Below are 56,315 nucleotides of genomic sequence, written 5' to 3'. Positions count from 1 at the left end.
GCCGTCTTCGTCGTACACGTCGACGCCCCGACCGTCCCCCGCCACGACCGCCAGCCGCGCGGCCTCCCCGCGCATGCCCCAGTGCAGGGTGCCCTGAAGCTGTTCGACCGGCGCGCCCACCGCACTGCCCGTCTCGCTTTCGAACACGGTGAGCCGGCCGGTCCCGTCGGTGCCGGAACCAACCGCGATCGACGCGAACCGCCGGCCGTCCGGACTCCACTCGACAACGTCCTCGGTGTGCGCCAGCCAGCGCATCCGGCCACCCGGCACGTCGACGGCGCAGGCCCATTCGCCGTTGAAGCCCAGCAACCGCGTGCCGTCCCGGGACCAGCGCACCCGGCGGAAGGACCACTCGTCACGTTCGATCCGCCGGCTGAACTCCTCCGGCAGCGCCTCGGGAAGCATCTCCGGCGCCGGGCCCGAGCCGTCCTCGCGGCTGTCGGTGGAGAAGACGTGCCCTCGGTCGAGTGCTGCGATACAGCCCATGACCTGATGGGACGACCGCATCGAGATGTAGGCGCGACGGCCGTCGGGTGACAGAGCGAAGGCGGGCGGGCGGTCCCGGCCATCGGTCACGTCCGCGTCACCGACCGGATCGACCTGTTCACCGAACGGGTCCCAGAGCCCGACCATGTTGGTGTTGAACGCCAGGGCCAGGCGTGTCCCGTCCGCGGACCACTGAACGGTGTCGCGGTGGCCCGCCCAGCCCACCCCCGCCTCGCCGGTGTCCAGCTTGTTGACCGCGCGTCCGGTGGTCATCTCCCAGATCTGCAACGGGCCGTTGTCCGGCCCGGTCGCGAGGTGACGGCCGCACGGGCTGAGCGCGTAATCGTTGAACGGGCTGTCCCATCCGATGTAGGGCTGCATCAGCCGCGCACCGCGCTCCTGAAGGCGCGCGGTCGCGAACCGATGCGCCTCCGTGGTGCCATGCTCCTGCTCCAGCGCGACGAGCCGTTCGCGCAAGGGTGGCAGATCCCGCTCCGGAACGAACGCGTTCCAGTCCGCGTCCTGAAGCAGCACGAGCATGCCCTGAGGGTCGACGTCTCCACCGAGTTCCATGGCCGCGGATGATAATGCCCACCCACGACATCCGGCCGGGAAAACCCGTCGTTCCCGGCGGAACCGACAAGGCCGGATCCACCCCGGTCGGATCAGGTCTTGTCCCGTCGGAGCGTCTCAAGCTCCCTCGACTGCTTGGAGGGGCACGCCGGGGAGCGGCCGACCGATCACGGCCGGCTCCCGATCGGCCATCCGCTCCGGGTTGTCGTTTCCGTCCGCCGTCCGGAGGAACGTTCCGGATCCGGCGGTTCCCGAGCGGGGAACGGGCGGGGCCATCGAATCTCCTTGAGCACGGAGACCCGGATTCTCGCCCTGGGAGGAGATCGAGTTTTGTCGGTGGTGATCTCTACTGTCCGGCGCATGACGAACGCGACACAGGCGTACTCCTACGCCGGACCCTCCACGCTCTCGGAGGGCCACCTGGGGCTGTCGACGTCCGGAGGCCGGACGGCCACGGGCTTCACCGACCACCCCCGGTTCTTCAGCGGCCTCCTCACCCAGGCCGCGCCCGCCGCGGCGGGCCTGCTCGCGGTCGCGGACGTGGCGCTGGCGCGCTACCACCGGCCGCAGCCGGGATTCACCCGCGACCCGGTGGTGACCTGCGGTGGCGACCGGCTCCGGTTCGAGTCGTTCTCCGCCTGCGGCGGCGTCTACTCCCGGCTGGACGTGCTGGGCCCCGCCCTCGACGGGGAGGTGTTCGACCGGGGCACCACCAACGTGGACGTGAACAACCCGCTGCGCGAGGCGCTGGCCAGGGTCGGCGGCCGTGACCCGCTGCACGTGGGCGTCGGGCCCGACGAGGTCACCGTGACCACGCTCGACGGCGCGGTGGTGGAGAAGAAGGTGCCGCTGCCCGCCCGGTGGCTGCGCGGCTTCGCCGAGGTCCAGGTGATCGCCGCCGGGTTCGACCTGCGCGCCGAGCTGCCCGGTCCGCAGGCCGTACGGTTCCTGCGCGGCCTGCCCAAGAGGGCGTCCGCCGAGGTGTGGGCGGTGCTGGCCGGAAGGGACCTGCGGGTGTCGGACCGGCAGGTGCCCGGCGGGGTCCACCTGGCCGGGGTCGGACGGCTGGCCACGATGATGCCGCTGCTCAGATTCGTCAAGGCCCTGCGCGTGTACGGCCCGGCGGACGGTTCCGGAGCCGGCGCGGTGGAGCTGGAGCTGCCCGGCATGCGCTACACCCTCGCCCTGTCCCCGCAGACCTGGCGGGGTTTCTCCGGGGAGGGCGCGGTCCTCGACGACCTCTCCGGCGACCAGGTGGCCGGAGACGCCGACCTCGTCGGCGTCCTGCTCAATTTCGAGCCCACCCTGGAGCTCGGCGTGCTCGCCGAGCGCTCCGGCCTCACCCCCCAGCGGGTGCGGGCCGCGCTCACCCAGCTCGGTACGGCCGGCCGGGTCGGCTACGACCTCGCCGAGGCCGCCCACTTCCACCGCGAGCTGCCCTACGACCGCGACCACGTCGCCGCGCTGAACCCCCGGCTCACCTCCGCCCGCGGCCTGGTCGAGAAGGGAGCGGTCCGGCTGACCGGCCCCGACTCCGCCGAGGTGACCACCGGCGGCGGCGTCCGGGCCGTCCGGCTGGAGTCCGGATCGTGCACCTGCCCCTGGTGGTACGACCACCAGGGCTCGCGCGGCCCCTGCAAGCACGTGCTCGCCGCCCGCATCGCCGCGCAGGAGGTCCCCGGCGGGGAGCCCGCCGCCACGGTGCCGGACCTCCCCGTCCGGGAGACCTCCCGATGACCGTCTGGTGACGAGGTCCGCGACCTCATCTTCTGCGGGCGGGCCGCGTGGCGGCCGGGGTCTGCGAAGTGCGTCACCGGTCCAGGATCTCCAGGTAGTGCCGGTTGTACATGATGCCCAGCACGTTGCCGAACGGGTCGGTGACCGCGGCGGTGACGAAACCGGGGCCGCGCTCGGTGAGCGGCATGTACGGCGCGGCCCCCATTGACAGCAGCCGGTCCAAGGTGGCCTGCACGTCGTCGACGTGCCAGTGGATGACCGCGCCCGCGGGGGCGGCGGGCGCGCCCGGCGGGGCGTAACGCCGGTCGATGAGGCCGAGCTCGGCCTGGTAGTCGCCGATCCTGAACTCGTAGTAGGCGGCCGGCTGCCCGTTGCCCGGCCGCTCGAAGTACGGCTCGACGCCCAGCAGTTCGACGTACCACTTCTTGGCCGCCTCCAGGTCGTCGGCCCAGAAGCTGACGGTGGCAAGTCCTCGCAACATGTGGTGCTCCCTTCGCCGCCGGAGATCCGGCCGCTTCCGTTCCGGTCGATGTCTCCGACGATAGAAGGGCAATAGGTCAGTGAATGTCCTATTAGTGATGACATGATGAACTCATGCGTGATCCATCTGGTCGGCTGCTGCAACTGCTGTCCTTGCTCCAGACCCCGCGTGAGTGGCCGGGCGTCGAGCTCGCCGGCCGTCTCGGCGTCACCCCTCGCACCATCCGCCGCGACGTCGACCGGCTGCGTGAGCTCGGCTATCCGGTCCACGCCACCCAGGGCAACACCGGCGGCTACCGGCTCACCGCCGGAGCGGCCATGCCACCGCTGCTGCTCGACGACGATGAGGCGGTCGCCATCGCCATCGGCCTGCGCATCGCGGCCACCGCGGCCGTCACCGGTATCGAGGACGCCTCGCCACGCGCCCTGGCCAAGCTGGAACAGGTCCTCCCCGTACGGCTGCGCCACCGGGTGGCGGCGCTGTCGGACGCCGCCGTCGTCCTGCCACTCCAGGACGGCCCGGCCGCCGACGCCGACACCCTGGCCGCGTTCGCCGCCGCCTGTGTGGCCCACGAAAAGGTCCGCTTCGGCTATACCAGGGCACACGGCGAGATGACCCGGCGGTTGGTGGAGCCGCATCAGCTGGTGGCCTCGGGGCACCTCTGGTATCTGGTGGCCTACGACGAGGACCGGGCCGGATGGCGCTCCTTCCGGGTGGACCGGATCAGCGAGGTGCACCGCACCGGCGTCCGCGTTCCCGGTCGCGAACTGCCCGGCGGTGTCGACACCAGGACCTGGGTGGCCCAGGCGATGCCGCCCCGCGACGTCCGGGCCCGGTTGCTGCTGCACGTGCCCATCGAAGAGGCCGTCGACAAGGTCCCCGCCTGGCAGGGGACCCTGGAACCGGTCGACCACCGCTCGTGCCGGCTGCACACCCACCCCGACTCCCCGCGCTACCTGGCCTACCGCATCACCCTCCTGCCCGTCGACTACACCCTCCTCGACCCTCCGGAGCTGGCCGGGCACCTCCGCGCGATCGCCGAACGAGCGGGCCGCGCCATCGACGCGTTCGCCGACACGAGCCAGGCGTGAGGCCTCGCCCCGGCTTCCGGAGTCCTCGGAGCCGAGCCCGGCGGGTGCGGTGCCCGGACGGATCGGCGAACGGGAAAGCGGTCCCCGCTCCGTCCGGGAGGACGACCGTGGACGACCACCGGCAGATCGTCGTTCTTGACACTTGCCCCCCATTGGAAGATAGTGGCACTATCCAAATATAGATAGCGCTACTACCCAATAAGGAGGAGCGGTGGAAACGATCATCGTTCTGGTGATTGCCCTGCTGGGCTTCCGCGCGCTGGGAGCGCTCGGCGTCAGTCGATTCGCCGCATGGCCGGTCAGCGCGGCGCACGCGCTGGCCGTCATGGTGGTCATGGCGGCCAGTGCGCACTTTGTTCCGGCAAGCGTCACGGTCATGCCCAACCACGCCGACCTGGTGCGCATGGTGCCACCCGTCGTGCCCTTCGCCGACGCCGTGATCTACGCGACCGGCGTGCTGGAACTCCTCGGTGCGGCGGGACTGATCATCGCCAGGTCCCGCCGGGCCGCCGGGATCAGCCTCGCGGCGCTCTTCGTGCTGCTGCTGCCGGCCAACGTCTATGCCGCCCTCGCCGATGTGCCGTTCAACGGCGGCGAGGCGTCCCCGCTCTGGTTCAGGATCCCCGAGCAGGCCCTGTACATCGCCGTCGCACTCTGGGGGACCCGGTCGGCGCCGCACGGATGGCCGGCTTTCTCAAGGTCACGTCGTACGTGGCCGGAGTCGGCGGAGACTCCGAACCGGCTCAAGCCCGAAATGGACCGCACCCCTCGTTGACCCGAGATCACCGGCCGGCGGCGTGACAGGACCACGGCCGGATGGGCGTGGCGGTCCGCCCGAGGCGGACCTGCCCAGATGTACGCCTTCGGCCGCGATAGGAGAGGCAACGGCCGTACCCGCCGGGGTGCCCCGCCCTCAGGACAGCGCCGACAGACGCTCGTACTGCTCGTCGGACAACTTCACGGACAGCGCGCCCAGGTTCTCCTCCAGATGGGCGAGCGAGGTGGTGCCCGGGATCGGGATGATCGTCGGCGAGCGCCGCAGCAACCAGGCGAGCATGGTCTGCGCCGGGGTCGCGCCCACCTCACTCGCGACGCCGGCCAGCGGGCTTCCGGAGCCGGTGTGCCCGCCCATCGCGATCGGGAAGAAGGGCAGGTACGCGATGTCGTTCGCGGCCGCGTAGCCGACGACGTCCTCGTCTTCCCGGGCCACCAGGTTGTACATGTTCTGCACGGCCGCGATGGGCGTGACCTGGGCGGCCTCGGCGAGCTGCTCGACGCTCACCTTCGACAGCCCGATGTGGCGTACCTTGCCCTCGTCCCGCAGCTGCTTCAGCGCGCCGACCTGGTCGGCCAACGGCACCGTGGGGTCCACCGCGTGCAGCTGCAGCAGGTCGATCCGCTCCACCCGCAGCCGTCGCAGGCTCAGCTCCGCCTGCTGACGCAGGTACTCGGGACGCCCGAGCGGCACCCACTCGGTGGGACCGGGCCGTGCGACGCCCACCTTCGTCGCTACCGCGACACCCTCTCGGTAGGGGTGCAGCGCCTCGGCCACCAGTTCCTCATTGCCGCCGAGGGTGTAGGAGTCGGCGGTGTCGATGAGGTTCACGCCCAGCTCCACGGCCCGCCGCAGCAGTGCCACCGCGGCCGCACGCTCGACCGGTGCCCGCCAGATGTGCGCCTGGTCGGCCGGGCGCGACGCGGGGTCGTCGCTCAGCCTCATCGCGCCGTAGCCGAGCCGGTTCACCCGCAGGTCGCCGCCGAGAAGGAAATATGTCGTCATGTCTGCGACGCTATGACCTGTCATAGATGTGAGATTCAAGTAGCTGTGAGGTGCATCACATGAAGATCGGTGAGCTGTCACGCAGGACCGGTGTCAGCCCCCGCCTCCTGCGCTACTACGAGGAGCAGGGGCTGCTCACCTCGATCCGGGCCGACAGCGGCCACCGGTCCTACGACGAGGACGCGCCCGTCGTGGTCCGGCACATCCGGGCCCTGCTGTCGGCGAACCTGCCCACCCGGGTGATCCGCGAGATCCTTCCCTGTGTCGAGGGCCCCGGCCCGCAGCTCAACGAGTGCGTGTCGGAGGTGCTGCGGGAACGGCTGCGGAGCATGGACGACCAGATCGACGAGCTGCGAGAGGCCCGCTCCCTGCTCGCCCATCTCCTGCCTCAGGAGTTTCCCCGGCAGCGGGCGACGTCCCCAGGAGGGAACCGACGGGCAGCGTGACGATCCGGGACACCGCCCCCACCGCCCCCACCGCCCACACCGGGCGCGGCGGGGCGGCGTCGTCGGCGTCGAACTGTAGTCGCGCGGACTGCCCGCCGAACCGGTCGGGTGAAAGGCGTCCGGGCCCGGAGGTCAGCGGAGCAGCGCCCGGCGCAGCACGGCCACCCGTTCGGCGGCGGCCCGGCGGCTGACCCCCGCGTCGGGCACCATCACGTCGAAGCCATGGAAGGCCCCGGGGTAGAGGTGGAACTCGGTGGAGACGCCGGCCTGCACCAGCCGCCGCGCGTAGTCGGCGCACTCGTCCCTGAAGACCTCCAGTTCGCCGACGTCGATGTAGGCGGGCGGCAGACCCGACAGCTCGGTCGCCCTGGCGGGGGCGGCGTACGGTGACACCCCGTCGGTGCCGGCGGCGTCGCCCAGCAGTGCCCTCCAGCCGAAGAGGTTCGCGGCCCGGTCCCAGACGATCGCCTCGGCGAACTCGTGGCTGGACGGCGTGATGTTGCGGTCGTCGAGCATCGGGCAGACCAGAAGCTGGAACGCCAGCGGCGGGCCGCCCCGGTCACGGGCCAGCAGCGCGGTGGCCGCGGCGAGCCCGCCCCCCGCGCTGGCCCCGGCCACCGCGAGGCGATCCGGGTCGACGCCGAGGTCGGCCGCGTTCTTGGCGGTCCAGACCAGGCCGGCGTAGCAGTCCTCCACCGGTGCCGGGTGCGGGTGTTCCGGCGCGAGCCGGTACTCGACCGAGACGACCACGCAGCCCACCCGGATGGCCCACTCCGTCAGCATCGGGTCCTCCATCCCGGCGGAGCCGATGATCATGCCTCCGCCGTGGATCCAGTAGAGCCCCGGGATCGCCTCCCGCCGCTCGGTGGGCCGGTAGATCCGCAGCCGGATGTCGGGCTCGCCGTCCGGGCCGGGCACCATCCGGTCTTCGATCGTGACCCGGTCGTCCGGCACGAACGGGGGCATCGCCGCATGGGCGGCGTCCAGCTGGGCACGGATACCGGGCAGATCCTCGAACCGCATCCCGCCGCTGCCGGCGACCGGGAGCGGAGCCTTCGCGAGCGCGGCGGCCAACTCGGGATCGAGGTTCGGATGAAGTGCCATGTCGCTCACCTCGGGAAGTCTCGGGACCACCGGCGGGGCCGGTCCACACGATCGGGCACGCTCGTGAACATGCCCAGACTCGAACATGCCCAGACGCGACCCCCTCGCAACAGCCGGGCGGCCACCATGTCCGCGGCTTCGTCGTCCTGCCCTGACCAGCACCGACCGGCGCGGCAAGGTCCTGAAACTCCTGGCCGCCCAGCCCTGGCGGGCCTGGAAAGGGGCCGGGCTTGCGGCCATCCTCGGCATCGAGAACGTCAACAGCTTCCGCGTCCACTATCCCAATGGTCCCACCAGGGCCACATCAACAAGATCGGACCAGCCCTCCACGGCCCCATCCCCGCGAGCACTCAAGCCTTTGCCAGCAGGCGCTCAGAGGTAGAGGCCGATGGTCTCCTGAGCGGCGGCGGGGCGGTCGGCCGTGCCGTCGCGCAGCGCGAACAGTTCGGCGAGGGTGGCGCCCGCAGGGGGGACGCCCTCGGTGGTGCCGAGCCAGTGAGCCGCCTCGTCGTGGGGGAGGGCGCCCACCTCGATCTGGGTCAGGCAGCGGCCGGGGCGGACCACGGCCGGATGGAGCCGGGCCAGATCCTCGTTGGTGGTGATGGCGACCAGCACGTCACGGCCCTGCCCGAGCAGGCCGTCGGTCAGGTTGAGCAGCCGGGACAGGCCCTGCCCGACCGCCTCCTTGGCGCCGGACCTGATCAGTTCGTCGCAGTCCTCCAGCACCAGCAGCCGCCACTTCTCGCCGTCCTCGTCCGAACCGACCGCGACCTCCATCAGGTATCCCGGGGAGTTGAACAGGCGCTCGGGGTCGAGCACGCAGTCCACCTGGCACCATGACCGCCACTCGTGGGCGAGCGTGCGCAGCAGGGTGGTCTTGCCGGTGCCGGGAGGGCCGTGCAGCAGGACCAGGCGACCGCGCACGTCGGCAGGGGTGACGGACATCAGCCGGGACAGCGGGTCGCCCAGGGAGCGGGCGTAGTTGCCGCTGATCTTCGCCCAGGGGGAGGCGGTGATCGGCTTGGCGGAGCGGCGGCCGCCGTGGGAGCCCTGCCACCAGAAGCCCATCTCGACGTGGTCGCTCTCGGGAGCGGGCTCCACCGCGTCCCTGGTGACCTCCTCCAGCACCGAGCGGGCCAACCCCTCGTCGACCGCGGTCACGCTGACCGTGGCGGCCCGGTTGCGGAACCGGACCACGCGCAGCGTCCAGCCCTCCCCGCACACCAGTCGCGAGCTGCGGCCGTCGTCCTCCAGTGCCGCCCGGACCAGTGTCCCGGCGGCGGGCATGAGCGGGGCATCGGGGCGGACGCGTTCCAGGGCGGCGGTACACGCCCACGGCTGCGCGCCCGTGGCGAACGGCGACAGCGCGAGCGCGTCGATCACGTCGACCGCGGAGTCGCCGTCATCCAGCCAGATCTTCATCGGGAGTTCGGCCGGGCGTGGCTCCGGAGTGAAGTGGACCTCCTTGAGTACGGACATGACGGCAATGATCCCTTTTGTCGATACGAAGGTCGAAGGGTTTTACGGGGCGGTCCGGCGGCGGCGGGTGCGGGTCACCTCGATCGGGTCGATGTCGGCGGTCCACCGCTCGGCGAGGGCCAGGGTCGGCTCGCGGCCGTCGGCGACGTGACGGAGCGCGCAGGCGGCGGCCCGGTCCGCGTCGCCGTCCGCGATCGCCGCGTAGAGCTCCTCGTGTTCGGCGCACTGCCGGCCGGGGTCGCGGTCGGAGGTGAGGTGGAACAACCGCCTGAGCTGGGCGTCGAGCGGGCGCATCAGGGTGCCGAGCAACGCGTTGCCGGACATCTCCACGATCTCGGCGTGGAATCCGGCGTTGGCCGTCACGATGTCCCGCCGGTCGCCCCGCCGTACGGCGTCGCGGGCGCGGGCGAGACACTCGCGCAGCCGTGTGAGGCCGTCGGCGTCGGCCTGTTCGGCGGCGAGTCGCGCGGCGAGCACCTCCAGGCTCTCGCGCACGTCGAACAGGTCGCGGATGTCGGCCGGGGTGAACGGGCTGACCAGCGCGCCTCTGTTGGGCACGATCACCACCAGTCCTTCGGCGGACAGCAGGCGCAGCGCCTCACGGAGCGGGATGCGGGAGACGTCGAGTTCGGCGGCGAGGTCGCGCTCCACCAGTCGCCGGCCCGGACGCAGCTCCGCCTCGACGATGCGTCGCTTGAGCGTCTCGTAGACCCGGTCGCGCAGCGCGCTCACCGTTCACCTCTCTCCCGATCTCCTCCCGGCCCTCGCAGAGCCGGGAGCCCCATGTCACCGGCGCACCGCTCGTGGGACGCGCACGGCCTCGCGGAGTGGGTCAGAGGTCAGCCTAAGAGGTTGCACGGATAGGCGCGGTTGGATATCCGGTGGCAGCGCGGGCGCAGGGGGCCAGCGACCGGACCGTCTTCGACAGGCTGCGGGCGATCCTGCACGAGAATCTCCCAGATGACGTGGCTCAAGCCTCGAAGTCGATGAATCCGTAAGGGATATAGCCCTGATCGATCAGCTCGTCCTCCGGTTCGTCCTCGTCGAAGTCATCGTCATCGTCATCGTCATCGTGGAGGCCGTCGAGGTCGTCATCGACGAGCTTCACATAGTCGTTCTCCGTCGCGATCTCGCCGACCAGTGACGGGACGTCGACACTGTCCCAATCAACGGTGACCTTGATCGCATTGTCGAGCTCCCCGGAGAACATTCCGTCAGAGAGCGTCATCTTCACCTTGGCCCGGTCGTCCGCGCCGACGTCATATCCGGTCGGCTTGCCTGAGGCAAGGAAGGTGATGTCCGGATAGCCGTCGACCGAGACCGTGATGAACGGGTGGAGGTCGATCCGGTGCACCCGTTCGCCCTGCTCGTACACATGCAGCGCCAGCTCCGCGCCGTACCAACACAGCAGATACACATTGATGCTCTCGGAGAGCTCATACGCCAGATCGGCCTTGATCTCCTCGAGGCTGCCCCTGACGTAGTGGGCATCCTTACGGGCTCCTCCTGGGGACACCCCGAAGGCCAGGTCGTAGAAGCTCTTGGGCGGCATGGCGGCCACCCTACAGCGGATGCCACGGATGATCGCAGAACGTCACAAATCCATGATCAAGGAGCCTGTGTCTGTCTTGTCTGTCCACCACCGGCCTGCGCCTATCCGCGCGACCTCCAACTTGCCCAGTTAGTGGTATACCACTAACTTTGGCGCCGTCAACGTGGATGAGGAGGACAGGACCGTGACCGAACTGCTGCTGCGCGACGCCCGGATCTGGGGCCGTGAGGGCTCCGCCGACCTGCTGATCCGGGACGGGCGGATCGCCGAGTTCCGCGAGCCCGGCCGGGGGGACGGCGGCGGCCGGGTCGAGGAACTGGGCGGCAGGCTCGTGCTCCCGGGTTTCGTCGACGGTCACGCGCACCTGGACAAGACGCTCTGGGGCGGACCCTGGGTGCCGCACGACGCGGCTCCCGGTCTGATGGGCAAGATCCGCAACGGTCAGGAGCGGCGGCCGGAGCTCGGCGTCCCCAGCGCCGACTACGTGACCGCGCTGCTGGAGAACATGATCGTCTGCGGCACCACGCACGTCCGCTCCCACGTGGACGTCGACCCGCTGGTCGGTCTGGGTTCGGTCGAGGCGGTCCGCGACGCCGTGGCGCGGCACGGCGGCCGGATCTCCGCGGAGCTCGTCGCCTTCCCGCAGGCCGGAATGCTGATCAGCCCCGGCACCGAGGCCCTGCTGGAGGAGGCGCTGAAGGCCGGGGTCGAGTCGATCGGCGGCCTCGATCCGGCCGGGGTGGATCGGGACCCGGTCCGGCACCTGGACGCCGTCTTCGCCCTGGCCGAGCGGTACGGGGCGGGGGTCGACATCCACCTGCACGACGGCGGCACGCTCGGCGCCTGGCAGTTCGAGCTCATCATCGAGCGGACCAGGGCCCTGGGCCTGAACGGCAAGGTCACCATCAGCCACGGCTTCGCTCTCGGCGACGCCGACCCCGCCACCCGGGACCGGCTGATCGCCGGACTGGCCGAGGCCGGGGTCGCGCTGGCCTCGGTCGCCCCGAGCAGGGGCGTCCTGCCGCTCCGGCTGCTCCGTGAGGCGGGCGTCCCGATGACGCTCGGCAACGACGGGGTCCGCGACCTGTGGAGCCCGTTCGGCACCGGCGACATGCTGGAGCGGGCACTGTTCCAGGCCAAGGGCACCGGCCCGCGTGACGAGGACGTCGAGCTCGCCCTGGACGCCGCGACCTACGGGGGCGCCCGCGCCCTCGGGCTGCGGGACTACGGCCTGGCGGTGGGCGACCACGCCGACCTGGTGGTGGTCGACGCCCGCAACGCGGCCGAGGCCGTGTGCGTGCGCCCGCGCCGGTCCCTGGTCGTCAAGTCCGGCCGGATCGTCGCCCGCGACGGTGAGCTGGCCCGCTGACCCGGACAATGCTTCATGCCGGTTTAGGAGCTTATTTCATGGAAAGTGAGTGGCTGTTCTTCGCCGACCACTACCGGGAGCCCCGCCGCCCAAGGATTTGCCGGCAGGCCAGTTGGCAAAGTGCGCCATATGGCGATGTGTCAACTATTACGCTCCGGTAGGCCCCTGTCACCCTAACCGTGGAGAAATCCCGTGGCCATCGATCTGGTAACCCGTAGCGAGTGGGGAGCTCGTCAGCCGCGCGGCTCCTACAGCCGGCTCACCTCCACCAGAGGCGTCAAAGTCCACTACACCGGCGGCCAGGTCAGCCCCGGCATCGTCAACGACCACGCCAAGTGCGTGGCCCTGGTCAGATCCATCCAGAGTCAGCACATGGACGGCAACGGCTGGCTGGACATCGGCTATTCGATGGTCGCGTGTCCGCACCAGCAGGTGTTCGAAGGCCGCGGGCCGGGCCACCTGCCCGCGGCGAACGGCTCCGGGCTCAACAGCGGCCACTACGCGGTGCTCGGCCTGGTCGGCTCGTCCGGTCTCACCCAGCCGACCGACGGGATCCTGCACGCCATCCTCGACGCGGTCGAATACCTCCGCGACAAGGGGGGCGCGGGCCGCGAGATCAAGGGTCACCGGGACGGCTACGCCACCGACTGCCCCGGCGGGCCGCTGTACGCCTGGGTGAAGAAGGGCGCGCCCCGGCCGGGCGGCGGCCCCGTCGACCCGCCCGAGCCGCACCCGTCCTTCCCCGGCCGCGTCCTCAAGTATCCGCCGGTCATGATCGGTGAGGACGTCCGCACCTGGCAGCGGCAGATGAGCGACCGCGGCTGGGACATCGACGTCGACGGCATGTACGGCGAGGCGTCCAGGGACGCCTGCCGTGCCTTCCAGCGGGAGAAGGGTCTGTCCGCCACCGGCGCCGTCGACCGGGTCACCTGGCAGGCCACCTGGGAGGAGCCCGTCACCTGACCGGTCCGCGCCGTCGAGGCACCCCAGGGGTACGCCTCCCCGGCGGCAGCGCTTACTATCCGGTGCATGACGGTGTCGCCTGAGGAACTTCGACCGGCCGCCGATTTCCCGCCGACCACACGGGAGCGGTGGCGCGAACTGGCGCTCGGCGTCCTGCGAAGGTCCGGGGTTGAGACCGGCTCTCCCGAGGAGGCCCTGGCCTCTCTCACCTACGACGGTGTGACCATCGCGCCACTCTACGACGCGTCGGACCTGCCGGGCGATCCCGGTCTGCCGGGAGCGGCTCCCTACGTCCGAGGTTCCCGCCCGGAAGGCGGCGGCTGGGACGTACGGCAGCGGCACGAGGTGGCTGATCCCGAGGCGGTGCTCGCCGATCTGGAGAACGGCGTCACCTCGCTCTGGCTCGCCCTGGAGCCAGAGGACCTGCCCCGCGTCCTGGAGCGGGTGCACGTCGAGCTGATCTCGATCACTCTGGACGCGGGGGAGCGGACCCGCGAGGCGGCCGAGGCGCTGTTCGAGGTGGCCGAGGGCAAGCGGGCCGCCGCGGCCCGCCTCCGGGACGCCGCGCCCGCGGGCGGAGAGCCGGAAAGGATCCGTTTCCAGGACTCCGCGCCCGCGGGTGAAGGGGAGACCGGTGGCCAGGCGGCGGGGGAGCGGAAGACCGGTGACCGGGCGGCCGGGGAGCGGGCACCCGGAGAGCTCGCCGGCAACCTGGGCGCCGATCCGCTCCGCGACCCGCGGACCGCCGTCGAGCTGGCCCGGCGCTGTGCCCGGGAGTTCCCCGGCCTGCGGGCGATCGTGGTGGACGGCACGCCGTACCACGACGCGGGCGGCAGCGACGCCGAGGAGCTCGGCTGCTCCGTCGCGGCCGGGGTCGCGGCCCTGCGGACCCTGACCGATGCCGGTCTCACCGTGGCGGAGGCGTTCGGGCAGCTGGAGTTCCGCTACGCGGCCACCGCCGACCAGTTCCTCACCATCGCCAAGCTCCGCGCCGCGCGACGGCTCTGGGCGCGGGTCGCCGAGGTGTGCGGGGCCGGGGCGCCCGAGGCGGGGCAGCGGCAGCACGCGGTGACCGGCTCGGCCATGATGACCGCCCGCGACCCGTGGGTGAACATGCTCCGCACCACGCTCGCCTGCTTCGCCGCCGGCACCGGCGGCGCCGACGCGGTGACGGTGCAGCCGTTCGACGTCCGGCTCGGCCTCCCGGACGCGTTCGCCCGCCGTATCGCGCGCAACACCCACGCGCTGCTCGTCGAGGAGGCCGGCGTGGCGCGGGTGACCGACCCGGCGGGCGGCTCCTGGTACGTGGAGCGGCTCACCGAGGATCTGGCGGAGAAGGCCTGGGAGTGGTTCCAGGAGATCGAGCGCGCCGGTGGCATGGCCGCGGCGCCGGCGGCGGGACTCGTCGCCGCCCGGCTGGCCGCCGCCTGGGAGCGGCGGGCGGCGAACATCGCCCGCCGCCGCGACCCCGTCACCGGGGTCAGCGAGTTTCCCGACCTCGCCGAGAGACCTCCGGTCCGCTCACCGCACCCCCGGGACGTCCCGGGGAGGCACTACGCCGAGGAGTTCGAGGCGCTGCGTGACCTGGCCGACGCCCAGGAGAGCAGACCGGGCGTGTTCCTGGCGACCATCGGCCCGGTGGCCGCGTACACGGCCAGGGCGTCGTTCGCGGCCAACCTGTTCCAGGCCGGGGGCATCGCCGCGGTGACCGCCGCACCCGGCACGGACGCCGGATCCGGGGTGGACCCGGCCCGGATCGCCGCCGCGTTCACCGCGAGCGGCGCGCGGGTCGCGTGCCTGTGCTCCAGCGATCGGCTGTACGGCGAGCACGCCGAGGCCGTGGCCGCCGCGTTGAGAGACGCGGGGGCGGGAAAGATCTGGCTCGCGGGGAAGGGAGAGTTCGCAGGCGTGGACGCCAACCTGTACGCCGGGTGCGACGTGCTCGACGTGCTCCGCACGACCTTCGACGACCTGGGGGTGGCTCGATGATTCCCGACTTCTCCGGAATCGGGCTCACGGGGGAGCCGGTGACGCCGGACCCGGCCGGATGGGCGCGGGCCGTACGGGAGGCCACCGGGGTCGGCCCGGAGGGACTGGTGTGGGAGACGCCCGAGGGGATCGGGGTCAAACCGCTCTACACGGCCGCCGACCTGGACGGGCTGGACTTCCTGGACACCTACCCGGGGGCCGCTCCCTACCTGCGCGGGCCGTACCCGACCATGTACGTCAACCAGCCGTGGACCATCCGGCAGTACGCCGGGTTCTCCACCGCGGAGGAGTCCAACGCCTTCTACCGGCGCAACCTGGCCGCCGGGCAGAAGGGCCTGTCGGTCGCCTTCGACCTCGCCACCCACCGCGGCTACGACTCCGACCACCCCCGGGTGACCGGGGACGTCGGCATGGCCGGGGTGGCGATCGACTCCATCTACGACATGCGGCAGCTCTTCGACGGGATCCCCCTCGACCGGATGAGCGTGTCGATGACCATGAACGGCGCGGTGCTCCCGGTGCTCGCGCTCTACATCGTGGCCGCCGAGGAGCAGGGGGTGGCGCCCGAGCAGCTCGCGGGGACCATCCAGAACGACATCCTCAAGGAGTTCATGGTCCGCAACACCTACATCTACCCGCCCGGCCCGTCGATGCGGATCATCTCCGACATCTTCTCCTACACCAGTGAGAGGATGCCGAAGTTCAACTCGATCTCGATCTCCGGGTACCACATCCAGGAGGCCGGGGCCACCTGCGACCTGGAGCTCGCCTACACCCTCGCCGACGGGGTGGAGTATCTGCGGGCGGGTGTCGAGGCGGGTCTGGACATCGACGCCTTCGCGCCCCGGCTGTCGTTCTTCTGGTGCATCGGCATGAACTTCTTCATGGAGGTCGCCAAGCTGCGGGCCGCCCGGCTGCTCTGGGCGCGGCTGGTGTCCGGGTTCGGGGCGAAGAACCCCAAGTCGCTGTCGCTGCGCACCCACTCGCAGACCTCCGGCTGGTCGCTGACGGCCCAGGACGTGTTCAACAACGTCGTGCGCACCTGCGTCGAGGCGATGGCCGCCACCCAGGGCCACACCCAGTCGCTGCACACCAACGCCCTCGACGAGGCCCTGGCCCTGCCCACCGACTTCTCCGCCCGGATCGCCCGAAACACCCAGCTCCTGCTCCAGCAGGAGTCGGGCACCTGCCGGGTGATCGACCCCTGGGGCGGCTCCTACTACGTCGAACGGCTCACCCACGAGCTGGCCCGCCAGGCGTGGGGGCACATCGAGGAGGTCGAGGCGGCGGGCGGCATGGCCAAGGCGATCGGCCAGGGCCTGCCGAAGCTCCGCATCGAGGAGGCCGCCGCCCGCACCCAGGCGCGCATCGACACGGGGACCCAGCCGGTCATCGGCGTCAACAAGTACCGGACCGACGCCGACGAGGTCATCGACGTGCTCAAGGTCGACAACACCTCCGTCCGCGCCCAGCAGCTCGACAAGCTCCGCCGCCTGCGCGAGGAGCGGGACGCCGAACAGGTGGCCCGGGCGCTGGAGGCGCTGACCAAGGGGGCGGCGGGCGACGGCAACCTGCTCGCGCTGTCCGTCGAGGCGGCCCGGGCCAAGGCCACGGTCGGGGAGATCTCCGACGCGCTGGAGCAGGTGTTCGGGCGGCACGCCGGTCAGGTCCGTACGATCTCCGGGGTGTACCGCGATGAGGTGGGGTCCGGTGTGGACGAGGTCCGTACGGTGTGCGCGGCGTTCGAGCGCCTGGAAGGCCGCCGGCCGCGGATCCTGGTCGCCAAGATGGGGCAGGACGGGCACGACCGGGGTCAGAAGGTGATCGCCACCGCCTTCGCCGACCTCGGGTTCGACGTCGACGTCGGCGCGCTGTTCCAGACGCCCGAGGAGGTCGCCCGCCAGGCGGTCGAGGCCGACGTGCACGTGGTGGGGGTCTCCTCGCTGGCGGCCGGGCACCTGACGCTGGTCCCCGCACTCCGCGAGGCCCTCGCGGAGCTGGGCGCCGACGACGTCATGATCGTGGTCGGCGGGGTCATCCCGCCGGGTGACTTCGACGAGCTGCGCGCCGCCGGCGCCGCCGCCATCTTCCCACCCGGCACCGTCGTCACCGAGGCCGCCCGGGAGCTGCTCGGCGACCTGCGCACCCTGCTGGGCCATGACGCGGACGCTTGAGGACTACGCCGGCGGGGTGAAGGAGGGCTCCCGGACGTGGATCGCCCGGGCGATCACGCTGGTGGAGTCCTCCAGGGCCGACCACCGGGAGCTGGCCCAGCGGCTGCTGGCCGAGCTGACCCCGCTCGCCGGGAAGGCGCGCCGGGTCGGCGTCACCGGCGTGCCCGGCGTGGGTAAGTCCACCTTCATCGACGCCCTCGGCGTGCACCTGACCGGGCGGGGCCACCGGGTGGCGGTGCTCGCCGTCGACCCGTCGTCCACCAGGACGGGTGGCAGCATCCTCGGTGACAAGACCAGGATGTCCCGGCTGGCCGCCGACCCCGCCGCCTTCATCCGTCCCTCGCCCACCTCGGGCACCCTGGGCGGGGTCACCCGGGCGACCCATGAGGCCATGGTCGTGGTGGAGGCGGCGGGATACGACGTCGTGCTGGTGGAGACCGTCGGAGTCGGCCAGTCGGAGACCGCCGTCGCCGACATGGTGGACACCTTCCTGCTGCTCGCTTTGGCCAGGACCGGCGACCAGCTCCAGGGCATCAAGAAGGGCGTGCTGGAGCTGGCCGACGTGATCGCGGTCAACAAGGCCGACGGCCCGCACGAGATGGACGCCCGGAAGGCGGCCAGGGAGCTGGCGGGGGCGCTGCGGCTGCTCCGCTCCGAGCGGACGGCGCCGGTGCTGACCTGCAGCGGGCGCGAGGGCACCGGGATCGAGGAGCTCTGGGAGCAGATCGTCGTCCATCAGGACCGGATGGCCGTCTCCGGCGAGCTGGCCGACCGTCGCCGTCGCCAGCAGGTCGGCTGGACATGGGCGCTGGTGACCGAGCGGTTGCTGACCGGCCTGCGCGAGCACCCCGGGGTCGCGGCGATCGCCGCCGACGTCGAGCGGGACGTCCAGGCCGGAGCCCTGACCCCCTCACTGGCCGCCGAGCGGATCCTGGCCGCTTTCAAGAGCTGACGTGATCCCCTGTCCTGCGGTCGCCCGGTGGCCGCAGGACCGGCCGGGAACGGTGCGTGTCGCCGACCCGTCCGGCTTGCCGAGGGAGAACGGCACGGCGTGCCATAACAGCAATGTGTAACTCCAAGTCAAGGGTTGAGTTACACATTGTGTTCATATTGCATTAATTTCCGCCTGATATCGCGATTCTCTCCGCGATGAGGATGCTTTCGGCCGCCACGAGCTTGATCGCCAACGGTCGATCATGTGATAATCATCCCCGAAGAGTTGCGAATGTCATAAAAAAGGACCTTAAAGTACGTAAGCGTAAGTGGAGGCGCATGGCAAGGTACGGGAAGGCTGTGGCGGAGCTACCGGTCGACCGGCTCTGATCCGCTTCCCGTGCGGGACGCACCACGACGGAGTGGTCAGGTCCCGGAGTGCGCCCGTACCGCTCATGCGTCGCCGTGGGCGGTGATCACGCTGCGTAGGGTTCGCGTCCTACCAAGTGGGAGAACTCAGTAATGTCGACCGATATGGCCGCCGAGGCGATCCGGCAGGTCAGAACCGTTCCCGTCCATCGGGCGCTGCCCCGCCTGGCGAAGGATCCGGTGAACGCGCTCGCCGAGTTCGGCAGGGAGGCGGGCGGAGAGATCGTCCGCCTGGACCTGGGCCCCTTCCGGCCTTATCTGGTCACCCATCCCGAGCACGTCCAGCAGGTATTGCGCTCCGAATGGACGAACTACCGGCGCGAGGGCATGTTCTGGCGCCCCCTGCGACGCATTCTCGGGGCCAGCGTCCTCGATGACGGCCTGCCCTGGGAGAGCAGTCGCAAAATCCTGCAGCCTCTGTTCACCGCCCGGTACGTTGCCACGCTCGCCGAGGAGATGGCGAAAACGATCGCGGTGCGCGTCGAGGAACTGGGCGAGTACGCCCGGACGGGACGGCCCGTCGACGCCGCCGAGGAGATGTCCGGCATCGTCAGCCGCACCGTCATCCGGGTGCTGTTCGGGGACAGGATGACCCGGGAGGACGGGGAACGCCTCACGCCCGCCTACGACCTGGCGGCCAACTCGATCAACTTCCGGCTGCTCATGCCGTTCATGCCGTACAACATCCGGATCCCCGGTGACCGGGCTTTCATGTCGGCGGTCAGGACGGTCGACGACGTGGTGTTCCCGGTGATCCGCCAGGCGCGGGTCGACCCCGGCGACAGCGTCGACGTCATCTCCGTGCTCTGCCGGTCCACCGGCGGCGACGGCGGCGCGATGGACGACCGGCAGATCCGCGACGCCCTGGTCAGCGTGTACGGCGCGGCCTCGGAGTCCACCGCGATGACCATGGCCTGGCTGTGGCTGACGCTGGACGCCCACCCGGAGGTGGCGGCCCGGCTGCAGGCGGAGGTCGACAGCGTGGTCGGCTCCGGACCGGCCACGCCCGAGCACGTTCCCCGGCTCCGCTACACCCGCATGGTCCTGCAGGAACTCCTGCGCCTGTACCCGGCGGGCTGGCTCTTCCCCCGGATGGTGATGGAGGACGGCGAGGTCGGCGGCGTGCGGATCAAGGCCGGGTCGGAGGTGCTGATCACCCCCTACGCCACCCACCGGTTGGACGAGTTCTGGGAGCGCCCAATGGAGTTCGACCCGGAGCGGTTCGCTCCGGAGAAGCAGGAGCGCAGGCACAAGTACGCTTACTTCCCCTTCGGCGGCGGCCCCCACCAATGCCTCGGACAGCACCTTTTCTACGTCCAGGCGCCGCTCATCATCGCGGCCATCCTGAGCCGGTTCCGCCTGACGGTGCGCACTCCGGGGCCGTTCGTCCCGTCCCCGGCCGCTTCGCTCCGCCTCAAGAAGAAAATCGAACTGGACGTCTCCTTCGCCGACCACGCCCGGGGTGAGGCCCGGTGAACCCCCGCACCGATCTCGCCGCATGGCCGGCGGCCACGGCCAGCGGAACCGTCTGTGCCGTGGCCGGGCAGTCCCAGCGCCACATGCGCGAATGGGCGGCGGCCTATCCGGACCTGTTCTCGGCCAAGCCGTTCGACGCGGCCCTCTACAGCACGCTGTCGCTCGCCATGGCGTTCAGCGGGCCGTGGTTCACCGCCGAGCAGCTCCGGATGGCGAACAAGGTCTGCCTGTGGGCGTTCGGCCTGGACTGGCTCGTCGACTACGTGGCCACCTCCCGGTCCGAGGTGGACGACATCGCACGGCGATGCATGGAGGTGGCCGAGGGCGCTCCACCGGTCCCCGGCGACGACCTCACCCGCCTGCTCGCCGACATCCGCGACGAACTCGCCGCGTCTCCCGCTTTCCCGGCGCTCGGGCACCTCTGGCGTGTGGAACTGCGGTCGATGCTGGAGGCGATGCTGCTGGAGTGGCGGTGGAAGGGGGAGAAGGTCACGCCGAGCTTCGAAGAGTATCTCGGCAACGCCGACAACCTCGGTTTCTGCTTCGCCTTCACCTCCCACTGGCTGCACACCACGGACCCGGACGCCGTCGCCGACCTCGACCTGGTCCGGAAGGCCGCCTCGGCGGTGCAGCGGGTCATCCGCCTCCTCAACGACCTGGGCACCTACGAGCGCGACGTGACCTGGGGCGACCTCAACGCCCTGCTGCTGGACGTCTCCCGCGCCGAGGTCGAGCGGCGGGTCGCCGAGCTCGCCGCCCGGAGCCGGGAGCTGATCGCCCCGTTGCGCACCGACCACCCCGAACTGGCCGGCTACCTGGAACGGCAGATGGACTTCTGCGCGGGCTTCTACCGCGTGGCCGACTACTGGGGCACCCTGTGAGCGTCGACGATCTCCTCACGACGGCTACGGCAGAGCAGCGGCCCTTCGAGGAGATCGACGTGGCCGCCGGGGCCCACGAGCTGGTCACCGGACTCCTGGCCCACCCGTGGGGGCAGGTCTCGGCCTCGCCGTACGAGACCGGACGCATGGTCGGCCTGGCCCCGTGGCTGGCCGGGCACGCCGAACGGCTCGACTTCCTGCTGGCCACCCAGCGATCGGACGGCGGCTGGGGCGCTCCCGACGGCTACGACCTCGTTCCCACGCTGAGCGCCACCGAGGCGCTCCTGGCGGAACTGCGCCGTGAGCCCGCAGGTCCGGGCCGGGCCGTGCTGGCCGGAGCCGCGCACCGGGGTGTCGGGATGCTGCGTCGCCGGTCGCGCCCGGACAGCGGTCCGGCCCTGCCCGACATGCCGGCGATCGAGCTCATCGTTCCCTCCCTGGTCTCCCTGATCAACGGGCACCTGGAGGCGGAGGGGAGCAGCGAACGGTTGGAGCTTCCCGCGGGCATGAACGGCGTGAAACTGTCGGCGATCCGGGCGCGGATGGCGTCGGGCGCGGAGGTCCCGCAGAAACTGCTGCACGCGCTGGAGGTGGTGGGCGAGGCGGCGGACAAGGCGTCCGGTGTCGTTCCCAGCCCGATCGCGAAGACCTGGGGGTCGCCCGAGGCGACCGGGGAGGCCGGTGCGCCGGGCTCTCCGGCCGAGGCCGTCGCCACGATCGGGGCGTCGCCCGCGGCCGGTGCCGCGTGGCTCGGTACGGCGGGCGAGTCCGACCCGGCCGATCCGGTGCGGCGGTATCTGGAGAAGGTCGTAGCCGGATTCGGCGGGCCGGTGCCGTGCGCCCTCCCCGTAACCGTGTTCGAGCGCGGCTGGACGTTGAGCTGGCTGCGGCGCGCCGGTATCCCCGTGGACGTGCCGCCGGAGCTGGTGAAGAGCCTGGACGACGGGGTCGGTCCGGTGGGAGGGCCGGCGGGGCCGGGGCTCCCGCCGGACGCCGACACCACCTCGGTCGCCCTGTACGCGCTGACGTTGCTCGGGGTTCCCCGCGAGCCCGATGCCCTGTGGGCGTACGAGACGGACACCCACTTCTGCACCTGGCATGGGGAGGAGGGGGCCTCGCCGACGGTCAACGCGCACGTGCTCGACGCCTTCGGTGCGTATCTGAGGCGTGACGCCGACGCCGTACCGCGCTACGCGGAGGCTGTGGACAAGCTGTCGGCGTGGTTGTGCGGCTGCCAGGAAGCGGAGGGGAACTGGCTGGATCGCTGGCACGCCTCGCCGTACTACGCGACGGCCTGCTGCTCGCTCGCGCTGGATGAATACGGCGGAGCGGGGTCGGAGGGCACGGTGCGCAGAGCCGTGCGCTGGGTGCTCGACAGCCAGCGTGCGGATGGATCCTGGGGCCGGTGGGAGGGGACGGCGGAGGAGACCGCCTACGCGTTGCAGACCCTGCTGCTGACCGGTGCGGCGGGCGAGGAGGAACGGCTGGAGGCGGTGGCGCGCGGGTATCGCTTCCTGCTGGGGGCGGTCGCCGGGCGCGGCGCGCCGACGGACGCTCCGGCGCTCTGGCACGACAAGGACCTGTATCTACCTGCGGCGATCGTCAGGGCGGCGATCCTGGGGGCGCTGCACCTGGCAGGGCGTGCTCTCCGTGCTCCACAGCCGGATCGCCCGGGCGCGGTAATCGGCGGTCATCGGAATTCGGCAGGAGAACTTTATTTTACAAAAAGGACAAATAGTCACATCTGTCCGATGTCGCCTTGAGGGTATTTGAGGTCATTGCTAAGGTTCTCCGGGTGTGGCGAGGGATGTAGCCATTTGTGCGATATGGCGTTGAGTGATTCACACGCATTAATCGCTGTAAGACGTACATGATTTTACTTTCACCAGGATGGGTGCTATGCGCTTGCGTAACGCGCGTTTGCGGACCAAGGTCACGGCACTGCTGGTGTCACTTACCGCTCTGTGGGCGTTCACCGCATGGGTGACGGTGCGCGAGGGACTGAACATGCTGGGGGTGGCCACCCTCAACTCGGGCGTCTCCGACCCGAGCGTCGAATTGGTGTCGCAGTTGCAGGCCGAGCGGCGGCTCACCCTGATCGCACTGGGCGATCCCGCCACGGACTCTCAGCGGCGCGGGCCGCTGAACGCCCAGCGTGAGCGCACCGACTCGGTCGGCGCGCGCCTGCGCGAACTCGTCGGCGGCAGCAGTGTGCGGCTGATGGCGAGCGAGGCGCTCGACCAGCGGCTCGGCGAGGTCTTCCAGCAACTGGACGGCCTGAGCTCGGTCCGCAAGTCGATCGACCTCGGCCGTCTGGACCGGCTCCGGGCCGCTGCGACGTTCACCCAGATCATCGACTCCGTCTACTCCGTCTATGACTCGCTCGCCACGCTGGACGACGACGCGATCGCCAAGGACACCCGCACGTTCATCCAACTGAGCCGGGCCCGGGAGATGTTCGCCCAGGAAGACGCCCTGGTGGCGGGTGCCCTGACCGAGGGCCGGCTCACCGGCGCCGAGCGTGTCCTGTTCACGCAGATCGTTGGTACGCAGCGCTTCCTCACCGCCCAGGCGGTGGCCGAGCTGCCCCCGAGCGACCGTGCCGCCTACCAGCGCCTGGCCTCCAGCGAGGCGTTCGTCCGGGTGCGCAGCATGGAGGACTGGATGCTCCAGGGGCCGCAGGCCGAACTGGCCGGATCCGTGGACATCAGGCGGTGGAGTGCTGTTTCCCAGCCCGCGCTGTCACAGCTGAACGAGGTGGTGCTGGCGGGCGGCGCCGGCGTGGTCGAGCGTGCCACCCCGGTGGCGACCGGCGTCATCGTCCGGCTCGTGCTGGCCGGCGGTCTAGGACTTTTCGCCGTCATCGCTTCGATCGTCCTGTCCATCACCACCGCGCGGGCCCTGATCCAGCAGCTGGACAAGCTGCGGGTCGCCGCCTGGGAGCTCGCCAACGAGCGGCTGCCCTCGGTGGTGGAGCGGATCGGTCACGGGCAGGAGGTGGACCTCGCGGCCGAGGCGCCGCCGTTGCAGTTCGGCGACGACCAGATCGGCCACGTCGGCCAGGCGTTCAACGCCGTGCAGAAGACCGCGATCAAGGTCGCGGCCGAGCAGGCCCAGCTCCGACGGGACATCGCCGACATCCTGCGCAACCTCGCCCGCCGTACCCAGTCGCTCGTCCACCGCCAGCTCAGCGTGCTCGACGTGATGGAGCGGCGGGAGAACGACCCGCAGGACCTGCGGGATCTCTTCCGGCTCGACCACCTGGCCACCCGCATGCGTCGCTACGCCGAGAACCTCCTCGTCCTGTCCGGCGCGGCGCCCGGCCGCGCGTGGCGCGACTCGGTCCCGATGATCGACGTGGTCCGCGGCTCGCTGGCCGAGATCGAGGACTACACCCGGGTGGACGTGCTTCCCCTGGGAGACGCGGCGCTGGACGGACGTGCCGTGAGCGATGTCATCCACCTGGTCGCCGAGCTGGTCGAGAACGCCGCCTCCTTCTCCCCGCCCTACACGACGGTGCAGGTCAGCGGGAGCGTCGTGGCCCACGGATACGCGCTGGAGATCGAGGACCGGGGCCTGGGCATGAGCCCGGAGGACATCACCCGCGCCAACGAGCGGATCGCCAACCCCCCCGAGCTCAAGCTGTCGGGCAACGCCCGCCTCGGACTGTACGTCGTCAGCCGGCTGGCCGAACGGCACGAGGTCCGGGTGACGTTCAAGATCTCCCCGTACGGCGGCACGACGGTCGTCGTCCTCATCCCGCAGGACCTGATCACCGAGCAGGCGGGGCCCGAGACCGCGCTCAGCGTCCCGCAGGCCCGTACCGCGGGTGCGGACGCCCTGCCCACGGGCCATCGGCGGGGCGCCGGGCCACTGGAGATCACCGGCGGCGGCGCTTCGGCCCGGACCCTGGCCGGAGACCCCGACGGTGAGCCGTTCGACAGGCCGTTCGACAGGGCGGACACCTCCGTGCGGGACGACCTGCACGGGACGCCGCCGCAGACCCGGACGCCCGCCCGGAGCCCGGCCCCGCGGGACGGGGCGGCCAGACCGGTCGCGGACCGTTCCGCGTCCGCGGAGGTCTCCGGCGCCCTCGCCGCCCCGTCGCCCACGCTCATGCCTCCCCCTGACACCAGTCACACGCCCGGGGGCCTGCCGCGGCGCGTCCCCCAGACCCACCTCGCCGCCCCACTGCAGGACGACGAGCCGGCGGCGCCCGCGCCCGCGGACGACGACGAGCGCTCGCCGGAGGCGATCCGCGCGGCCATGGCGTCCTTCCAGAGCGGCACACGTCGCGGCCGGTCCGAGGCGGCGCATCTACTCGAACGGGACGGTGATCCCGCGATCGACGGAGAACCCCGCATGTGACACCAGTGATGATCTCGATTCGCGCGGGCCGCCCGGTGCCGACGAGCCGCCGGACGCCGGTGACCCAACACCCGTCGGCGGAAAGTCGGCAGAAAGAGGACAAAAGTGGTGCAGGGAACAGGATCTTTCACCGACCTGGCCTGGTTGCTGGACGACCTGGTCGTGCGCGTGGGGGAGGCCGAGCACGCGATCGTCTTCTCCTCCGACGGGCTGCTGCTGGCGGCGTCGGAGGGGTTCGAGCAGGCCGACGCCGAGCACCTGGCCGCCGTGGGATCGGCGATCCAGAGTCTGGGGCGGGGGGTCAGTGATCGGGTCGAAGGCGGCGCGGTGCGGCAGACCATCATCGAGATGCGGTCGGCCTACCTGGTCGTGAGCGCGGCCGGGCAGGGGGCCTGCCTGGCGGTGCTCTGCGCGCACGAGGCCGATGTCGGCCTGGTCGCCTACGAGATGGCCATGCTCGTCACCCGGGTCGGCCAGTACCTCACCTCGCCCGCGCGGACGGCGCAGGCCGCCATGGACGACGCCCCGCGATGAACCCCGCCGAAGAGCATCCCGACACGCAGTGGGTGGGTGAGGAGGCCGGGCCGATCGTCCGGCCCTACATCCTCACCCGGGGCAGGACCGAACCGGCCCAGGGCAGGTTCGACCTCATCACCCTGGCAGTGAGTGTCCGCTCCGCCGTCCCGAGGGAGAGCGGGCTCGATCCGGAGTGCCTGGCCATCGTGCGGTTCTGCCTGCTGCCCCAGTCGGTTGCGGAGATCGCCGCACACATGAACCTTCCGGCAGGCACCATCCGTGTCCTGCTCAGTGACCTGCTCGACCAGGGATTCATCGCCCTGCAGGAACCCCATTCGGAGACGGACATGCACGACGAGAGGCTTTACAGGGCGGTGCTCAATGGACTCCGCGCACTCTAGCCGTGACGCCGGGCAGGTCAGACTGCCCAAGGCGATCAAAATCCTGGTGGCCGGAGGCTTCGGGGCCGGTAAGACCACCCTGGTCGGCGCGGTCTCCGAGATCGAGCCGCTGCGCACCGAGGAGACGCTGACCAACCGGGGTCTCGGCATCGACGACCTGTCCGGGGTGGAGGCCAAGCAGACGACCACGGTCGCGATGGACTTCGGCCGCATCACCATCGGCGACGACTACCGGCTCTACCTGTTCGGCACCCCCGGGCAGGAACGGTTCTGGTTCCTCTGGGACGAGCTGGCGCTGGGCGCGCTGGGGGCGGTCGTCCTGGCCGACACCCGCAGGCTGGCCGACTGCTTCCCCTCCCTCGACTACTTCGAGCGGCGCGAGACGCCCTTCGTCGTCGCGGTCAACTGCTTCGACGGGGCCCGCCGCTACGACCTCGACGAGGTCCGGCTCGGCCTGACCCTCCATCCCGACATCCCCGTCGTGCTCTGCGACGCCCGCAGCCGGGAGTCCGGCAAGGAGGTGCTGATCGCCCTCGTGGAGCACGCGATGAGGATGCGTCTCGGCACGGCGTCGGTGACCTGACCCCCGTTCCCCGGGGACCGCGCGGACCCCGGGGCGGACACCGATCCCTCGCAGGAGCATGCACCGTCCGCTGAATGGGCGAGGCCGTCTGCGACCTGCCGCTTCGGCATGGCCCCGGAGCGCGGCCTTGCCGGGCTCCACTCTGCGAGGCGCCGTGGTGTGGGCTCCGAAGCCTCCGATCCGCCTGAAGACACGCCCTGGTGCGCCGTCGGCCATTCCCTCCGGGGAATTGTCGGATGAGGGCCCTTCTCGCAAGGTGAGTGGGTACACAGACCCGCCGACCGAGGAGAAACGGTGACCGACATCAACGCACAGGAACTGGCCGGCCGCTACATCGCGCTCTGGAACGAGCCGGACGCCGGGCTGCGCCGAAAGGCGATCGAGGAGGTGTGGGCCGGGGACGGGGCCCACATCCTCCAGCCGCCCCAAGAGATCCGGGAGGCCGCCGCGAGGCTGGGCTTCGAGTCCACCACCCTTGAGGCCCGCGGGTACGACGAGATCGAAGTGCGGGTGGTGCGCTCCCACGAGAAGTTCGTCGCCTCCGGGGAGTTCTTCTTCCGGCCCCGCGGCGACGCCCTCCGGCTGCACGACATCGTCAAGTTCACCTGGGAGATGGTGCCCGCCGGGGGAGACGAGGCGGTGGGCGGCGGCCTGGAGGTGCTCGTGCTCGGCGAGGACGGCCGTATCACCGCCGACTACATGTTCCCCGGGCTCTGACGGACCGGCCGCCGCGGCTCACCCGGCCAGCAGCGCTGCCGTGGCCGCGTCGGCGGGCAGGAACGCCTCCAGCTTCAGCTCTGCCACGGTCACGTCGAGCGCGGTCGCGAACGTCGTGATCGTGGTCGTCAGCCGCAGTTCGCCGCGCGCCGAGCGCAGCCGTACCGGGACGGCGAACCCCACGTGGTCGGGGCCCGGCGCGGTGTGCGGCACGTAGCCGGACAGCTCCTCGTACAGGTCGTCCCGGGAGATGCGGTCGAGGATGTGCTGCGCCCACTGCTCCAGGTTGACGATTCGCGCCGCCAGGCCCTCCGGGTGCAGGGCGAGGCGCAGCACGTTGACCGGCGGGCGCAGCAGGTGCTCCGCGACGCCCTCGGTGAGCAGACCGAACGCGTCGTTGGCGAGCACCAGCTCGTGCCGCGCGTCCACGACGATCGCGGGGTAGGGCAGGTGCCCGGTCAGGATGTGCCCCAGCGCGGTGCGCACGTGCTCCAGGCCGGGGTCGTCGAGCGGAGTCTGCGGGTAGACCGGGGCGTAGCCGGCCGAGAGCAGGAGCTCGTTGCGCTCCCTCAGCGGCAACTCCATCGACTCGCTGAGCCGTACCACCATGGACCGGCCGGGCCGGGAGCGGCCGCTCTCCATGAAGCTGAGGTGGCGTTGCGTCGTGCCCGCGCGCAGGGCGAGGTCCAGCTGGCTGAGACGGCGGTGCTGCCGGATCGAGCGCAGGGCATGGGGAAAGTCCATCGGCCTAGTGTGCCGTACTTGTCCATTCCTTCGAGGGAATTGTCGTCATTCCCGGAACGGAGCACGATCCGTCCCATGAACACGCGACTGGGAGTCCTGCTCCCCGCCAACCACAGCTATTGGGACGACGCCCGGCGGCTGGTCGACTTCGGCGTCCGCGCCGAGCGGCTCGGCTACGACTCGGTCTGGGCCAACGACACACTGATCGGTCCGCGGATCGAGCCGCTGGCCATGCTCGCCGCCCTCGCGCCGGTGACCGAACGCGTCACGCTCGGCACCGCGGTGCTGCTGCCCGCCTTCCGCCGTCCGGTCACGGCCGCGCAGGAGCTCGCCTCCATCGACCACCTGTCGGCCGGGCGGCTGGTCGTCACCGTGGGTGCGGGCTTCCCCGGCCGGTCGGAGATCGAGTACGCGGTGTCGGAGGTGCCGTGGGAGCGCCGATTCGGGCGGCTGGACGACACGGTGGCCCTGTGGCGGGCGCTGTGGTCGGGCGAGCGGGCCTACCACGGCAAGGTGCTGCGCTTCGACGAGCTGCCCGCGTCCACGCCCTCCTACCGGCCCGGGGGGCCGCAGATCTGGCTGGGCGGGGCGAGCCCGTCGGCGCTGGAGCGCACCGGCCGGCTCTACGACGGATGGCTGCCCTACCCGCCCGACCCCGCCGACTACCGGACGGGCCTCACGGCGGTACGGCGCGCCGCGACGTCGGCGGGGCGTCCTGCGGACGCGGTCACCCCGGCGCTGTTCGTCACGGTGCTGGTCACCGACGACGTGGCAGGGGGAGAACGGCAGCTCGACGCCTACTGCCGGACCACCTACGGCCTGCCGTACGAGGCGGTGCGGACGATCCAGGCGATGGTCGCGGGCCCGGCCGAGCAGGTGGCCGCCACCCTGGCCCGCTACGCGGAGGCGGGCGCGGAGCACGTGGTCTGCCGCATCGCGGCCCCCACCCTCGACGCGCAGCTCGACCAGCTGGAGCTCATCGCCGGGATCGCCCGTCCGGCGGCCGGGCAGCCGTCCGGCCGCTGAGCGGTCGATGCCGGCCGGCGCCGCGCCCCGCCGGAGGAACGGGACGGCGTGACCTCCTGGGAGCAGGGCGGCCCGGGGTCGCTACTGTGAGTCCGTGATTCACCGAACGACGATGGTCGTCCTGCTGCTGGTGGCGCTCGTCGCGGGGTGCGGCAACGGAGCCGCCGTCCAGTCCCTGGGCCTGATGGTCCGCGGGAAGGTCGGCACCACGGTGGACGTCCGGCTCACCCCGGGCCAGCGGTTCTCGCTCGGCGTGGACGAGGACGCCTCCGCCGGGGACAGCTGGCGGATGGCCGACCTGCCGGACATCAAGGTGGCCTCGTTCATCAGTGAGGAGTACCGGCCCGGCGCCGAGACGGGGAAGGCGGGCGGGGTCCGCTACTTCGTTTTCAACGCCAAGCAGCCCGGAACGGCCACGGTCACGATCTCCAACTGCCGGAGCTGTCCGGCCGACCGGGTGCCCGCCGACGAGCAGAGCAGACGCGTGTCGGGTGACGCGACCTTCCGCATCACCGTCACCTGAGCCGTGCGCCGAGCCACTGTCTGGGTGGCCGGATCGCCGCAGAGAATGCGAGGCTGATCCTCATGAATCGGTTGTCCCAGATTGACCTGTCACGGAAGCTGGCCAAGAAGGAGGCCGCCGCGCGCCTCGACGCCGCGCTGGACCGCCTGCTGCACCTGCGTCTCGTCCTGGGCGGCCAGATCGGCGACAAACGCATCGGCCCCCCGCTGTGCGCGGTGTTCGAGGGCTGGGACGCCTCGGGCAAGGGAGGGGCCATCAAACGGCTGGTGCGCCCGCTCGACCCCCGGCACGTACGGGTCGCCCAGTTCGCGGCGCCGACCTATGACGAGAAGCGGCACCACTTCCTGTGGAGGTTCTGGCCGGTCCTTCCCGGCTGGGGCGGCATGGCCGTGCTCGACCGTTCCTGGTACGGCCGGGTGCTGGTGGAGCGGGTCGAGGGCTTCGCCACCGAGGAGCAGTGGTCGCGCGCCTACGGTGAGATCGTGGAGTTCGAGAGGACCCTCGTCGCCGAAGGCATGATCCTCGTCAAGTTCTGGATGCACGTCTCCGAGGAGGAGCAGCTGCGGCGCTTCCAGGACCGGGCGGATGACCCGTTACGGGCCTGGAAGCTCACCGACGAGGACTGGCGCAACCGCGAGAAGCGTCCGCAGTACGAGGACGCCGTGGAGGACATGCTCGCCCGGACCGACCATCCCAAGGCCCCCTGGCACGTGGTGGCCGGGGACGACAAGCGGCTGGCCCGCGTCACGGTCGTCGAGACGGTCTGCGCCGCGGTCGAGGCGGAGTTGCTGTCCCGGGGTTACGACCTGAGCGGTTCCGTCGAACAGCCGGTCCGTCCATCCGATTCTTCCCGGTAACGGCACTCGGTGGAACCGCGGGGGGCAAGCTAGGAGGCATACACCGGACATCGGGGTATGCGACGGGAATCAGGCACCTGTTCGCTGGCTGCCGTTCGACAGGGATGTGACGTATGCGATTGAGGTCACGGCTCGGCAGGCTGGACCGGCGGTTGTTCGCCACGGTGGCGGGCGCGAAGTTGCCCGGTCTCGAACGTCTCGTTCCCGTCCTGTCGCGCGCCGCCGACAACTCGCTGCTGTGGGCCGGCCTCGCCGGGGCGCTGGCGGTCAGCGGGCGGCGGCCACTGCGCCGCGCCGCGACTCGCGGGATGCTCGCGGTGAGTCTGGCCAGCCCCCTGGTGAACCTGGTCGGGAAGCAGGCCTTCGGCCGGTCCCGGCCGTCATCGGACGGTCTGCCGCTGAGAAGAATGATCAAAATGCCGGTGTCGGCGTCGTTCCCCTCCGGCCATTCGGCCTCGGCCGCCGCGTTCGCCACCGCCGTGGCCGTCGAGGCGCCCGCCGTGGTCGCGGTCCCCGTCGCGCTGCTCGCGGCGGCCGTCTGCTTCTCCCGCGTCTACACCGGTGTGCACTATCCGGGAGACGTCCTCGCCGGTGCCGCGATCGGCGTGGCGACCGGACTGCTCACCCGGCGCCTCTGGCCGGAGGCCGTGACGGGTGCGCCACGGGTGGTCACCGCGTCGCCGGTGCCCGGCCACGACCCCGACGGCCAGGGGGTGGTCGCCGTGATCAACTCCTCCGCCGGTGGTGACCCGGCCGCGGCCGCCGCGGTGCGGGCCTGGCTGCCCAAGGCCGAGGTGGTCGAGGCGGGCGGACCTGAGGTGGCCGAGGTGATGGACAAGGCCGCGGCCCGCGCCCGGATGCTCGCGGTCGCCGGAGGCGACGGTACGGCCGGTTGCGGGGCGCAGGCCGCGCTGCGGTACCGCAAACCCTTGATGATCATTCCGGCGGGCACGCTGGACCACTTCGCGGCCACGCTGGGCCTGCGCGGACCCGAGGACGCGATGATCGCCTACCGTTCGGGCGGGGTGGCCGCGGTGGACGTGGGGGAGGTGGACGGCCGGATCTTCCTCAACAGTGCGAGCCTCGGCGTCTACCGGCAGATCGTCGACCGGCGCGAGTCCGTCGAGCAGCGCATCGGCAAATGGCCGGCACTGCTGTGGGCCCTGGGTCGCGTACTGCGCACCGCCGAGCCCGAGGAGGTGGTCGTCGACGGCGTGCCCCAGCGGATATGGCTGCTGTTCGTCGGCAACTGCCGCTACGACTCACGCGGAGCCGCCCCCCGGCTGCGGCGGAGACTGGAGGACGGGCTGCTGGACGTCCGGCTGCTGACCGCCGCGTCCCGGCTGCCCCGGCTGCGCGCGCTCACCAGTGTGCTGCTGGGCGGGGTCGGCCTGTCCAGGCACTACCAGCAGTGGCAGGCCGACACGCTGAGAGTCTCCTCGCCCTCCGGCGTGGTACGGCTGGCACGCGACGGCGAGACGTGCACCGTGGCAGGGGACGTGGAGTTCACCAAGCGGCCCCGATCCCTGCTCGTGGTCCGTCCGGCGGGTTAGCCGGGAAGCCGAGTCGCCGGCGGCCGGTCAGGGTATCGGGCGGAACCCGGGACATGAGAGCGGAGATCCAGTCGTCTGCGGCCGGGGACGGCGGTGCCGGCATCGCCTCCAGCGGTCAGAGGGAGAGGTCGGCGTCGATCTGGGCGGCGGACACCTCCTCGCCCGCGCGGTCGTGGTATTGCCAGGCGCGGGCGAACGGCAGCGCGTAGATCGCGGTGTACGCCAGCGGCGCCGGGTAGGCGGTCAGGCTGTTCGTCTCACCGTTCCTGTCCTTGATCACGTAACGCTGGATGGCGAGTTTCTGCCGTCCATCCGGATACGGCACGCCCCGTTTGTCGGTGCGGTACCCCCAGAAGCCGAACGCGTTGACCAGGTTCGTCGTCGAGAGCTGTTTGGTCTGCTGCCTGAAGCTGGCCGCGTAGTCCCGCCAGGTCAGCCTGGCCCCCGTCGCCGCTCTGGCGTCGGCCCTGACGATCTGGTCGTAGTAGCGCGAACCGTAGGTGAACTCCAGGTTCTTGCGGCCCCACGGGGTGCCACGCAGCCAGGTGAACGCCCGGTTGTGGCCGTGTGCCAGCGCCGCCAGCGCCCGCCGCATCAGCGCGGACAGCCGCCGCATGAACGACGCCGCCTGGTTGAGCACCGAGCCGACCCGGCCCGCCGACACGGCCGAGGTCGCGCTGATCTCCGCGGCCGCGGCCACGACCGACTGCCCGGCCGTCGCGGGGGCCAGCATGGAGGCGCTGAACCACGTCCTGATCGCCCAGACGATCAGGTCGCTGATGATGCCCCTGATGATCCCCTCGACCGCGCCGATGATCGCGGTCGCCAGTTGCAGCATCGCGGCGACCCGGTTGGCCATGTCACCGGTCTCGGCGATGCCCCGGCTGAAGGCCGCCAGCCGCTCCCGCGCCACCTCGCTCGCCTCGCCCTGCCAGTCGCCGTCCCGGTAGGCCCCCGCCAGCGCCTGCTCCAGGTCCTTGGCCAGGCCGCGCACGCTGGTCGCCAGGCTGTCGTAGTTGTAGGCGGCCTGCCCGGTCGCGATCGGGTCGCCGGTCACCCAGTCGGCCGCCCACTTCACCCAGTAGAGGGCGTTGATCAGGAACCGGCAACCGTTGGACATCAGATAGCCGAGTGGGTCGGATCGCATCAGCGTCGGGGCGCTGCGGATGCCGAAGTAGGTGCCGATCACGTCCTGGGTGAACTGCGCCAGGTCCGCGCCGATGTTGAACTTGTCGTCGCTGGCGATGTCGCCGTACAGGCGCAGGCCGTCCATGACGGTGGTGCCGAACAGGCCGAACGGGTAGGGCGCGAAGGTGATCAGGCCGTTGAGCATCTGGTGGTCGCGATAGAAGCGGGAGGCCGGGTTCAGTTCCCTGATGGGCTCCGGCTCGGCCTCCTTGCGCTGGGCCGCCGCGGCCAGCATCTCCTGGAGCGTATCGTCGACCGGATTGGCGGCGGCGTAGGTGACGCCGGTCTTCGCCAGGCGCTCGCCGGCGCCCTCGAACCCCGCGCGCATGGCGCGCAGATGGCCGGAGAACTCCTCCATCAGCGATGTGCACGAGTCGCGTAGATGGATCTCGCCGAGCAGCCCCCACGGATGGAAACCGGAAAGCTGCCGGGTGGCCTCGGCGGAGAGTTTCCCGAACTCGTCCACCCGGCTGATCAGGGCGTCCACTCCGTTCGACGCCCGTGTCACGTTGGTCGGTGTGACCGCGAACCCCTGGTTCGCGGTCACCGTGTGGGACCCTCGGGTGCCTCGCCGGTCAGCACGGCGGTGATCTCTCTTGCCCGGCCCGCCACCTGGTCGGCGGCGGTGTTGGCGGCTTCCTTGATCGCCTCGGCGAGCTCCGTCGACGGCAGCCGCATCACGCGGGGGTCGAGTGTGATGTCGCGGATCCGGCAGTCGGCCCCGACCCGTACGGCCACCAGCCCCTTGGCCGCCTCGGCCCGGCCCTCGATCTCAGCCAGGCCGAGCCGTACGGACCGCACCTCCTCGTTGAGCCTGGCCAGTTGGACGTCGATGTCGAGATCGTCGTTCCACCGGGGTTGTTCCACGTGCCTCTCCTTTGCCTTTCCATGGAGGGACATTGCCACGATTTTACTAAATTAGGTTAGCCTATCCTTTGATCGGATGGCGCCGCCGTTCCCGGCGGCCCCGACCGACGGGAGGGCTCTCCGAAGGACGGCGGGCATGTGTTGACGGGCCGAGATCGATCCGGCGATAGTGGGGCAGGTGACCACCCCCCGTCTGCTGTCCTGCGTGGTGGTCGCCACGCTGACGCTGAGCGCGTGCACCTCCGGTGGCTCCGGTGAACCCGTGGCCGGCCCGAGCGGCGCGGCCAGGAGCGCCGGGAAGACGGCCGGGCCCGGCGGGTCGCCCGCCCCGGCGGAGCTGACCGAGAAGGACTACCGGGCAGCGCTCGACAAGGCGCGCGGCCCCATCCGGGAGGCGCTGAAGAAGCTGAACTCCACCGGCGTCGAGGGACTCGGCAAACGACTGGGACAGACGGTCTCCGCGATGGAGGACGCGGTCGCCCGGCTGGAGACACTGACTCCGCCCTCTGAGGTGAAGGCCGAGCACGCCGACTACGTCGGCGCGTTACGGCAGCTCCTGAGCGCGCTCTCCGCGGCCCAGGAGGACGTGCGGGCGCAGGACGTGTGCACCGGGCCCGCCGTACTGACCGGGGTGGAGGAGATCGGACAGCTCTCGCCGGTCCGCAGGAGCGCGACGGCGCTGGCCGACCGGGGAGACTACCGCACCGACGTCATCCCGGTGAAGGTCTCGAAGGAGAGGTCGCGCCGCCTGCCCAACGGCAGGTACATCACGTCCGGGAGCCGCTCCGGGCGTGCCTACCTTGAGCTGAAGAACGGAAACACGCAGGACGCGGTCGTCGTGCTGGTACGCGGCAAGAAGAAGGCGATCCGCGTCTATGTCCGCAAGAAGGCGAAGTTCCGGGTCCGGGGCGTGCGTGACGGCAGCTACAAGGTCTACTACACCCTCGGCTCGGACTGGGACTCCAAAGCAGGCGGCTTCACGCGGTCGTGCGCCTTCGGGCGGTTCGGCAAGTCGCTGCGGTTCAGGACGGTCCACACCGGTGCCCAGATCCGCTGGTCCAACTGGTCCGTCACCCTGAAAGCCGTCGTGGGCGGCTCGGTGCCGCTCAAGCGCGTCAAGCCGGGCGACTTCCCAGGCTGACACCCCATGGGAGACGCGGAGACCGCGACCCCGTGACGGGATCGCGGTCTGGGCGTGCCTCGGATCAGATCAGGTCGAGAAGAGCATCCCGACCCAGCTGCGCTGGCGGTGGTGGCCGTAGTGGCCGCCGTGCTGGGGCGCGCCCCAGGCGGGGGCGCCGTGCATCGGCGGGGGAGGCGGCGGCGGGGGCGGAGCGGCGTGCGACTGGGACCACTGGCTCTCCATGCGAGTCAGGGTCTCGAGCTCGCCATAGTCCAGGAAGATCCCGCGACAGCTCTCACACTGTTCGATGTGGACGCCGTTGCGCTCATAAGTGCGCATGGCGCCGCGACACTTCGGGCACTGCATCTGGCTGATCTCCTTGCCCTTGGCATTGTCTTGAACTAGTCACAACCTACTCGGTGAGCGCACTGTGGCATGCGCTTCGGAGCCGGATAATCCTCTCGCAGGTGTCGAGCAGCACCTGCTCGACCTCGTCCGGCGGCCGTCCCTCCCGCTCCGCGTTGGCCAGCGCGGCCGCCGTCAGCTGCACGGTCATCGCCTGAGCCGGCAGATCCAGCCGTTCCCACGGGTCGCCGCCGGCTCCGGCGGCGTGCCCCCCCGCGGCCCGGTAGGCCCCCAGGAAACGGTGCCACACCTCCGGATCCAGCAGTCCGGCCGCGAACCAGGCCGCCGGCCTGGCCAGGTCCCATGCCGGATCGCCGACGCCCAGATCGTCGACGTCGATGAGGATCCACCCGTCCCCGGTGCGGACCAGCTGGCCCATGTGCCAGTCGCCGTGGGTCGTCGAGCGCGGTCCGGCGTCGAGCGGGGGCAGGCAGGCCATGGCGCGGCGCACGACGCGCTCGGCGGCGGAGTCGCCGGTCAACCTGGCGACCGTGGTCCCCACCCGGGCAGGCCCGCCGGCGGCCGGCAGCGGGGGCAGCGCCCCGGCCGGTACGGCGTGCAGCCTGGCCAGCAGCCGCGCGGACTCCTCCCAGGGGGCCGCGTCCGGGGCATCGTGGTCCACCGGAACCCCGGCCGGCCACACGGTGACCAGCCGATCACGGACGACCATGACCTCCTCGGTCACCGGTCCGAGCATGATGCCGCGCAGCGCCGGATGGGCGACGGCCCGCATCCGCTCCACCAGCGGCGCCTCCTCGGCCCCCGGCGCGTGCGCCTTCACCACGACGGAGCCGGCCCGCACGATGATCACGTCCGGTCTGGTGGGCAGCACCTCGGCGGGCGCGCCGCCGTACCGGACGCCGATCCGGCGCAGTCCGTCGATCAGGTCCCCGCTGTCGTCCATCGGGCAAGTGAACCACTGATCCGCGCCTCCGCTGATCCGCGCCTCCGCCGCGGGCGCGCATAGGGTGCATGGCATGAGGATCGGATTCGCGGTGCCGGTGGCGGGATCCTGGGCGACGCCCGCCAACATGGTGCGGGTCGCGCAGCGGGCGGAGGCACTCGGCTATCACGAGGTGTGGACCTTCCAGCGCCTGCTGTACCCGCGTGGGCATTCGATGGGGGCGCCCTACCGCAGCGTGCACGACCCGATGGTCACGCTGGCCTACCTGGCGGGGGTGACCAGCCGGGTCCGGCTCGGCGTGGCCGTGCTCAACATGCCCTTCTTCTCGCCGCCGCTGCTGGCCAAACAGCTGTCCAGCCTGCAGGCGGTGTCCGGCGGCCGGCTGGACGCGGGGCTCGGGCTGGGCTGGCTCCCGGAGGAGTTCGCGGCGTCGGGGGTGTCCTTCGAGCGGCGCGGGCGGCGCGGAGAGGAGTTCCTCCACGTGCTGCGCCGGCTCTGGTCGGAGGAGGTCGTCGAGCACAAGGGGGAGTTCTACGAACTGCCGCCGGTGCACCAGGACCCCAAGCCGGCCCCGCCGCCGCCGATCCTGCTGGGCGGGAGCGCGGAGGTGGCGCTGCGCCGGGCGGGGCGGCTGGCGGACGGCTGGATCAGTTCGAGCCGTGAGGATCTCGACCGCATCGGCGAGAAGATCTCCGTTGTGAAGGAGGCGGCCCGTGCCGCCGGGCGGGATCCGGAGGCGCTGCGTTTCGTCACCCGGGGTGTCACCCGGGTCCGCCCGTCCGGGGCCGCCGGGCGCGCCCCGATGACCGGCTCGTTCGAGGAGATCCGGCAGGACGTCGCCATGCTGGAGGCCGGCGGCGTCACCGACGTCTTCCACGACCTCAACTTCGATCCGGAGGTCGGTTCGCCCGACGCCGATCCCGAGGAGTCGATGCGCCGGGCCGAGGCGGCGCTGGAGGCCCTCGTGCCCTGAACGGGCAGCCGGCCGGGAGGTCGCGGGCGGGGGCCTGATGGCATGGTGCCCGCCTTGGACCTGTCATCCTTGTTTCGATACGTGTTGGCCTGGGACGCGGGGGAACGGTGGACGAGCGCAAGCCGATCGAGTGCTGGTTGTCGGACATGGACGGGGTCCTCGTCCATGAGGGGCAGCCGGTGCCCGGGGCCGACGAGTTCATCCGCCGGCTGCGCGAGTCCGGCAAGCGGTTCCTGGTGCTCACCAACAACTCCATCTACACCCAGCGCGACCTCGCCGTACGGCTGCGCACGGCGGGTCTGGACATCCCCCCGGAGTCGATCTGGACCTCGGCGCTCGCCACCGCGAGGTTCCTGGACTCCCAGCGCCCCGGTGGCTCCGCCTACGTGATCGGCGAGGCCGGACTGACCACCGCGCTGCACGAGGTCGGTTACATCCTCACCGACATCGAGCCCGACTACGTGGTGCTCGGGGAGACCCGCACCTACAGCTTCACCCAGATCACCCGCGCCATCCGGCTGATCGAGGGCGGCGCCCGGTTCATCGCCACCAACCCCGACCCGGTCGGCCCGTCCAACGAGGGGTCGCTGCCCGCCTGCGGCGCGGTCGCGGCGATGATCACCAAGGCGACCGGTGTGGAGCCGTACTTCGTGGGCAAGCCCAACCCGATGATGATGCGGAGCGCGCTGCGGGCCATCGACGGCCACAGCGAGAGCACCGCCATGATCGGTGACCGGATGGACACCGACATCGTCTCCGGGATGGAGGCGGGGCTGCACACCATCCTGGTGCTCACCGGCGTCATGAGCAGAGGGCAGGTGGACCGCTATCCGTTCCGTCCGTCCCAGGTGGTCGACTCGGTCGCCGACCTGATCGGGATGATCGACTCCGATACCTGACCGGAGCTGTCAGGTATGGGTGCGACGCTTCACACATGACGGATGTTTATCTGGAGGTCGGTCCGAAGAAGGTCTTCGCCTGTTCCGTGGAGTGGCCGGGGTGGTGCCGCATCGGGAAGTCGGAGGAGCTCGCACTGGACGCGCTGGCGGACTACGCGCCGCGCTACCGGGTGATCGCCGAGCGGGCCGGGCTGGTGTTCGAGCCTGGTGATCCGGTGATCGTGGAGCGGGCCCGGGGAGGGACGACCACCGACTTCGGGGCGATCGAGGCGATCCCCGGGCTGGACGGCAAGCCCGTGGACGCGGCTGAGGCGGGGCGCACCGTGGCGCTGGTCAGGGCGGGGTGGGAGCTCTTCGACGAGGCCGTGGCCGGTTCGCCGGACGAGCTGAGGAAGGGCCCGCGCGGGGGCGGCCGGGACCGGGACAAGATGGCCGCCCACGTCGCCGAGGCCGAGCGCGCCTACGCCCGCAAGGTCGGGGTGCGGCACAGGCCCTTCCGTGATCCCTCCGGCCTGGCGGCGATGCGTGCCGACCTCGCCGGAGCGCTGGCCACCCCCTCGGACGGGATGCCCGTGGTCTCCGGTGGCTGGCCCGCCCGCTACGCCGCCCGCCGGATCGCCTGGCATGTCGTCGACCACCTGTGGGAGATGGAGGACCGCCGCCCTGCCCCCTGAGGGCGGCGGCCTGCACAGTGAGCCGGTCGCGGCAAGCCTCGCGAAATATCGTTATAGATCGCGCTTTACTCTTCCGTGGCGCCGGAGTCACGTCTACCGTCGGGGCATGGCCGGAGGCCGACGAGAGGCGGTCGCGAGTATGGGGCGATGGAGAGCGGCCTGGCTGGTGCTCGCCCTGACATCCCTGATCACGGCCGGTGCGGGCGGCGGGATCGCCGCGGCGTCCGAGCGGCAGGTGGACGACATGGACAAGGACATCTCCGCGGCCGTCTACGTGGTCAACCGTTACTGGTCGAGCCACTGGTCCCGGTTCTTCACCGGGAGATACTCCAGCCCCGGCGTTTTCGGCGGTTACCAGAGAGGGGTGCGGAAACCGCCGCTCTGCGGTCCGGACCGGCTCACCTACGACAACGCGTGGTACTGCTGGAACGACGACTACCTCGCATGGGACGTCGACCTCATGAGAGAGGGCTACCGCTCCGGGGACGCCTGGGTGTATCTGGTCATCGCCCACGAGTGGGGGCACGCCGTACAGCGGCGGCTCAACCGTTCACTGGTCATGCGTACCTACGAACTCCAGGCGGACTGCCTGGCGGGGGCAGCCCTGTACGGCGCGGCCGCCGACGGGATCCTGCGGTTCGAGAAAGGCGATGTGGCCGAGATCGAGGTGGCACACCGGCGGATGGGGGACACGACGCCGTGGACCGATGTCAGCGACCATGGAACCGCCGCCCAGCGGATGTCCTCTTTCAAACGGGGCGCGAAGTACGGCGTGCGGGGCTGCCTGCCGGACTGACGTCCCGGGCGGAAGCCTCAGTGGTCGCCCCGGCGCAGCCGCTTGAGGTCGGAGCGCTGCTTCTTGGCGGTGATGCGCCGCTCGACGGCGCCTCTGCTGGGCTTGGTCGGCCGGCGTTTCTTGGGCGGCGGCGCGATGGCCTCGCGCAGGATCTGCGCCAGGCGCATCTCGGCGGCCTCGCGGTTGCGCAACTGGGAACGGAACTCCGAGGCGGCGATCGTGATGACGCCGTTCACCAGCCGGGGGGCGAGGCGTTCCAGGGCGCGGGCCCTGAAGAACGGGTCCAGTGAGTCGGTGGCGGCCAGGTCGAAGCTGAGCTCGACCCGGCTGTCGGTGGTGTTCACCCCCTGCCCGCCGGGGCCCGAGGAACGGGAGAACCGCCAGTGGAGCTCGGCCTCGGGGACCGAGACCGAGCCGCTGATCTGAAGCGGACCGGGCATGGCGGGTGACTCCTTTTCACGGGGCGGGCGTTTTTTCACGGGGCGGGCGTTCAGCATAACTGGCCGACAAACCCAGGTATCAAGTCATTTATCCCCCATTAAAGCCATGCTGACGAGGGCAGGCTTGTGGCGCTCGGCTCCTTCCGGCACAGTGACTCGGGGCGGATCATGGAGATCCACCGGTGGGAGGCGGGGCGCGTGGGCGACATCGTCGGTGTGCACGGGATAGGCAAGTACCACTACTACCGCGAGGCGGGAAACTCGGTCGGCGGCGCCGCCGCCGCGGTGCGCGACAAGTGGGACCGTTATCTGCACAAGGGCCTGACCGGCGGCGGGCCGTACGCCAAAGAGCGCTACATCGCCGAGATCGGCTACTACGCGCACCTGCTGGGTGAGCACAAGGACGACTCCCCCCGTGCCGTGCAGAGCATGGACGCCGGAGCCCAGGAGGTCTTCGTCGCCTGGGCCAAGCAGCTCGACGCGGTGGGGGAGGGGCTGACCGGCGCGCTGCACCGGATGACCGGCTGGCTGCTGGACCGTCTGCAGGGCGACGCCGCCGAGTTCGCCCGGTTCTTCTGCCCCGAGGTCGCCGCCTACATGACCGCCGGCGGCGAGGCGCGGTCGGCGTCGCGTGCGGCGGTGGCCGAGGTGATCAGACGCAACCGGCCGAAGGTGGTGATCGCGCACTCGCTCGGCAGCGTGGTGGCCTACGAGACGCTCTGGGAGAACCCCGACCTGGAGGTGGAGCTGCTGATCACCCTCGGCAGCCCTCTCGGCATGCGCAACGTGATCTTCGAGCGTCTGCTGCCCGCCCCGGTCAACGGCTGGGGCGCGCGACCACGGCAGGTCGGCCGCTGGGTCAACATCGCCGACAAGGACGACATCGCGGCCATCCCCCCGGGGCTGCGGGCCTGCTTCACCGGGGTCGACCAGGAGGCCCTGGTCGACCTGGACTGGCTGGACTTCCACACCGTGGAGAAGTATCTGGGCTGCGGTGCGCTCAACGAGCATCTGAAGCCCTACCTGCGCTGAGCGCGGAATCCCCGGATGTCGCGCTTGATACATTAAAGATCGCCACATACGGATGCGAATGGACGGTTCGTGGGACATCCAGGATGGAGCGACGATATCGACGCCGAGCTGGCGCGCGTCGCCCGGGAGCTTGACAGCGCACGGGATCGGTTGTCGGAGGTCGAGGCACGCGCCGAAGCGGCCAAAGGGCTGGTGGTCGTGCGCGTGGGCCCGGACCACCGGGTGCGCGAACTGAAACTCGATTCGAGGGTGATGCGGCTCGGCTCTCATGAGCTGGCCGAGGCCATCACCCAAGCGGTGAACAGCGCGGTCGACGAGGTCGCCGCTCGGACGCAGGAGATCGTGGCGCCCCTCATGGACGGCCCCTCCGACATCCAGGACTCCACCCAGGAGCTGCTCAAGGAGCTGGACCAGCGCTTCGGCCTGTGAACGCACCGGATGACAGGCCCCGCGAGCACGCCACCCATGGCCCAGTAGAGATCTATCGAAGGTGTCGCACAATCACATGTACATGGATTACAGCGGAGCGGACTCCGCCTCCAGATCATTGGACGATACATCCTCGGACATGGCGGAGAAGATCGAGCGTCTGCAGGCCGAACTCGCTGGCGCCGGTCCTGTCGGCGGTGAGGATGCAGAGCTGGTCGGGTTGTTTCGGGAATTCACCGGACTGCTGGTGAAAACCGCGGGCCACACCATGACGACGTACGATTCGGCGGCCTCGGGAATGGCGGCTTCCGTGAGAAACACGCGTGACGCCGACGACGCGACCATCGCCGTGCTTCCGGGAGATGACACCTCATGGGTATAACGATCCCCCCCGAATTCGCGCACGTCGCTTCGCTGGTCGGTGCGTCGGCCGAGCTGTTCGCCTGGGACGAGGACAATCTGCGCGCGGTCGCCGACCATGTGGCCGCATTCGCCGGTGGGACCATCCCCAGTCTGGCGGATGCCGAGTCCGCCGCCCAGCGGTTCATGGACTCCACGGCGGGAGCCGCCGCCGACGCCTTCGGCGGTCACTGGACCGGTGCTGCGAGTGGCGGGGACGCCGGCGACTTCACCCGTACCGCGCTGACCGGGGCGACTGTCATGGCCGTGGCCGCCGGTGCCATCAAGATCATCAAAATGGGAGTGATCGGGCGACTGGTCTGGTGCGCCCGGAATCTCGCCGCCGCGGCTCTTCCGGGGGCCGGCGCGCTGAGAGCCGCGCAGGCGGTCGGCATGGCACGGACATCGATCAGAGCGCTCGTCGACCGGCTCCTGAAGCATTTACGGGAGCGTGTCGCCCCCGTCATCCAGCGCGCCAACGACAATTTCCGCGACATCTTGCAAGGGCCTCGCCCCGCCTTCGCCGGTGTCCCCGCTCCCAGGCGATCCCCCCTGCGAGCCGGATCCCCCACATCTCCCAAAAACAATCAAGCGTTCATGGCGAAGAAGGATGGAAAAGCCTCCGGCGGCGGATCGGGCTCGAAACCCCCTACTTCAGCGGCGGACCGCCAACGGGCAGACCAGCAAGCGGACCTTCTCGTCCGCAAAATGGACCACCAGAATTCGTTGGCTAGATCGGCCGAAGAATTTGGATTACCCAATGCCCATGTCCAGAAATTGAAAGATGCGGCGGAAGAAATCCGCCAGAAAGCCCTCGCGTTGAGGAAGATAGCCAGGGGCGAAAACTAGTAATCCAGCCACGCCGGGTGATCGGACGTCACAGCCGAGCCCGAGGGATCCCGGAAGCACGCTTGGCAGCCGGGTGGCCCCCACGCTGAAGCGCGCCGTGTCCCGGCAGATCGCCGGTGTCCGTCTGCACCCTGCCCTCGGCACGCGCAACGTGATCTTCGAGCGTCCGCTGTCCGCCCCGGGCAACGGCTGGGGCGCGCGACCACGGCAGGTCGGGCGTGTCCGCCCGTGCAACCGCTGTTCATCCCTCCTTGACACGCAGGCCACGACGGGGACAGGTGCGAGGGTTGCACTGATGGTGTGGAGCAGACGCCGTCACGCAGAGCGTTCCTGTCCGTCGCCGCCGCGGGTGCGGGCGGCCTGTTGCTCACCGGGGCCGGCTACGCCCCGGCCAGAACCCTCCGCGGCGATCCGTTCGCCCTCGGGATCGCCTCCGGCGACCCGTCCCGGGACGGGTTCGTACTCTGGACCAGGCTCGCCCTCGACCCGCTGGGCCCGGAAGGGCGGGGCGGGATGCCCGCCCGGGACATGGACGTGGAGTGGCAGGTCGCCACCGACGAGCGGTTCGCGAAGGTCGTCCGCGACGGCACCGCGACCGCGCGGTGGAAGCAGGCGCACAGCGTCCACGTCGAACCGGCGGGGCTGGAGCCCGGCCGGGAGTACTTCTACCGGTTCCGTGCCGCCGGCCGCCTGTCGCCGGTCGGCCGGACCCGCACCGCCCCGGCCGCGCCGTCCCCGCTCACCTTCGCCGTGGCCGCCTGCGCCCACTACGAGCACGGTTACTACACGGCGTACCGGAGGCTGGCCGAGCAGGACCCCGACCTGGTCGTGCACCTGGGCGACTACATGTACGAGTACGCGCCCCAGGGGTACACCGCGCTCGGCGGGAGCGTCCGCCGGCACACCGCGGGCAGGTGCGCCACCCTGGCCGACTACCGGATGCGGCACGCGCAGTACAAGAGCGACGCCGACCTGCAGGCCGCGCACGCGGTCGCGCCCTGGCTGGTCGCCTTCGACGACCACGAGATCGAGAACAACTGGGCGGCCGGCGTCTCCGGCAACGCCACCCCGGGATTCGCCCGGCGTCGGGCCCACGCCTTCCAGGCCTACTACGAGAACATGCCGCTGCGCCGGAGGAGCCTGCCCGGTGGGGCGTCGATGCGGATCCACCGCCGGGTGGACTGGGGGCCGCTGGCCCGTTTCCACCTGCTCGACACCCGCCAGTTCCGCGACGACCAGGCATGCGAGGACGGGCTCAGAGCCGGCTGCGACGACCGGCTGGCGACCGGCCGCACCCTGCTGGGAGAGGACCAGCGGCGCTGGCTGCTCGACGGGCTGGCCGCCTCCGGCGCGCGGTGGAACCTGGTCGGCCAGCAGGTCCTGATGGCCCAGCGCGACTCCCGGACCGGCCCGGGGACCGAGGTCAACATGGACTCCTGGGACGGCTACGCCGCCGAGCGCACCCGGCTGCTCACCGGTTTCCGGGACTCCGGGGTGGCCAACCCGGTCGTGCTGACCGGTGACGCGCACATGCACCACGCGGCCGATCTCCGGCTCGACTTCGACGACCCCGACTCGCCCCGGGTGGCGGTGGAGCTCGTCACCTCGTCGATAGCCAGTGACGGCGACGGATATCGGGACAGGGGCCGGATCGCCGAGACCCTCGCGGAGAACCCCCACATCTCCTATCTCGACCAGCGGCGCGGCTACATCGTCTGCCGCCTCACCCCCGAGGAGCTGCGGGCCGATTTCCGTACGCTCGACTACATCAGCCGCCGGGGCGCCTCCGCGAAAACCGGAGCCCATTTCACCATTCCGGCTGGGAGCTCTTCTTTGGCGTAATCGCGAGGAAATCCGGCTGTTTTGTTAGATGATGCGTCATATGAGTCACCTTGCCCAGAGACTCAGCGCCGCGACTCTCGTCGCTGCGCTGGGCGGCACCCTCCTCGTCCAGAGCCCCGCCCAGGCCACGGCTCTCGCCGTCGCCGCTCCCGCCACCGCGTCCACCACGGCCGCCGCCGCGGCCGCCGCTCCCTTCCGCTACGAGGTCTACTTCCCCAAATACGTCCGCCGGGGGGGATACCTCACCTACACCGTCAAGGTGCGCAACACCAAGGTCAGCGGCCAGCACTACGTGGCGCTCGTCGGGAGCTTCTCCAGCCATTTCCGCAAGATCAAAGTGATCCGCAAGCCGCGCAGCGTCAAATGCTCGGTCGACCGGCCTGCCGTGACCTGCCGGATCGCCTCCCTCGACAAGGGGGACACCACGACCGTCACGATCCGCGGGTGGGTCGGCTCGCACCGCGGCACCGCCACGGCGAAGTTCGGCGCCGTCGTCACCGACAACCCGGACGCCCGCCTGAGCGAGCTGAAGAAACACATCCGCGGCAGCGTCAAGGCGCGGTCGAGGGTCCTGTGAGCGCGTAGCCGAAGAGTGTGCCCTTGGCGGCGGTGGCGAGGATTCTGGCCGTCGTCGCCGGGCGCACGCCCGGATACGCACCCTTTCTGATGCTTCCTCGCAGCAGGGTGAGCCTGCCGTCGCCCGGGGCGGCCACCACCAGGCCCCGGCCCGCGACCGTGGCGAGCGCGGCGCCGAAGTCGCCGCTCCGGCCGGGGACCAGCGCGTTGTTCTTACCGGTGAGACCGTTGCCACCGCCGGCGAGCACCTGGACGGCGTTCTCTCCCGGCACGCCCACGGCCAGTTCGTCGTCGCCGTCGCCGTTGAGGTCACCGGCGGCCAGCGCGGCGCCGAACCGGTCGTAGTAGCGGGGTTCGCCCACGAGTGAACGCTGCGACCAGGCCTGTGCGCGGCCGCCCCCCAGCCCGCCGCGCGAGCCGTAGAGCACGTCCACGGTGCCGTCGCCGTAGTCCATCGCCCGCTGGTTGTCGGTCAGGCCCTCGCCCGGCACCCCGATCGCCAGGTCTGCGCGGCCGTCGGCGTCGAAGTCGCCCGAGGCCAGCGCCGAGCCGAAGAGGTCCCAGGCCTCGCCGAGGCCGGCGATCCCCGGGCTGTCCTGGGTGAACAGGGTCGCCTTCCTGCGGTGGACGTCGAGCACGGTGACCGAACCCTGGCCGTTCCGTTCGGGGAACGAGTCGCCGGGCGCGCCCACCGCGATCTCGGCGCGGCCGTCGCCGTCGAAGTCGCCGGCCGCCAGCACCGCCCCGAACTGGTCGGTCTCCCGTGCGCTCTGCCCGACCCAGCCGCCGTCCTGCTCGATCAGCTGTGGCCTGCGCCCCTTGAGGCCGTACACCCCGACGGCGCCCCCGCCCAGACCGGGCACGCCGATCACCAGCTCGTCGTCGCCGTCGCCGTCCAGGTCACCGGCGGCCAGCGCGGCGCCGAACCGGTCGGGGCCACGCCGGCCGCCCAGGTCCCCGGCGTCGAGCAACGCACCGGGGCGCAGGCCGTCCGCGGAGCCGTGGAAGAGCTGCACGGCGCCGTCGCCGTCGGCGCCCGGCCGGGGGCGGTCCTCGTCGGAGACGCCCACCGCCAGGTCGGCGCAGCGGTCGCCGTCGAAGTCCCCGGTCGCCAGCGCCGAACCGAACACGTCGCCGGTCTCGGCCTCGCCGGGCACGCCGGGGTCGTCCTGGGTGAGCCGCCGCTCGGTGCGCATGCCGTACAGGACGGTGACGGATCCGGCACGGGCGTGGCCGCCGACGGCGGTGTACGGCGCGGCGACCGCGAGGTCGGTGCGGCCGTCGGCGTCGAAGTCGGAGGGTGCGCCGGAGCAGGCCGCCGCGGCGGCGGGTGCGACGGGGACCGGGAAGACGGGGGCGATAGGGACCGGGAAGACGGGTACGACGGGGACCAGGAAAGGGGCGAGGACGGCGGAGGCGAGAAACGCGGCTCTCATATAAGTAATGGTTTCCGGTGATTCGGACACTCGGCCCACCAGAATGTGAAATTCAAATGGCCAGTACGAGTAAAGAACATGCCAGGATTGGGAGTATGGAAATCGACCTGGCCGACCTGGGGTTCTGGCGCTGCCCGACCAAGGAGCGGCACGAGGCGTTCGCGCGGCTGCGAGACCTGGACCGGCCGGTGTTCTTCGCGGAGAAGCGGGTGCCGCTGCTCCGCTCCGGCAAGGGGTTCTACGCGCTCGTCCGGCACACCGACGTGGTGGAGGCCAGCCGCAACGCCAAGGTGTTCTCCAGCGAGCCGGGGGTGACCAGCCCCGAGCCGCCCGGCTGGGTGAAGCACGTGTTCGGCGAGTCCATGGTCAACATGGACGATCCCCGGCACGCGCGGCTGCGCCGCATCGTCTCCCGGGCGTTCAGCCCCAAGATGCTCGCCGGCCTGCAGGGCGACATCGACGCCGCGTGCGCGCGGATCGTCGACGACGTGGTGGCGGCCGGCCCCGGCGACTTCGTCGGCCAGGTCGCCTCCCGGCTGCCCATCCATGTCATCTGCGACATGATGGGCGTCCCCGACGACGTGCGGGCCAAGGTACACGAGCACGTGGACGTCTCCACCGCCTACAGCGGCATCCGGCCCAGCCTGGCGCAGACCGTCAAAATGGCCGCCGGCAACACGCTCGCGCTGCTCGCCCTGCAGCGCCTGGTGATCAAGCTCGGCCGGGAGCGCGCCGGGGCACCCCGAGGCGACCTGGTCTCGGCGCTGGTCACCGCCAACGTCGACGGAGAGAGGCTGACCGACCGGGAGCTGGGGTCGTTCTTCGCGCTCCTGCTCGTCGCGGGCAACGAGACGGCGCGCAACACCATGGCGCACGGCATCAAGCTGCTCACCGACAACCCGGACCAGCGGCGCCTCCTGGCGGAGGACTTCGACGCGCGCATCGGTGGCGCGATCGAGGAGATGGTCCGGCACGTCTCGCCCATCATGCAGTTCCGCCGCACCGTCACCGAGGACTACGACCTGCGCGGCCTGCACCTGAAGGCCGGGGACAAGGTCGTGCTCTTCTACGGCTCGGCCAACCGGGACGAGGAGGTCTTCCCCGACCCCGACCGGTTCGACATCACCCGGGACACCAAGCCGCACGTCGGCTTCGGCGGACCAGGCCCGCACTTCTGCCTGGGCGCCAACCTCGCCCGCCAGGAGATCAGGACGATGTTCCGCGAGCTGTTCACCCGGCTGCCGGAGATCCGCTCGGTCGGCGAGCCCGAACTGCTGGTGTCCAACTTCGACAACAGCGTCCGGCGTCAGGCGTTCGCCTTCTGAAACAGCGTCCGGCGTCAGGCGTTCGCCTTCTGACGACCGGCCCCGGGCCGGTGGTCAGCGGCCCTGCTGGGGGGCCTCCACCGGACAGCCGGTCGGCGGCTCCGCGTCGGCCAGCACGTTGCAGCGGATGGCGAGGAAGGTGATCAGCGCGGCGACGGCCATCATCGCCGCGCTGATCAGCATGGTCGTGTGGAACCCGGTGGTGAAGGCGGCCGGGTTCTTGAAGGCGTCGCCGGTCAGGCCGGCCAGCGGCGGGATCGCGGCGACCGCCAGCAGCCCGCCGGTCCGGGCGACGGCGTTGTTGACGCCGCTGGCCACACCCGCGTAACGCTCCGCGGTGCCGGCGAGCACGGTCGCGGTGAGCGGCGCGACCGCCGTCGACAACCCCAGGCCGAACAGGGTCGTCGGGACCAGCACACCCACCACGTAGGAGGTGCCTTCGCCGATCCTCGCCATCAGCAGCAGCGCGGCGGCGCAGATCAGGATGCCCGCCGTCATCGGGATCCGGGGCCCGATCCGCTTGGCCAGCTCGCCCGCCCGGGGCGACAGCAGCAGCATCAGGATCGTCACCGGGATCATCGCGGACCCGGCCGTCACCGGTGAGAATCTCGCCGAGACCTGGAGTTGGACGACCAACAGGAAGAACACCACGCCCATCGCCGCGTACATGATGAACGTGACGACGTTGACCGCGGTGAACACCTTCGAGGTGAAGACCCCGACCGGCACCAGAGCGTCGGGGGAGCGCCTGATCTCCAGCCAGACGAACGCCACGCCCAGCAGGACGCCCGCCGCGACCGGGACCGGTTGCAGGGCGATCAGGCCGTAGGTGATCCCGGCCAGTGCCAGGGCGGCCAGCGCCGCGCCGAGCACGTCGAACCGGCCGGTGGCCTCGACGTCCCTGCTCTCCGGCGCGTGCCGCAGAGCCACCGCCACCACGAGCGCGGCCAGCGGAAGGTTGATCAGGAACACCCACCGCCATCCGACGGTCTCCACCAGCCACCCGCCGAGCAGCGGCCCGATCGCCGCGGCCGTCCCGCCCAGCCCCGACCACGCTCCGATCGCCTTGGGCCGGTCCTCACGGACATAGGACGCCTGGATGATGGCCAGGGATCCCGGGGTGAGCAGGGCCCCGCCCACGCCCTGGAGCGCCCGGGCCGCGATCAGCGTCTCCACGTTCGGGGCCAGCCCGCACAGCGCCGACGCCACGGCGAACCAGACCACCCCGATCAGGAAGACCTTGCGCCTGCCGTACCGGTCACCGAGCGAGCCGCCCAGCAGGATCAGACCCGCGAGAGTGAGGGTGTAGGCGTTGACGGTCCACTGCAGCCCCGCCATGTCGGCTCCGAGATCGTCGCCGAGCGCGGGGAGCGCCACGTTGACGACGGTGCCGTCCAGCAACGCGATGCCCGAACCGAGCACGGTGGTGAGCAGGACCCAGCGCCCCTGGGCTGAGCCGAGCCGGATGTGGCCGTTGTCCATAACCCTCATCATTGCCGACCGTTTCCCATAGTCCGCAGCGAAACCGTGATTCCGGAAGTGTCGGCGATCTCTGATAGGACGTGGTCTGTCATGTTTCACCGGACGGGAGCCCCGATGGACCACACCGAGTTCAATGACGATGTCGACGGTCTCTACGACGGGACCTACGCCGGGCTGCCGATCGCGGTCCCGGCCGCTGACGACGGGGAGATGCCTGCCGCGGACCAGGTGGCCTGGCGGATCTCGGAGGACGTCTACGACTCGGAAGGGACCTTCGAGGAGGAGTTCGCGCTGTTCCTGGAGAAGGTGGACAGCACCGCGGTTCGAGCGGTCATCATCGGCGGATGGGGGGAGGCCTTCGACACCGACAGTTCGAAGGTCGTCGGCCTGCTGGCCGGGAACGCCTCCCGGCTCCCGGCGCTGCGTTCCCTGTTCTTCGGCGCGATGCCGTCGGAGGAGTGCGAGATCTCCTGGATCCGGCAGGGCGACATCACCCCGCTGCTGGAGGCGTTCCCCCTGCTGGAGCGGCTGGAGGTGCGCGGCGGGTCCGGGCTCCGGCTGCGGCCGGTCCGGCATGAGCACCTCAAGGTGCTGAGGTTCGAGACGGGCGGGCTCCCCGCCGAGGTCGTCCGTGCGGTCGGTGAGTGCGCGTTCCCCGCCCTCGAACACCTGGAGCTGTGGCTGGGCGTCTCCCAGTACGGTGGCGACGCCTCGGTCTCCGACCTGGCGCCGATCCTGTCCGGGGAGAGGCTTCCCGCGCTGCGGCATCTGGGACTGCAGGACAGCGAGATCCAGGACGAGGTCGCGGCCGCCGTGGCGGCGGCACCGGTGGTGGCGCGGCTGGAGTCGCTGGCCCTGTCCATGGGAGTGCTGACCGACGAGGGCGCCGAGGCGCTGCTGTCCGGCCAGCCGCTGACCCACCTCAAGCGGTTGGACCTGCACCACCACTACCTGACCGATGAGATGGCCAAGCGTGTCGCGGACGCTCTCCCCGGTGTCGAGGTCGATCTGTCCGAGCGCGAGGAGCCCGACGAGGACTGGCGCTACGTCGCGGTCGCGGAATGACCTCCCTGACGGTCGTCGGCACGCCGGGGGAGCGGCGGGTGACCCTGTTCGCCGCCGCGTGCGCCAGGTACGGCCTGCGCGAGCCCCACCTCGTCCCGTGGACCCGCGTGCTCCGGGGCGAGGACATCCTCCTGGAGCCCGCGACCCTCGTCCGGATCGATTCCCCCGGCGAGGACGCCGAGGCCGACGCGCTGCTGCGCGGTCCGGGCGAGCCGTCCCGGGCCGGAGGCGGCGCCGCCTGGCACGCCGCCTTCACCGCCGCGACGGCCCGGATCCGCGAGGCCGCCGAGCGGACGCCCGAGGCGGTCCTGCTGGCCGATGCGGACGAGATCGCGGTGATGTTCGACAAGAGGCTCTGCCATGCCCGGCTGGCCGCGGCGGGGGTGCCCGTACCGCCCGCACTGCCCGGCCCGGTCGGCGGCTACGCCGGACTGCGCGAGCTGATGGACCGGGCCGGCTGGGGCAGGGTGTTCGTCAAGCCGGCACACGGCTCGTCGGCCTCCGGAGTCGTCGCCCTGCACGCCTCCGCGGACCGGGTCAGGGCCATGACGTCGGCGGAGCTGACCTCCGGCGGGCTGCACAACTCGCTGCGGGTGCGCTCCTACGAGGACGAGCTCGACGTGGCCGCGATCGTCGACACGCTGGCCGGGGACGGACTCCATGTGGAGCGGTGGTTCCCCAAGGCGGCCATCGGCGGGCGGGCCGTCGACCTGCGGGTGGTCGTGGTGGACGGCACGCCGACGCACGCGGTGGTCCGGTCGAGCCGCACCCCCATGACGAATCTGCACCTCGGCGGCGAGCGGGGCGATCTCGGCGAGGTCAGGGCAAGATTGGGCCCGCAGGGCTGGGAGCGGGTTCTCGACGTCTGCGCGCGGGCGGCGGCCTGCTTTCCGGGCAGCCTGGCGGTCGGCATCGACCTGATGATCGGCGTCGACTGGCGGAGTGTCGCCGTGGCCGAGGTCAACGCCTTCGGGGACCTGCTGCCCCGGCTGACCGGCTTTTCCGGCGGCGGCGCCGAGGGCCTGGACACCTACGACGCCCAGGTCAGGGCAATCGTCGCGCGCCGTACGGCGGCAGCGCGGTGAGCGCGGAACGGGACATGAACGCGATCGTGGGGAGCCACGATCTGCTGTTGGTGACGCTCGACACACTCCGCTACGACGTGGCCGACGAGCTGATCAGGGCGGGACGGCTGCCCACCCTGGCCAGGGCGCTGCCCGGTGGGCGATGGCAGCGGCGGCACAGCCCCGGAAGCTTCACCTACGCCGCGCACGCCGCGATCCTCGCCGGGTTCCTCCCGACCCCGGCCGATCCCGGACCGCATCCCCGGCTCTTCGCCGCCACGTTTCCCGGCAGCGAGACCACGGCGGACGGGACCTGGACGTTCGACGCGCCCGACCTGCCGGGCGGGCTGGCGGAGGCCGGCTATCACACGGTCTGCGTCGGGGGAGTGGGGTTCTTCAACGGCCGCACCCCCCTCGGGTCCGCGCTGCCCGGCCTGTTCGCCGAGAGCCACTGGCGGCCGGAGTTCGGCGTCACCTCGCCGACCTCGTTCGAGGCGCAGATCGCGTGCGCCGAACAGGCGGTCGCGGGGGCGGACGGACCGGTGTTCCTGTTCGTCAACGTCTCGGCGCTGCACCAGCCGAACTGGTTCCACCTGCCGGGAGCCACCCGCGAGCACGGGGACGACCGGCGCAGTCACGCCGCCGCGCTGGAGTACGTGGACCGGCACATCGGCAGGCTGTTCGCCCTGATGAGCGCCCGGCGACCGGGGTTCGCGATCGTCTGTTCCGACCACGGCACCGCCTACGGCGAAGACGGATACACCGGGCACCGGATCGGCCACGAGGTCGTCTGGACGGTGCCCTACGGAGACTTCACGATCGAACAGGGGGGATGGCGGTGACCGCGGGTCTCGGCCGGCCACGGATGCCGGAGGCAACGGACGGCGACTTGGGAGCACGGGCTGTCCGGGAGGGCCGGATGATTCCGATGACTCCAACGGCTCGGGGACTTCCAGAAGCCCCGCCGGCCGTCGACAGCTCGATCGACACGGGGCCCTACCAGGGTTACGTCTACGCCTATCCGCACAAGACGGCCTACCGGCCGCTGCGGCCGCGTCCGTCGCTGCGGGACGTGTGGGCGGCCGAACCGTCCGAGAGCCTCTCCCTCTACCTGCACATCCCGTTCTGCGAGATGCGCTGCGGGTTCTGCAACCTGTTCACCCGGACCGGTGCCCCCGAGGAGCTCGTCGCCGCCTACCTGGACGCCCTGGAACGTCAGGCGCGGGCCGTACGGGACGCCCTGGAGGAGCCGAGGTTCGTGACCGCGGCCATCGGCGGCGGCACGCCGACCTATCTCAGCGCGGCCGAACTCACCCGGATGTTCGACCTCACCGAGCAGATCATGGGCGCCGACCTGCGGGCCGTGCCGCTGTCGGTGGAGACCTCACCGGCGACCGCGACGGCCGACCGGCTCGCCGTCCTGGCCGAAAGGGGCGCCACCCGCGTCTCGATCGGCGTGCAGAGCTTCATCGACGCCGAGGCCCGGGCGGCGGTGCGCCCGCAGAGACGGCATGAGGTCGAAGCGGCGCTCGGCCGGATCAGAGAGGCGGGGTTCGAGGCACTCAACATCGATCTGATCTACGGGATCGACGGGCAGACCGAGCGGTCCTGGCGCCATTCGCTGGACGCCGCACTCGCCTGGCGACCCGAGGAGCTCTACCTCTACCCGCTGTACGTCCGCCCGCTCACCGGCCTCGGCCGTCGTGCCCACGACTGGGACGACCACCGGCTCGGCCTCTACCGGCAGGGCCGCGACCACCTGATGGCCGCCGGGTACGAGCAGGTCTCGATGCGGATGTTCCGGCTGCCGGGCTCCGCCGGCGCGACCGAGTACTGCTGCCAGAGTGACGGCATGGTCGGCCTGGGCTGCGGTGCCCGCTCTTACACCGCCGACCTCCACTACTCCTATGAGTATGCGGTCGGCGCCGGCCAGGTGCGTGCGATCATCGACGACTACGTACGGCTCGCGCCCGAGGAGTTCGCGGTCGCCAACGTGGGGTTCCGGCTGGGGGAGGACGAGCGCCGCCGCCGCCACCTTATCCAGTCGCTGCTCCAGGCCGAGGGGCTGGAGGCGGCCGCCTACCGGGAGCGCTTCGGCACCGAGGTGACGGCCGACTTCGATGCGGAGCTCGGCAGCCTGGCCGCCCGGGGCTGGCTGGAGCCGGTCGGGTCCGGCCGGCTCCGGCTCACCGCCGAGGGCCTGGCACACTCCGACGCGATCGGCCCGGCGCTGTTCTCCGGCCGGGTCCGCGAGCTGATGGCCGGGTACGAGGCGTGCTGACCCTCTCCCAGTCCCGGAGGCGAGGCGTGCTGACCCTTCCCCGGTCCCGGTCCCTCCTCCGGTCCCGGATGCGGGCGCCGGGCGGCGGTCCCTTCCCGGATCGGGCGCGGAACCCGGCCTGAGATCAGAGACCCGCGATCCCCACCTCCAAGGAGCCTCGTTGACGATCACCGAAGAGCCGTCCCGCCCGCCCGCCGGTGACCAGGACACCGGCCACCTGACGATCCTCTACCGCGGTCCGCTGTCGAGCTGTGACTACGACTGCCCCTACTGCCCGTTCGCCAAGCGCCGGGACAGCCCCGACCGGCTCCGCCAGGACCGGGCGGCGCTGGAGCGGTTCACCGGGTGGGTGGCCGGACGCGGCCATCCGATCTCAGTGCTGTTCACCCCATGGGGGGAGGGGCTGGTCCGCTCCTGGTACCGGCGGGCGATGGTCGAGCTCAGCCATCTGCCGCACGTCCGGCGGGTCGCCGTCCAGACCAACTTCAGCTGCCGTCCCGACTGGCTGGCCGAGGCCGACCTGGACACGCTCGCCCTCTGGGTGACCTACCACCCCGGCCAGGTCTCCTATGAGCGTTTCCTCGGCAGATGCCGGGACCTGACCGGGCGTGGGGTCCGCTTCAGCGTCGGCATCGTCGGCCTGCCCGAGCATCTGGACGATGCCCGGCGCCTCCGGGGCGACCTGCCCGCAGAGGTGTATCTGTGGGTGAACGCCGCCGAGGGCCACCTCTACACCGATCCCGAGGCGGCCCGCTGGACGGCGATCGACCCGCTGTTCTCCTACAGCCGGACACCGCACCGCAGCGCCGGGAGACCCTGCCGCACCGGAGACACCGTGATCTCAGTGGACGGTGCGGGCACCGTACGGCGCTGCCACTTCGTCCCGGCCGTCCTCGGCAACCTCTACGACGGGACGTTCCGTCCGAGAGCCACGGCGTGCCCGGCGGCTCTGTGCGACTGCCACATCGGCTACGTGCACCTGGAGCAGACCGGTCTCTACGATGTCTTCGCCGGGGGAATCCTGGAGCGTATCCCGCGGATGGACCGGACGGCCGGGCCTCAGGTCTCCCGCTCCGGCCGGTAGTCGGCCTCGGACAGGCCGAAGGTCCAGGCCACGCCCGCACGGGCGGTGCGGGTGGTCGGGGGGACGCGGAGCCAGTATCTGCGGAAGGTGCCGTCGGGCTCGGCGGTGGAGTTGACCACCTCGACCATCGTCACCGGCTCGTCCTCGGCCAGGTCGATGCGCCACAGGACGCCGGTCTCGTCCCGGTGCAGCGGGGTCGCCCCCGACTCGGCGAGGTAGCGGTCGTAGCCGTAGTGCTCCAGCATGACCCGGCGCAGCTCCGCGTTCTCCTGGGCGCGGATACGCTCGGGGGTCAGCCCCGCCATGGAGGCGGCGAAGTCGGCCGGAGTCGGCGTGCCGCTCCAGGCGTGCATGGCGAAGCCGTCGGGGAACAGCAGCGCCGGGCCGTCGGCGCGGTGCAGCCGCGACAGCTCGTCGCGGTGCAGCTCGGCCGGACGCTCGCAGACGATGGCCACCCGCTCGAACGGCCACCACCAGCCCGCCGTCTGGGCGACCTGGACGAGTCCCGTCACCTCCGGCCTGCCCAGCGCGTCGAACAGGGACAGCCAGGGTGCGTCCTGCTGGCCCAGCACCGCATCCAGGGTCGAGGCGCGCAGCGCGGCCGCGACCTGCGGTGACTCCTCGGCCGCGGCGATGTCCCGGCGGATCCGGGCGACCAGGGCGCCCACCGGCTCCCAGAGCCGCCCACCGGTCAGCGACCAGGCCAGCGGCCAGGCCGTGGGGCCGAGCGAGGCGTGCACGTCGGCCCTGGCCCGCTCCCACGGCCCGGTCCGCACCGCGTCGCGCACCGGCTTTCCGGCGCCGAGCAGGGCGATGGCCCGCGCGCCCGCGGCGGGGGAGTCGACCCAGATGATCTTCTCGGGCTCCGCCAGCCCGGCGATCCGGTAGGCCAGCCGTACTCCCGCCTCGGCACCGGGACGGTCTGCGGGACCGGATTGGAAGGCCACCTCC

54 protein-coding genes (2 of these 54 cut by a window edge) are annotated in these 56,315 nt (G+C 71.1%); 38 read left to right on the top strand and 16 right to left on the bottom strand.

The window, feature by feature from the left end; translation table 11 throughout:
- Positions 1-1,059, bottom strand: the 5' portion of a protein-coding gene (locus tag OHA77_RS04835; RefSeq protein ID WP_406316405.1) for a WD40 repeat domain-containing protein. Its footprint begins 582 nt before the window's first position; 1,059 of the gene's 1,641 nt are visible here — the first part of the coding sequence; it begins with the start codon at positions 1,057-1,059; the stop codon falls past the left edge of the window.
- A 360-nt stretch (positions 1,060-1,419) separates the two neighbouring features.
- On the opposite strand from OHA77_RS04835, the gene OHA77_RS04830 reads away from it, so the two are divergent.
- Positions 1,420-2,796 (top strand): SWIM zinc finger family protein, encoded by a 1,377-nt coding sequence (locus tag OHA77_RS04830; protein ID WP_406316404.1) that lies wholly within the window; start codon positions 1,420-1,422, stop codon positions 2,794-2,796.
- A gap of 73 nt (positions 2,797-2,869) precedes the next feature.
- On the opposite strand, the gene OHA77_RS04825 is transcribed toward OHA77_RS04830, so the two are convergent.
- Positions 2,870-3,277, bottom strand: a complete 408-nt coding sequence (locus OHA77_RS04825; RefSeq protein ID WP_406316402.1) for a VOC family protein — start codon at positions 3,275-3,277, stop codon at positions 2,870-2,872.
- A gap of 113 nt (positions 3,278-3,390) precedes the next feature.
- Here OHA77_RS04825 and OHA77_RS04820 point away from each other — a divergent pair, with 113 nt between their 5' ends.
- Both OHA77_RS04820 and OHA77_RS04815 read left to right on the top strand, forming a co-directional pair.
- Positions 3,391-4,368, top strand: a complete 978-nt coding sequence (locus tag OHA77_RS04820) for a helix-turn-helix transcriptional regulator (RefSeq protein WP_406316401.1) — start codon at positions 3,391-3,393, stop codon at positions 4,366-4,368.
- A 211-nt stretch (positions 4,369-4,579) separates the two neighbouring features.
- Positions 4,580-5,143: a hypothetical protein gene (locus tag OHA77_RS04815; protein WP_406316400.1), complete on the top strand. Its 564-nt coding sequence runs from the start codon at positions 4,580-4,582 to the stop codon at positions 5,141-5,143.
- A gap of 138 nt (positions 5,144-5,281) precedes the next feature.
- Here OHA77_RS04815 and OHA77_RS04810 read toward each other — a convergent pair whose 3' ends face one another.
- Positions 5,282-6,148: an aldo/keto reductase gene (locus OHA77_RS04810; protein WP_406316399.1), complete on the bottom strand. Its 867-nt coding sequence runs from the start codon at positions 6,146-6,148 to the stop codon at positions 5,282-5,284.
- 59 nt (positions 6,149-6,207) lie between these two features.
- Here OHA77_RS04810 and OHA77_RS04805 point away from each other — a divergent pair, with 59 nt between their 5' ends.
- Entirely contained in the window at positions 6,208-6,594 is a 387-nt protein-coding gene (locus OHA77_RS04805) for a MerR family transcriptional regulator (RefSeq protein WP_406316398.1), read from the top strand.
- A gap of 132 nt (positions 6,595-6,726) precedes the next feature.
- Here the strand turns inward: OHA77_RS04805 and OHA77_RS04800 are convergent, their stop codons facing one another.
- From OHA77_RS04800 to OHA77_RS04785, 4 genes are all read right to left on the bottom strand, one after another.
- Positions 6,727-7,698 (bottom strand): alpha/beta hydrolase, encoded by a 972-nt coding sequence (locus tag OHA77_RS04800; RefSeq protein WP_406316397.1) that lies wholly within the window; start codon positions 7,696-7,698, stop codon positions 6,727-6,729.
- Positions 7,699-8,070: 372 nt separating this feature from the next.
- The gene (locus OHA77_RS04795) at positions 8,071-9,177 is read right to left on the bottom strand and encodes a DUF5925 domain-containing protein (RefSeq protein WP_406316395.1); all 1,107 of its coding nucleotides are present in this window, start codon (positions 9,175-9,177) and stop codon (positions 8,071-8,073) included.
- Between the two features lie 42 nt (positions 9,178-9,219).
- Positions 9,220-9,909, bottom strand: a complete 690-nt coding sequence (locus tag OHA77_RS04790) for a GntR family transcriptional regulator (protein ID WP_406316394.1) — start codon at positions 9,907-9,909, stop codon at positions 9,220-9,222.
- Between the two features lie 238 nt (positions 9,910-10,147).
- Entirely contained in the window at positions 10,148-10,738 is a 591-nt protein-coding gene (locus OHA77_RS04785; protein ID WP_406316393.1) for a hypothetical protein, read from the bottom strand.
- A 175-nt stretch (positions 10,739-10,913) separates the two neighbouring features.
- Here OHA77_RS04785 and OHA77_RS04780 point away from each other — a divergent pair, with 175 nt between their 5' ends.
- The 13 genes from OHA77_RS04780 to OHA77_RS04720 all read left to right on the top strand — a co-directional run bounded on the left by OHA77_RS04780 (position 10,914) and on the right by OHA77_RS04720 (position 27,528).
- Positions 10,914-12,098, top strand: a complete 1,185-nt coding sequence (locus tag OHA77_RS04780; RefSeq protein WP_326821863.1) for an amidohydrolase — start codon at positions 10,914-10,916, stop codon at positions 12,096-12,098.
- A 192-nt stretch (positions 12,099-12,290) separates the two neighbouring features.
- The gene (locus OHA77_RS04775; protein WP_406316391.1) at positions 12,291-13,061 is read left to right on the top strand and encodes an N-acetylmuramoyl-L-alanine amidase; all 771 of its coding nucleotides are present in this window, start codon (positions 12,291-12,293) and stop codon (positions 13,059-13,061) included.
- 66 nt (positions 13,062-13,127) lie between these two features.
- A complete protein-coding gene (locus OHA77_RS04770; RefSeq protein WP_406316389.1) occupies positions 13,128-15,050 on the top strand; it encodes a methylmalonyl-CoA mutase family protein in 1,923 nt (640 codons plus the stop codon).
- Positions 15,047-17,224, top strand: coding sequence for a methylmalonyl-CoA mutase (gene scpA / locus OHA77_RS04765; RefSeq protein ID WP_406316388.1), 2,178 nt, complete (start codon positions 15,047-15,049; stop codon positions 17,222-17,224). Before OHA77_RS04770 ends, scpA begins: the two co-directional genes overlap by 4 nt.
- On the top strand, positions 17,208-18,176 hold the full coding sequence (meaB, locus tag OHA77_RS04760) for a methylmalonyl Co-A mutase-associated GTPase MeaB (protein ID WP_406316387.1): 969 nt from the start codon (positions 17,208-17,210) through the stop codon (positions 18,174-18,176). The genes scpA and meaB overlap by 17 nt, the downstream gene beginning before the upstream one ends.
- 503 nt (positions 18,177-18,679) lie before the next feature.
- The gene (locus tag OHA77_RS04755; protein ID WP_406316386.1) at positions 18,680-20,062 is read left to right on the top strand and encodes a cytochrome P450; all 1,383 of its coding nucleotides are present in this window, start codon (positions 18,680-18,682) and stop codon (positions 20,060-20,062) included.
- Positions 20,059-20,943: a terpene synthase family protein gene (locus OHA77_RS04750; protein WP_406316384.1), complete on the top strand. Its 885-nt coding sequence runs from the start codon at positions 20,059-20,061 to the stop codon at positions 20,941-20,943. The genes OHA77_RS04755 and OHA77_RS04750 overlap by 4 nt, the downstream gene beginning before the upstream one ends.
- On the top strand, positions 20,940-22,706 hold the full coding sequence (locus OHA77_RS04745) for a prenyltransferase/squalene oxidase repeat-containing protein (RefSeq protein WP_406316382.1): 1,767 nt from the start codon (positions 20,940-20,942) through the stop codon (positions 22,704-22,706). The genes OHA77_RS04750 and OHA77_RS04745 overlap by 4 nt, the downstream gene beginning before the upstream one ends.
- A gap of 136 nt (positions 22,707-22,842) precedes the next feature.
- Positions 22,843-25,311 carry a nitrate- and nitrite sensing domain-containing protein gene (locus tag OHA77_RS04740; RefSeq protein ID WP_406316380.1) on the top strand — a complete coding sequence of 823 codons (2,469 nt, stop codon included), beginning with the start codon at positions 22,843-22,845 and terminating at the stop codon, positions 25,309-25,311.
- A 105-nt stretch (positions 25,312-25,416) separates the two neighbouring features.
- Positions 25,417-25,845 (top strand): roadblock/LC7 domain-containing protein, encoded by a 429-nt coding sequence (locus OHA77_RS04735; protein ID WP_326821872.1) that lies wholly within the window; start codon positions 25,417-25,419, stop codon positions 25,843-25,845.
- A complete protein-coding gene (locus OHA77_RS04730; RefSeq protein ID WP_326821873.1) occupies positions 25,842-26,228 on the top strand; it encodes a DUF742 domain-containing protein in 387 nt (128 codons plus the stop codon). Before OHA77_RS04735 ends, OHA77_RS04730 begins: the two co-directional genes overlap by 4 nt.
- Positions 26,209-26,811: an ATP/GTP-binding protein gene (locus OHA77_RS04725; RefSeq protein WP_326821874.1), complete on the top strand. Its 603-nt coding sequence runs from the start codon at positions 26,209-26,211 to the stop codon at positions 26,809-26,811. The genes OHA77_RS04730 and OHA77_RS04725 overlap by 20 nt, the downstream gene beginning before the upstream one ends.
- A 294-nt stretch (positions 26,812-27,105) precedes the next feature.
- Positions 27,106-27,528: a hypothetical protein gene (locus OHA77_RS04720; protein ID WP_406316379.1), complete on the top strand. Its 423-nt coding sequence runs from the start codon at positions 27,106-27,108 to the stop codon at positions 27,526-27,528.
- A gap of 18 nt (positions 27,529-27,546) precedes the next feature.
- Here the strand turns inward: OHA77_RS04720 and OHA77_RS04715 are convergent, their stop codons facing one another.
- Complete coding sequence (locus OHA77_RS04715; RefSeq protein WP_406316378.1) at positions 27,547-28,272, bottom strand: helix-turn-helix domain-containing protein; 726 nt, start codon at positions 28,270-28,272, stop codon at positions 27,547-27,549.
- Positions 28,273-28,347: 75 nt separating this feature from the next.
- Between OHA77_RS04715 and OHA77_RS04710 the strand changes: the two genes are divergently transcribed.
- The 4 genes from OHA77_RS04710 to OHA77_RS04695 all read left to right on the top strand — a co-directional run bounded on the left by OHA77_RS04710 (position 28,348) and on the right by OHA77_RS04695 (position 32,231).
- On the top strand, positions 28,348-29,298 hold the full coding sequence (locus OHA77_RS04710) for an LLM class flavin-dependent oxidoreductase (protein ID WP_406316377.1): 951 nt from the start codon (positions 28,348-28,350) through the stop codon (positions 29,296-29,298).
- Between the two features lie 94 nt (positions 29,299-29,392).
- A complete protein-coding gene (locus OHA77_RS04705) occupies positions 29,393-29,821 on the top strand; it encodes a protease inhibitor I42 family protein (protein ID WP_406316376.1) in 429 nt (142 codons plus the stop codon).
- 62 nt (positions 29,822-29,883) lie between these two features.
- Positions 29,884-30,678 (top strand): polyphosphate kinase 2 family protein, encoded by a 795-nt coding sequence (locus OHA77_RS04700; RefSeq protein WP_406316375.1) that lies wholly within the window; start codon positions 29,884-29,886, stop codon positions 30,676-30,678.
- Positions 30,679-30,791: 113 nt separating this feature from the next.
- Positions 30,792-32,231 carry a bifunctional phosphatase PAP2/diacylglycerol kinase family protein gene (locus OHA77_RS04695; RefSeq protein WP_406316374.1) on the top strand — a complete coding sequence of 480 codons (1,440 nt, stop codon included), beginning with the start codon at positions 30,792-30,794 and terminating at the stop codon, positions 32,229-32,231.
- Between the two features lie 115 nt (positions 32,232-32,346).
- On the opposite strand, the gene OHA77_RS04690 is transcribed toward OHA77_RS04695, so the two are convergent.
- Together OHA77_RS04690 and OHA77_RS04685 are read right to left on the bottom strand one after the other, a co-directional pair.
- Positions 32,347-33,966 (bottom strand): hypothetical protein, encoded by a 1,620-nt coding sequence (locus OHA77_RS04690; RefSeq protein ID WP_406316373.1) that lies wholly within the window; start codon positions 33,964-33,966, stop codon positions 32,347-32,349.
- Positions 33,963-34,286, bottom strand: a complete 324-nt coding sequence (locus tag OHA77_RS04685; RefSeq protein ID WP_406316371.1) for a YbaB/EbfC family nucleoid-associated protein — start codon at positions 34,284-34,286, stop codon at positions 33,963-33,965. Before OHA77_RS04685 ends, OHA77_RS04690 begins: the two co-directional genes overlap by 4 nt.
- Positions 34,287-34,464: 178 nt before the next feature.
- Between OHA77_RS04685 and OHA77_RS04680 the strand changes: the two genes are divergently transcribed.
- Positions 34,465-35,427 (top strand): hypothetical protein, encoded by a 963-nt coding sequence (locus OHA77_RS04680; protein ID WP_406316369.1) that lies wholly within the window; start codon positions 34,465-34,467, stop codon positions 35,425-35,427.
- A gap of 69 nt (positions 35,428-35,496) precedes the next feature.
- Here OHA77_RS04680 and OHA77_RS04675 read toward each other — a convergent pair whose 3' ends face one another.
- Together OHA77_RS04675 and OHA77_RS04670 are read right to left on the bottom strand one after the other, a co-directional pair.
- Positions 35,497-35,775, bottom strand: a complete 279-nt coding sequence (locus OHA77_RS04675; protein ID WP_406316368.1) for a zf-TFIIB domain-containing protein — start codon at positions 35,773-35,775, stop codon at positions 35,497-35,499.
- Positions 35,776-35,821: 46 nt separating this feature from the next.
- A complete protein-coding gene (locus tag OHA77_RS04670) occupies positions 35,822-36,718 on the bottom strand; it encodes a phosphotransferase family protein (RefSeq protein WP_406316366.1) in 897 nt (298 codons plus the stop codon).
- 73 nt (positions 36,719-36,791) lie between these two features.
- Between OHA77_RS04670 and OHA77_RS04665 the strand changes: the two genes are divergently transcribed.
- The 4 genes from OHA77_RS04665 (at position 36,792) to OHA77_RS04650 (ending at position 40,060) form a co-directional block, all read left to right on the top strand.
- Entirely contained in the window at positions 36,792-37,691 is a 900-nt protein-coding gene (locus OHA77_RS04665; protein ID WP_406316365.1) for a TIGR03619 family F420-dependent LLM class oxidoreductase, read from the top strand.
- Positions 37,692-37,837: 146 nt separating this feature from the next.
- Positions 37,838-38,590 (top strand): HAD-IIA family hydrolase, encoded by a 753-nt coding sequence (locus OHA77_RS04660; RefSeq protein ID WP_326827062.1) that lies wholly within the window; start codon positions 37,838-37,840, stop codon positions 38,588-38,590.
- Between the two features lie 35 nt (positions 38,591-38,625).
- Positions 38,626-39,264, top strand: a complete 639-nt coding sequence (locus OHA77_RS04655; protein ID WP_406316364.1) for a hypothetical protein — start codon at positions 38,626-38,628, stop codon at positions 39,262-39,264.
- A gap of 139 nt (positions 39,265-39,403) precedes the next feature.
- Positions 39,404-40,060 carry a neutral zinc metallopeptidase gene (locus OHA77_RS04650; protein WP_406316363.1) on the top strand — a complete coding sequence of 219 codons (657 nt, stop codon included), beginning with the start codon at positions 39,404-39,406 and terminating at the stop codon, positions 40,058-40,060.
- A gap of 17 nt (positions 40,061-40,077) precedes the next feature.
- Here OHA77_RS04650 and arfB read toward each other — a convergent pair whose 3' ends face one another.
- Positions 40,078-40,500, bottom strand: a complete 423-nt coding sequence (gene arfB / locus OHA77_RS04645; RefSeq protein WP_406316361.1) for an alternative ribosome rescue aminoacyl-tRNA hydrolase ArfB — start codon at positions 40,498-40,500, stop codon at positions 40,078-40,080.
- 168 nt (positions 40,501-40,668) lie between these two features.
- Here arfB and OHA77_RS04640 point away from each other — a divergent pair, with 168 nt between their 5' ends.
- From OHA77_RS04640 to OHA77_RS04615, 6 genes are all read left to right on the top strand, one after another.
- Positions 40,669-41,532, top strand: coding sequence for a hypothetical protein (locus tag OHA77_RS04640; RefSeq protein WP_406316360.1), 864 nt, complete (start codon positions 40,669-40,671; stop codon positions 41,530-41,532).
- A 69-nt stretch (positions 41,533-41,601) separates the two neighbouring features.
- On the top strand, positions 41,602-41,961 hold the full coding sequence (locus tag OHA77_RS04635; protein ID WP_406316359.1) for a YbaB/EbfC family nucleoid-associated protein: 360 nt from the start codon (positions 41,602-41,604) through the stop codon (positions 41,959-41,961).
- Positions 41,962-42,100: 139 nt separating this feature from the next.
- Positions 42,101-42,343 (top strand): hypothetical protein, encoded by a 243-nt coding sequence (locus tag OHA77_RS04630; protein WP_406316358.1) that lies wholly within the window; start codon positions 42,101-42,103, stop codon positions 42,341-42,343.
- Positions 42,334-43,209, top strand: a complete 876-nt coding sequence (locus OHA77_RS04625; RefSeq protein WP_406316356.1) for a hypothetical protein — start codon at positions 42,334-42,336, stop codon at positions 43,207-43,209. Before OHA77_RS04630 ends, OHA77_RS04625 begins: the two co-directional genes overlap by 10 nt.
- 300 nt (positions 43,210-43,509) lie before the next feature.
- Complete coding sequence (locus OHA77_RS04620) at positions 43,510-45,051, top strand: alkaline phosphatase D family protein (RefSeq protein WP_406316354.1); 1,542 nt, start codon at positions 43,510-43,512, stop codon at positions 45,049-45,051.
- A 40-nt stretch (positions 45,052-45,091) separates the two neighbouring features.
- The gene (locus tag OHA77_RS04615) at positions 45,092-45,628 is read left to right on the top strand and encodes a hypothetical protein (protein WP_406316353.1); all 537 of its coding nucleotides are present in this window, start codon (positions 45,092-45,094) and stop codon (positions 45,626-45,628) included.
- Here OHA77_RS04615 and OHA77_RS04610 read toward each other — a convergent pair.
- The gene (locus OHA77_RS04610) at positions 45,603-47,063 is read right to left on the bottom strand and encodes an FG-GAP repeat protein (protein ID WP_406316351.1); all 1,461 of its coding nucleotides are present in this window, start codon (positions 47,061-47,063) and stop codon (positions 45,603-45,605) included. The genes OHA77_RS04615 and OHA77_RS04610 overlap by 26 nt on opposite strands.
- 95 nt (positions 47,064-47,158) lie before the next feature.
- Between OHA77_RS04610 and OHA77_RS04605 the strand changes: the two genes are divergently transcribed.
- Complete coding sequence (locus tag OHA77_RS04605) at positions 47,159-48,388, top strand: cytochrome P450 (RefSeq protein WP_326821900.1); 1,230 nt, start codon at positions 47,159-47,161, stop codon at positions 48,386-48,388.
- 54 nt (positions 48,389-48,442) lie between these two features.
- Here OHA77_RS04605 and OHA77_RS04600 read toward each other — a convergent pair whose 3' ends face one another.
- Positions 48,443-49,870, bottom strand: a complete 1,428-nt coding sequence (locus OHA77_RS04600) for an MFS transporter (protein ID WP_406316349.1) — start codon at positions 49,868-49,870, stop codon at positions 48,443-48,445.
- 114 nt (positions 49,871-49,984) lie between these two features.
- On the opposite strand from OHA77_RS04600, the gene OHA77_RS04595 reads away from it, so the two are divergent.
- From OHA77_RS04595 to OHA77_RS04575, 5 genes are all read left to right on the top strand, one after another.
- A complete protein-coding gene (locus tag OHA77_RS04595; protein WP_406316348.1) occupies positions 49,985-50,935 on the top strand; it encodes an STM4015 family protein in 951 nt (316 codons plus the stop codon).
- Entirely contained in the window at positions 50,932-52,020 is a 1,089-nt protein-coding gene (locus OHA77_RS04590) for an STM4014 family protein (protein WP_406316347.1), read from the top strand. Before OHA77_RS04595 ends, OHA77_RS04590 begins: the two co-directional genes overlap by 4 nt.
- A gap of 14 nt (positions 52,021-52,034) precedes the next feature.
- Positions 52,035-52,841, top strand: a complete 807-nt coding sequence (locus tag OHA77_RS04585; RefSeq protein ID WP_406316345.1) for an STM4013/SEN3800 family hydrolase — start codon at positions 52,035-52,037, stop codon at positions 52,839-52,841.
- 86 nt (positions 52,842-52,927) lie between these two features.
- Positions 52,928-54,280 (top strand): STM4012 family radical SAM protein, encoded by a 1,353-nt coding sequence (locus OHA77_RS04580; RefSeq protein WP_406316344.1) that lies wholly within the window; start codon positions 52,928-52,930, stop codon positions 54,278-54,280.
- A 160-nt stretch (positions 54,281-54,440) separates the two neighbouring features.
- A complete protein-coding gene (locus OHA77_RS04575) occupies positions 54,441-55,364 on the top strand; it encodes an STM4011 family radical SAM protein (RefSeq protein WP_406316343.1) in 924 nt (307 codons plus the stop codon).
- On the opposite strand, the gene OHA77_RS04570 is transcribed toward OHA77_RS04575, so the two are convergent.
- Positions 55,340-56,315: the 3' portion of a DUF6745 domain-containing protein gene (locus OHA77_RS04570; protein ID WP_406316341.1), read on the bottom strand. The gene runs 56 nt beyond the window's last position; the window shows 976 of its 1,032 coding nt (coding positions 57-1,032); the start codon falls outside the window, past its right edge; it ends in the stop codon at positions 55,340-55,342. The two genes, OHA77_RS04575 and OHA77_RS04570, sit on opposite strands and share 25 nt — an antisense overlap.

Origin of the sequence: Streptosporangium sp. NBC_01639 (genome assembly GCF_045209755.1) — a bacterium.
Taxonomy (GTDB): Bacteria; Actinomycetota; Actinomycetes; order Streptosporangiales; family Streptosporangiaceae; genus Streptosporangium.
This window is presented reverse-complemented; position numbering and strand designations above follow the sequence as displayed.

Coding starts and splice junctions, on each gene's coding strand:
- OHA77_RS04830 (WP_406316404.1), top strand. CDS start 1,420: ATGACGAACGCGACACAGGCGTACTCCTACGCCGGACCCTCCACGCTC.
- OHA77_RS04825 (WP_406316402.1), bottom strand. CDS start 3,277: ATGTTGCGAGGACTTGCCACCGTCAGCTTCTGGGCCGACGACCTGGAG.
- OHA77_RS04820 (WP_406316401.1), top strand. CDS start 3,391: ATGCGTGATCCATCTGGTCGGCTGCTGCAACTGCTGTCCTTGCTCCAG.
- OHA77_RS04810 (WP_406316399.1), bottom strand. CDS start 6,148: ATGACGACATATTTCCTTCTCGGCGGCGACCTGCGGGTGAACCGGCTC.
- OHA77_RS04805 (WP_406316398.1), top strand. CDS start 6,208: ATGAAGATCGGTGAGCTGTCACGCAGGACCGGTGTCAGCCCCCGCCTC.
- OHA77_RS04800 (WP_406316397.1), bottom strand. CDS start 7,698: ATGGCACTTCATCCGAACCTCGATCCCGAGTTGGCCGCCGCGCTCGCG.
- OHA77_RS04795 (WP_406316395.1), bottom strand. CDS start 9,177: ATGTCCGTACTCAAGGAGGTCCACTTCACTCCGGAGCCACGCCCGGCC.
- OHA77_RS04770 (WP_406316389.1), top strand. CDS start 13,128: ATGACGGTGTCGCCTGAGGAACTTCGACCGGCCGCCGATTTCCCGCCG.
- scpA (WP_406316388.1), top strand. CDS start 15,047: ATGATTCCCGACTTCTCCGGAATCGGGCTCACGGGGGAGCCGGTGACG.
- meaB (WP_406316387.1), top strand. CDS start 17,208: ATGACGCGGACGCTTGAGGACTACGCCGGCGGGGTGAAGGAGGGCTCC.
- OHA77_RS04755 (WP_406316386.1), top strand. CDS start 18,680: ATGTCGACCGATATGGCCGCCGAGGCGATCCGGCAGGTCAGAACCGTT.
- OHA77_RS04740 (WP_406316380.1), top strand. CDS start 22,843: ATGCGCTTGCGTAACGCGCGTTTGCGGACCAAGGTCACGGCACTGCTG.
- OHA77_RS04730 (WP_326821873.1), top strand. CDS start 25,842: ATGAACCCCGCCGAAGAGCATCCCGACACGCAGTGGGTGGGTGAGGAG.
- OHA77_RS04725 (WP_326821874.1), top strand. CDS start 26,209: ATGGACTCCGCGCACTCTAGCCGTGACGCCGGGCAGGTCAGACTGCCC.
- OHA77_RS04715 (WP_406316378.1), bottom strand. CDS start 28,272: ATGGACTTTCCCCATGCCCTGCGCTCGATCCGGCAGCACCGCCGTCTC.
- OHA77_RS04710 (WP_406316377.1), top strand. CDS start 28,348: ATGAACACGCGACTGGGAGTCCTGCTCCCCGCCAACCACAGCTATTGG.
- OHA77_RS04700 (WP_406316375.1), top strand. CDS start 29,884: ATGAATCGGTTGTCCCAGATTGACCTGTCACGGAAGCTGGCCAAGAAG.
- OHA77_RS04695 (WP_406316374.1), top strand. CDS start 30,792: ATGCGATTGAGGTCACGGCTCGGCAGGCTGGACCGGCGGTTGTTCGCC.
- OHA77_RS04675 (WP_406316368.1), bottom strand. CDS start 35,775: ATGCAGTGCCCGAAGTGTCGCGGCGCCATGCGCACTTATGAGCGCAAC.
- OHA77_RS04670 (WP_406316366.1), bottom strand. CDS start 36,718: ATGGACGACAGCGGGGACCTGATCGACGGACTGCGCCGGATCGGCGTC.
- OHA77_RS04665 (WP_406316365.1), top strand. CDS start 36,792: ATGAGGATCGGATTCGCGGTGCCGGTGGCGGGATCCTGGGCGACGCCC.
- OHA77_RS04660 (WP_326827062.1), top strand. CDS start 37,838: ATGGACGGGGTCCTCGTCCATGAGGGGCAGCCGGTGCCCGGGGCCGAC.
- OHA77_RS04655 (WP_406316364.1), top strand. CDS start 38,626: ATGACGGATGTTTATCTGGAGGTCGGTCCGAAGAAGGTCTTCGCCTGT.
- OHA77_RS04650 (WP_406316363.1), top strand. CDS start 39,404: ATGGGGCGATGGAGAGCGGCCTGGCTGGTGCTCGCCCTGACATCCCTG.
- arfB (WP_406316361.1), bottom strand. CDS start 40,500: ATGCCCGGTCCGCTTCAGATCAGCGGCTCGGTCTCGGTCCCCGAGGCC.
- OHA77_RS04640 (WP_406316360.1), top strand. CDS start 40,669: ATGGAGATCCACCGGTGGGAGGCGGGGCGCGTGGGCGACATCGTCGGT.
- OHA77_RS04630 (WP_406316358.1), top strand. CDS start 42,101: ATGGCGGAGAAGATCGAGCGTCTGCAGGCCGAACTCGCTGGCGCCGGT.
- OHA77_RS04625 (WP_406316356.1), top strand. CDS start 42,334: ATGGGTATAACGATCCCCCCCGAATTCGCGCACGTCGCTTCGCTGGTC.
- OHA77_RS04615 (WP_406316353.1), top strand. CDS start 45,092: ATGAGTCACCTTGCCCAGAGACTCAGCGCCGCGACTCTCGTCGCTGCG.
- OHA77_RS04610 (WP_406316351.1), bottom strand. CDS start 47,063: ATGAGAGCCGCGTTTCTCGCCTCCGCCGTCCTCGCCCCTTTCCTGGTC.
- OHA77_RS04605 (WP_326821900.1), top strand. CDS start 47,159: ATGGAAATCGACCTGGCCGACCTGGGGTTCTGGCGCTGCCCGACCAAG.
- OHA77_RS04600 (WP_406316349.1), bottom strand. CDS start 49,870: ATGGACAACGGCCACATCCGGCTCGGCTCAGCCCAGGGGCGCTGGGTC.
- OHA77_RS04595 (WP_406316348.1), top strand. CDS start 49,985: ATGGACCACACCGAGTTCAATGACGATGTCGACGGTCTCTACGACGGG.
- OHA77_RS04590 (WP_406316347.1), top strand. CDS start 50,932: ATGACCTCCCTGACGGTCGTCGGCACGCCGGGGGAGCGGCGGGTGACC.
- OHA77_RS04585 (WP_406316345.1), top strand. CDS start 52,035: ATGAACGCGATCGTGGGGAGCCACGATCTGCTGTTGGTGACGCTCGAC.
- OHA77_RS04580 (WP_406316344.1), top strand. CDS start 52,928: ATGACTCCAACGGCTCGGGGACTTCCAGAAGCCCCGCCGGCCGTCGAC.